The organism is Clostridium sp. AM58-1XD, assembly GCF_003464085.1.
GTDB lineage: Bacteria > Bacillota > Clostridia > Lachnospirales > Lachnospiraceae > Lachnoclostridium_A.
Genome location: NZ_QSDR01000002.1, coordinates 115,344 through 173,014, shown reverse-complemented (window position 1 = coordinate 173,014; position 57,671 = coordinate 115,344). Strand labels below are relative to the sequence as shown.

Annotated in this window: 46 protein-coding genes, 5 pseudogenes and 1 riboswitch (2 of these 52 cut by a window edge); of the genes and pseudogenes, 50 read left to right on the top strand and 1 reads right to left on the bottom strand. The window is 48.3% G+C overall.

What is annotated here, in order from left to right; translation table 11 throughout:
• The 23 genes from DXA13_RS01745 to DXA13_RS01650 all read left to right on the top strand — a co-directional run.
• A protein-coding gene (locus DXA13_RS01745) for a sugar ABC transporter substrate-binding protein (protein WP_118241454.1) crosses the window boundary here: on the top strand, positions 1-829 show its 3' portion. Its footprint begins 311 nt before the window's first position; only the last 829 of its 1,140 coding nucleotides appear in the window; the start codon falls outside the window, past its left edge; it ends in the stop codon at positions 827-829.
• A gap of 184 nt (positions 830-1,013) precedes the next feature.
• Positions 1,014-2,021: an ABC transporter permease gene (locus DXA13_RS01740; protein WP_118241452.1), complete on the top strand. Its 1,008-nt coding sequence runs from the start codon at positions 1,014-1,016 to the stop codon at positions 2,019-2,021.
• A gap of 18 nt (positions 2,022-2,039) precedes the next feature.
• On the top strand, positions 2,040-3,002 hold the full coding sequence (locus tag DXA13_RS22270; protein ID WP_181995491.1) for an ATP-binding cassette domain-containing protein: 963 nt from the start codon (positions 2,040-2,042) through the stop codon (positions 3,000-3,002).
• A gap of 19 nt (positions 3,003-3,021) precedes the next feature.
• Complete coding sequence (locus DXA13_RS22265) at positions 3,022-3,540, top strand: ATP-binding cassette domain-containing protein (RefSeq protein ID WP_347559650.1); 519 nt, start codon at positions 3,022-3,024, stop codon at positions 3,538-3,540.
• Between the two features lie 3 nt (positions 3,541-3,543).
• Positions 3,544-4,524 (top strand): ABC transporter permease, encoded by a 981-nt coding sequence (locus tag DXA13_RS01725; protein WP_118241446.1) that lies wholly within the window; start codon positions 3,544-3,546, stop codon positions 4,522-4,524.
• A 27-nt stretch (positions 4,525-4,551) separates the two neighbouring features.
• A complete protein-coding gene (locus DXA13_RS01720) occupies positions 4,552-5,655 on the top strand; it encodes a zinc-binding dehydrogenase (RefSeq protein WP_118241444.1) in 1,104 nt (367 codons plus the stop codon).
• A gap of 4 nt (positions 5,656-5,659) precedes the next feature.
• Positions 5,660-6,268: an SIS domain-containing protein gene (locus DXA13_RS01715; RefSeq protein WP_118241442.1), complete on the top strand. Its 609-nt coding sequence runs from the start codon at positions 5,660-5,662 to the stop codon at positions 6,266-6,268.
• A gap of 16 nt (positions 6,269-6,284) precedes the next feature.
• Positions 6,285-7,334 carry an alcohol dehydrogenase catalytic domain-containing protein gene (locus tag DXA13_RS01710; protein ID WP_118241440.1) on the top strand — a complete coding sequence of 350 codons (1,050 nt, stop codon included), beginning with the start codon at positions 6,285-6,287 and terminating at the stop codon, positions 7,332-7,334.
• Between the two features lie 84 nt (positions 7,335-7,418).
• A complete protein-coding gene (locus DXA13_RS21400) occupies positions 7,419-7,958 on the top strand; it encodes a hypothetical protein (protein WP_243008918.1) in 540 nt (179 codons plus the stop codon).
• Complete coding sequence (locus DXA13_RS21395) at positions 7,907-8,392, top strand: hypothetical protein (RefSeq protein WP_347559649.1); 486 nt, start codon at positions 7,907-7,909, stop codon at positions 8,390-8,392. The genes DXA13_RS21400 and DXA13_RS21395 overlap by 52 nt, the downstream gene beginning before the upstream one ends.
• A gap of 44 nt (positions 8,393-8,436) precedes the next feature.
• On the top strand, positions 8,437-8,709 hold the full coding sequence (locus tag DXA13_RS21390) for an SAF domain-containing protein (protein WP_243008916.1): 273 nt from the start codon (positions 8,437-8,439) through the stop codon (positions 8,707-8,709).
• 10 nt (positions 8,710-8,719) lie between these two features.
• Complete coding sequence (locus tag DXA13_RS01700) at positions 8,720-11,776, top strand: FGGY family carbohydrate kinase (RefSeq protein ID WP_118241438.1); 3,057 nt, start codon at positions 8,720-8,722, stop codon at positions 11,774-11,776.
• Positions 11,777-12,207: 431 nt separating this feature from the next.
• The gene (gene fabG / locus DXA13_RS01695; RefSeq protein WP_243008915.1) at positions 12,208-12,954 is read left to right on the top strand and encodes a 3-oxoacyl-ACP reductase FabG; all 747 of its coding nucleotides are present in this window, start codon (positions 12,208-12,210) and stop codon (positions 12,952-12,954) included.
• Positions 12,955-12,967: 13 nt separating this feature from the next.
• Complete coding sequence (locus tag DXA13_RS01690) at positions 12,968-14,152, top strand: thiolase family protein (RefSeq protein WP_118241434.1); 1,185 nt, start codon at positions 12,968-12,970, stop codon at positions 14,150-14,152.
• Positions 14,153-14,161: 9 nt separating this feature from the next.
• Positions 14,162-15,739, top strand: a complete 1,578-nt coding sequence (locus tag DXA13_RS01685) for a CoA-transferase (RefSeq protein ID WP_118241432.1) — start codon at positions 14,162-14,164, stop codon at positions 15,737-15,739.
• Between the two features lie 11 nt (positions 15,740-15,750).
• Positions 15,751-16,152 carry a VOC family protein gene (locus DXA13_RS01680; protein WP_118241430.1) on the top strand — a complete coding sequence of 134 codons (402 nt, stop codon included), beginning with the start codon at positions 15,751-15,753 and terminating at the stop codon, positions 16,150-16,152.
• An 18-nt stretch (positions 16,153-16,170) separates the two neighbouring features.
• Positions 16,171-17,244: a TRAP transporter substrate-binding protein gene (locus DXA13_RS01675; RefSeq protein ID WP_118241428.1), complete on the top strand. Its 1,074-nt coding sequence runs from the start codon at positions 16,171-16,173 to the stop codon at positions 17,242-17,244.
• A 25-nt stretch (positions 17,245-17,269) separates the two neighbouring features.
• Positions 17,270-17,770 (top strand): TRAP transporter small permease, encoded by a 501-nt coding sequence (locus tag DXA13_RS01670; protein WP_118241426.1) that lies wholly within the window; start codon positions 17,270-17,272, stop codon positions 17,768-17,770.
• Positions 17,771-19,066 (top strand): TRAP transporter large permease, encoded by a 1,296-nt coding sequence (locus DXA13_RS01665; RefSeq protein WP_118241424.1) that lies wholly within the window; start codon positions 17,771-17,773, stop codon positions 19,064-19,066.
• 177 nt (positions 19,067-19,243) lie between these two features.
• Complete coding sequence (locus DXA13_RS01660; RefSeq protein WP_118241422.1) at positions 19,244-19,948, top strand: FadR/GntR family transcriptional regulator; 705 nt, start codon at positions 19,244-19,246, stop codon at positions 19,946-19,948.
• Between the two features lie 37 nt (positions 19,949-19,985).
• On the top strand, positions 19,986-21,332 hold the full coding sequence (locus tag DXA13_RS01655) for a class I adenylate-forming enzyme family protein (RefSeq protein WP_243008914.1): 1,347 nt from the start codon (positions 19,986-19,988) through the stop codon (positions 21,330-21,332).
• Complete coding sequence (locus tag DXA13_RS21385; protein WP_243008913.1) at positions 21,329-21,595, top strand: hypothetical protein; 267 nt, start codon at positions 21,329-21,331, stop codon at positions 21,593-21,595. The genes DXA13_RS01655 and DXA13_RS21385 overlap by 4 nt, the downstream gene beginning before the upstream one ends.
• A gap of 120 nt (positions 21,596-21,715) precedes the next feature.
• Positions 21,716-22,186, top strand: a complete 471-nt coding sequence (locus DXA13_RS01650) for an acyl-CoA thioesterase (RefSeq protein ID WP_118241549.1) — start codon at positions 21,716-21,718, stop codon at positions 22,184-22,186.
• A 161-nt stretch (positions 22,187-22,347) separates the two neighbouring features.
• Here DXA13_RS01650 and DXA13_RS01645 read toward each other — a convergent pair whose 3' ends face one another.
• Entirely contained in the window at positions 22,348-23,511 is a 1,164-nt protein-coding gene (locus DXA13_RS01645; RefSeq protein ID WP_118241420.1) for a DUF819 family protein, read from the bottom strand.
• A 246-nt stretch (positions 23,512-23,757) separates the two neighbouring features.
• Here DXA13_RS01645 and DXA13_RS01640 point away from each other — a divergent pair.
• From DXA13_RS01640 to DXA13_RS01510, 27 genes and pseudogenes are all read left to right on the top strand, one after another.
• A pseudogene (locus DXA13_RS01640) lies at positions 23,758-24,845 on the top strand (dipeptide epimerase).
• A 78-nt stretch (positions 24,846-24,923) separates the two neighbouring features.
• Complete coding sequence (gene hflK / locus DXA13_RS01635) at positions 24,924-26,039, top strand: FtsH protease activity modulator HflK (RefSeq protein WP_118241418.1); 1,116 nt, start codon at positions 24,924-24,926, stop codon at positions 26,037-26,039.
• The gene (locus DXA13_RS01630) at positions 26,036-26,911 is read left to right on the top strand and encodes a protease modulator HflC (RefSeq protein WP_118241416.1); all 876 of its coding nucleotides are present in this window, start codon (positions 26,036-26,038) and stop codon (positions 26,909-26,911) included. Before hflK ends, DXA13_RS01630 begins: the two co-directional genes overlap by 4 nt.
• Positions 26,912-27,205: 294 nt before the next feature.
• Complete coding sequence (gene pfkB / locus DXA13_RS01625) at positions 27,206-28,114, top strand: 1-phosphofructokinase (RefSeq protein ID WP_118241414.1); 909 nt, start codon at positions 27,206-27,208, stop codon at positions 28,112-28,114.
• 49 nt (positions 28,115-28,163) lie between these two features.
• A pseudogene (locus tag DXA13_RS01620) lies at positions 28,164-30,084 on the top strand (fructose-specific PTS transporter subunit EIIC).
• 147 nt (positions 30,085-30,231) lie between these two features.
• Positions 30,232-30,978, top strand: coding sequence for a DeoR/GlpR family DNA-binding transcription regulator (locus tag DXA13_RS01615; RefSeq protein WP_118241412.1), 747 nt, complete (start codon positions 30,232-30,234; stop codon positions 30,976-30,978).
• 302 nt (positions 30,979-31,280) lie between these two features.
• Positions 31,281-31,982, top strand: a complete 702-nt coding sequence (gene pyrH, locus DXA13_RS01610; RefSeq protein WP_118241410.1) for a UMP kinase — start codon at positions 31,281-31,283, stop codon at positions 31,980-31,982.
• A 13-nt stretch (positions 31,983-31,995) separates the two neighbouring features.
• Positions 31,996-32,553 (top strand): ribosome recycling factor, encoded by a 558-nt coding sequence (gene frr, locus DXA13_RS01605; protein WP_118241408.1) that lies wholly within the window; start codon positions 31,996-31,998, stop codon positions 32,551-32,553.
• Positions 32,554-32,837: 284 nt separating this feature from the next.
• A complete protein-coding gene (locus DXA13_RS01600) occupies positions 32,838-33,566 on the top strand; it encodes an isoprenyl transferase (protein ID WP_118241406.1) in 729 nt (242 codons plus the stop codon).
• 18 nt (positions 33,567-33,584) lie between these two features.
• The gene (locus DXA13_RS01595; protein WP_118241404.1) at positions 33,585-34,385 is read left to right on the top strand and encodes a phosphatidate cytidylyltransferase; all 801 of its coding nucleotides are present in this window, start codon (positions 33,585-33,587) and stop codon (positions 34,383-34,385) included.
• Between the two features lie 21 nt (positions 34,386-34,406).
• Positions 34,407-35,549 (top strand): 1-deoxy-D-xylulose-5-phosphate reductoisomerase, encoded by a 1,143-nt coding sequence (locus tag DXA13_RS01590; RefSeq protein ID WP_118241402.1) that lies wholly within the window; start codon positions 34,407-34,409, stop codon positions 35,547-35,549.
• A gap of 1 nt (position 35,550) precedes the next feature.
• The gene (locus tag DXA13_RS01585; protein WP_347559645.1) at positions 35,551-36,621 is read left to right on the top strand and encodes a M50 family metallopeptidase; all 1,071 of its coding nucleotides are present in this window, start codon (positions 35,551-35,553) and stop codon (positions 36,619-36,621) included.
• A gap of 11 nt (positions 36,622-36,632) precedes the next feature.
• On the top strand, positions 36,633-37,709 hold the full coding sequence (gene ispG, locus DXA13_RS01580) for a flavodoxin-dependent (E)-4-hydroxy-3-methylbut-2-enyl-diphosphate synthase (protein ID WP_118241401.1): 1,077 nt from the start codon (positions 36,633-36,635) through the stop codon (positions 37,707-37,709).
• A gap of 44 nt (positions 37,710-37,753) precedes the next feature.
• Positions 37,754-42,247 (top strand): annotated as a pseudogene (locus DXA13_RS01575) (PolC-type DNA polymerase III).
• A gap of 81 nt (positions 42,248-42,328) precedes the next feature.
• Complete coding sequence (locus DXA13_RS01570) at positions 42,329-44,914, top strand: FAD-dependent oxidoreductase (protein ID WP_118241400.1); 2,586 nt, start codon at positions 42,329-42,331, stop codon at positions 44,912-44,914.
• A gap of 137 nt (positions 44,915-45,051) precedes the next feature.
• Positions 45,052-45,678, top strand: a complete 627-nt coding sequence (locus DXA13_RS01565; protein WP_118241399.1) for a single-stranded DNA-binding protein — start codon at positions 45,052-45,054, stop codon at positions 45,676-45,678.
• 91 nt (positions 45,679-45,769) lie between these two features.
• Positions 45,770-46,270: a cob(I)yrinic acid a,c-diamide adenosyltransferase gene (locus DXA13_RS01560; RefSeq protein ID WP_118241398.1), complete on the top strand. Its 501-nt coding sequence runs from the start codon at positions 45,770-45,772 to the stop codon at positions 46,268-46,270.
• A gap of 29 nt (positions 46,271-46,299) precedes the next feature.
• Positions 46,300-46,474, top strand: a riboswitch (Lysine riboswitch).
• A 121-nt stretch (positions 46,475-46,595) separates the two neighbouring features.
• Positions 46,596-47,480 carry a 4-hydroxy-tetrahydrodipicolinate synthase gene (gene dapA, locus DXA13_RS01555; RefSeq protein ID WP_118241397.1) on the top strand — a complete coding sequence of 295 codons (885 nt, stop codon included), beginning with the start codon at positions 46,596-46,598 and terminating at the stop codon, positions 47,478-47,480.
• Between the two features lie 46 nt (positions 47,481-47,526).
• Positions 47,527-48,281 (top strand): annotated as a pseudogene (gene dapB / locus DXA13_RS01550) (4-hydroxy-tetrahydrodipicolinate reductase).
• Between the two features lie 70 nt (positions 48,282-48,351).
• Complete coding sequence (locus tag DXA13_RS01545) at positions 48,352-48,663, top strand: hypothetical protein (protein ID WP_118241396.1); 312 nt, start codon at positions 48,352-48,354, stop codon at positions 48,661-48,663.
• 237 nt (positions 48,664-48,900) lie between these two features.
• Positions 48,901-50,007, top strand: a complete 1,107-nt coding sequence (locus DXA13_RS01540) for a M20/M25/M40 family metallo-hydrolase (protein WP_118241395.1) — start codon at positions 48,901-48,903, stop codon at positions 50,005-50,007.
• 17 nt (positions 50,008-50,024) lie between these two features.
• Positions 50,025-50,333: a hypothetical protein gene (locus DXA13_RS01535; protein ID WP_118241394.1), complete on the top strand. Its 309-nt coding sequence runs from the start codon at positions 50,025-50,027 to the stop codon at positions 50,331-50,333.
• A 151-nt stretch (positions 50,334-50,484) separates the two neighbouring features.
• A complete protein-coding gene (gene purC, locus DXA13_RS01530; RefSeq protein ID WP_118241393.1) occupies positions 50,485-51,192 on the top strand; it encodes a phosphoribosylaminoimidazolesuccinocarboxamide synthase in 708 nt (235 codons plus the stop codon).
• A 106-nt stretch (positions 51,193-51,298) separates the two neighbouring features.
• Positions 51,299-52,729, top strand: coding sequence for an adenylosuccinate lyase (gene purB, locus DXA13_RS01525; protein WP_118241392.1), 1,431 nt, complete (start codon positions 51,299-51,301; stop codon positions 52,727-52,729).
• A 190-nt stretch (positions 52,730-52,919) separates the two neighbouring features.
• Positions 52,920-54,196, top strand: a pseudogene (locus DXA13_RS01520) (adenylosuccinate synthase).
• Positions 54,197-54,379: 183 nt separating this feature from the next.
• On the top strand, positions 54,380-55,570 hold the full coding sequence (locus DXA13_RS01515; protein WP_118241391.1) for a BTAD domain-containing putative transcriptional regulator: 1,191 nt from the start codon (positions 54,380-54,382) through the stop codon (positions 55,568-55,570).
• 148 nt (positions 55,571-55,718) lie between these two features.
• Positions 55,719-57,671 carry the 5' end (the start) of a SpaA isopeptide-forming pilin-related protein gene (locus DXA13_RS01510; protein WP_118241390.1) on the top strand. 2,529 nt of this gene lie beyond the right edge of the window, so the window shows 1,953 of its 4,482 coding nt (coding positions 1-1,953); the start codon lies at positions 55,719-55,721; its stop codon lies off the right edge, out of view.

Sequence of the window (57,671 nt, the reverse complement as noted above, 5' to 3'; positions counted from 1 at the left end):
TTCTTCTGACGGAGATGTGAACCGGGAATATTCAAATGTACAGGATATGATCGGTTCCGGATGCCAAGTGATTATCCTGAATGCGATCGACAACGTAGCGAGCCTTGCAGCTGTTAAGGAATGCCATGCGAACGATGTGGGCAGTATCTTCTTCTGCCGGGAGGCGGATTCCAGCGCTGCAGGAGACGAGGTGCCGGATGCGACCGTCAACATGGACAGCTATGACCAGGGCTATGCCTCGACGGTCAGAATGTTCGAATATATGAAAGAAGACGGCATTGAACCGAAAGATATGATCGTTGTGATGGGCTATGAAAATGACGTAAATGCAATTAACCGCCAGAACGGCTGTGAAGACGCGTGTGAAGAGTGGGGAGTGAAAATTGCAACAACCGTTTCCTGCGGACAGTGGGACCCGGCTACGTGCCTGACAAATCTTACATCGGCTCTCCAGACTTACCCGGATTCAAACTGCCTTTACGTTCCGTCTGATTCTCAGTATTCCGGATATTCCACAGCTCTTCAGAGGGCTGGAAAGTGGCATAAGCGCGGGGAAGAAGGCCATGTATACATAGCAGGAACGGATGTATTTGCAGATGGTTTTATCGCTATAGCAGAAGGGTATCAGGAGTCCAGCACGGAGAATCCGGTATGGCTGAACGCTGTGAAAGCGGCTGAATGTGCAATTGATTATGCCGAGGGAAAAGAACTGAACGGGGAAGTCTTCAAGATTCAGGGAGATACGGTGGATCAGGATAATTACAATAAAATCGACTATCTGTGGTGCCTGGAGTACTCGGATTCCGATTTGAGCAAGTATCTGAAATAGCGGATCAATTATGAAAAACAGGGTGCCGCAGAAAGGAATATCGCGTTGCCGCAGATACCAGATGGAGTGACTTGGCTACCGCCTGGAACGGAAACTGGTATCGGTGACACGGCTGATTCGACTCTTGCAGCACCCTCTGTAAATATGAGGGGCTAGAGCTTATAAAGGTTAGGGGCAATACAGAATGAAAAGTACATCAAAAGACAGGATTGAGAAAAAAGGCGGCGGCATACAGCTGTCTTTCAGGGCAAAGCAGCGTATTGCCCTCGCGCTTTTCGGCGTGGTTGTGTATGCGGCGTTGATTTCGCTGATTCCAAATTTCTCGTCGCCGTATAACTTGTTCAATATCATTACGCAGGCGGCCATATATGGTACGATGTCCCTTGGCCTCGCCTTTGTCCTCATTACGGGAGGAATTGATATCTCGCTTCCCTGCGTCCTGGCTATGGGGTCGGTGGTGGGCGTGACATACATGTCTCAGACCGGCAACTGGATTGTGGGGTGCCTTCTGATACTGGGCGTGTGCATGCTGGGCGGTCTCGTGAGCGGAGTGTCGGTTGCCGTTTTCAGGATGTCTCCCATGATTGTTACACTTGCCATGATGAATGTAGCCGACGGATTTGCAAAGTGGTATACAAACTATGAATCGGTCCGGGGAATTCCGGAGGTGCTGACAGGATTTTTTAAACGGAGAATCGGCGGTGTTGTTCCTATGTATGTGATTGTGTTTCTGATTCTCGTCCTTCTCCTGCACTTTATCCTGACGAAAACGGTATTCGGAAGATGGCTGTACTTTATCGGAACGAATAAGAATACGGCCAGAGTCTCCGGAGTGCCTGTTACGGCCGTTACAATCAGCGCTTATCTGATCGGCGCTCTGATGGCGGGAATTGCCGGGATTATGCTGTCCGTGCAGAGCGGCTGTGCTACGGCCAGAATGGTCTCTCCATCCATGCTGACGGAAGTGCTTGCAGCCGCGGTTATCGGAGGGGCCTCAGACAGGGGCGGCCGCGGAACGGCAGTCGGGGTGGCGGTCGGCGCGATTGTCATATCGACTACGTCGATTTCCCTGAATCTGCTGGGAATCCAGTCCTATCCTGCGCAGGTGATCAAGGGAGGCATCATTATTCTTGCAACAATTCTGGATTACCGGCTGAACAACAACACGGGCGGAAAGGTCAAGACTAAGTAAAGAAGGGTGGCAGAAGCTTTGGAAGCGACACTGAAAATAGAACATTGCCATAAGAGATTTCCGGGCGTATACGCCCTGAGGGATGTCTCGGCGGAGGCCTGCAGCGGTGAGGTGACAGCCCTGCTGGGAGTAAACGGAGCCGGAAAATCAACGCTGATGAATGTGCTGGGAGGCGTACTTGCGGCAGACGAAGGAAAAATATTCATACATGGGAAAGAGGTGAACATCCACTCCCCAAATGATTCCAGGGATTGTGGAATTGCCTTTATTCAGCAGGAGGTCCAGCTGTTCGATAACCTGACGGTTTATGAAAACATATTTTTGGTAGAGCTGAAAAAATACAGGAAATTTAAAGGCCTTCCTGTATTGGATAAAAAAATGCTCTGTAAAAAAGCGGCGGCGCTGCTAAAACCGCTGGGCTGCAGCGTAGATCCGTCAAAAAAGGTAAGCGAGCTGTCGGTAGGTGAACAGCAGATCGTCCAGATTGCCAGGGCGCTGTCTCTCGGAGGGGAAATTCTCCTGTTTGATGAGCCTACATCGTCTCTTTCCATGAAAGAAAAGGAGAACCTGTTTCAAATTATAAGAAATCTGAAAGCAGATGGAAAGACGATTATTTATATCACTCATTATCTGGATGAGGTAGAGGCTATCTGTGATCGTGTGATCGTTATGAGAGACGGACAGGTGGTGGGTAAAGGAACTGCAAAGGAGATGAGCAAAGAGACGATTGTCAGCTATATGGTTCCCGAAAAGGTGGTTTTCAGCTCGGTAGAAAGCAGGATGACAGAGGAAGTCGTGCTGAGTGTGCAGAATCTGAGCGGAGAACGATTCCCGAAAAATGTGAGCTTCGACCTGCATAAGGGAGAGGTTCTGGGGCTATGGGGGCTTCTTGGCTCCGGAAGAACAGAGACGATCCGTGCCATACTGGGTCTGGATGCGATGACGGAAGGAAAGATCTTTTACGGGGAAAACGGGGAGTAAAACGGATCAGCCTGGGAAGCTGTTTAAAAAATGCGGTTATGTTACGGAGGGGCGCCATTATGACGGTTTATATTTGAATATGTCTCTCTGGAGAAATACGACGGCGGCTAATCTGGGATCCTTCAGCAGCCGGCTGCTTCGGATTCTGAACTCAAAAAAAGAAAGGGCGGAAGGGCGGAAGTTCATTGAAGAACTCCATATTGCGGCTGCCAGTGAAGAGTCCCTTGCCATGCAGCTTTCCGGAGGAAACCAGCAGAAGGTGGTAATCAGTAAGTGGCTGTCAAAAAATCCGGAAATTCTGATTCTGGATGAGCCGACGAGAGGAGTAGACGTAGGCGCCAAGGTGGAGATACAGAATCTGATCAGGCGTCTGGCTGCGGATGGAATTGCGTGTATCGTCATTTCCTCGGAGACGGAGGAAATACAGAAGCTGGCAGACAACATCGTCGTTTTACGTGACGGACGTGCAGGAGCGTATTTAAAACACGATGAAATCAATAATCAGAGACTGATTAAAGAATGTATAAGTGAGGGATGAGATATGAGAGAAAATAATAAAACCGGATTCAGAAGGAAAACAGTTCTTTGGTTTTTAAATTATGCTCTTTATATCGTCCTTGCCCTGATTATTGTGGTCAGCGCCTGCGCTTCTCCCAACTTTTTCACTGTGCGGAACATGTACAGCATGCTTCTGAACAACGGACAGTATCTGATTATCGCATGTGGAATCAGCCTTGTACTGCTAACCGGACTGACGGATCTGTCGGTTGGTTCCATTGCATATCTTTCCATGGTGCTTTCAGGCATTGTGATGAGAGATATGCGAATCGGCACTGCAGGAGGCATGGCTGTCTGCGTGTTGACGGGGGCTCTGATCGGAGCGGTCAACGGTTTCTTTATGGTTAAGATGAAACTCAGCCCCCTCCTTGTGACGCTGGGCATGCAGCTGGTGCTGCGGGGAATTGCCATGATTATCACGAAAAGTATGTATATTTATATGCCGGATAACGTCTATGCTTTTATGACTAAGACGGCCGGAGGATTTCCTGTGGTTCTTATTATGGTAATTTTTCTGGTAGTGGTTCTGCATTTCGTGCTGTCGGTAACGGGATTTGGCAAAAACGTATATGCGGTGGGCTGCAATGACAAGGCGGCGCGGGCTCTGGGAATCAACGCAGACGCCACCAGATTTGCATGTGTAATCCTGTGCGGGATTTTTGCGTCCCTGTCCGGCTTTTACTGTGCGGCCAACTTGGGAACCATTCAGCAGACCATTGGTATGTCGTGGGAATTCGATGCTATTGCTATTTCCGTCCTGGGAGGCATCAGCCTGTTTGGAGGGTACGGGAAGATATTTCCGGGCGTATGCATTGGATTTCTGATCATTTCAATTATTGAGAATATTCTCGGGCTGGTAGGCGTATCAACGTATCTGATCCCGATTGTCAATGGGATTGTCATTTTCGCGTCGATGTTTATGGACAGCCTGAAGTACAGATACAGCAGTCATACTGCAAGATAGAGATTGTAAATAAAAATGGAGGTAATTATGATTCGAGCAGAGGGGATACCGAGAACGATGAAGGCGCTGAGAATTTATGGCCCTGGAGATTTGAGGTACGAAGAAGTTCCTGTACCGGAGATTGACGAAGACGAGATTTTGGTAAAAGTGATCGGTACCGGTATATGTGCCGGCGATATCAAAATTGTGGACGGGGCTCAGATGTTCTGGGGAGGCGGCGTACTGCCGAAATGGGTGAGAGAGCCGGTTACGCTGGGACACGAGTTTACGGGAAGAGTGGTGGCGATTGGAGACCGTGCAAAAACAAAGTATGGCTTAAATCTGGGAGATATGGCGGTGGCGGAACAGGTGATCGCCTGCGGGGAGTGCCCGTTCTGTCAGAACGGAGAACACTGGATGTGCGTAAAAACGGATATTTACGGCAGTAAAAGAGACGTGGCGGAAGGGTCTATGGCCGGGTATATGAAGTACTATAAAGGCTCCAGAGTATACAAGGTGCCGGAAACCATACCGGAGCGGGATACAGCAATGATCGAACCTCTTTCCTGCGCCGTACATACGATTGAGAGAGCGGACATCAAATTCAGAGATGTGGTAGTGGTGGCCGGTCTGGGACCGATCGGACTGTGTGACCTGCAGCTGGCGATGAAGAAGAATCCTCGTCTGGTGATCGGAATTGATGTGAGGGAAAACAGGCTTCAGATTGCGAAGGAGTATGGGGCGGATTACGTTTTTAATCCAACGGAATGCGACGTGGTGGAGGAAGTAAAGAAACTGACGGGAGGACTCGGATGTGATGTATATATTCATTGTTCCGGCCATTCGGAAGGCGTTCTTCAGGGGCTTAAAATGGTTCGTTCTCATGGAAGGTACGTGGAATTCAGTGTATTCATGAACGATACGGCCGTGGACTGGAGCATTATCGGAGACAGGAAGGAGCTGGATGTCATAGGCGCCCATATCAGCGGAATTGAAGGGTACCAGGTGGCGATCGATATGCTTGCCAAAAAGGCTGTTGATGTGAACAGGATCATCACCCATGATTTCAGCCTGGACGATTATGAAAAGGCATTCGCTATGGCTAAGGACGGCACTCAGTCAATAAAAGTCGTGGTGCATGCGGAGGGGTGAAAAAATGGATATCAGAGAAAAAATGAAGTTTGTCTGGAATACAGAAGCGGATGAACTGAGGCGCCTCTGCGACCATGTGGATTATGAGGCGGCAGAACAACTGATCGAAACGCTGGAAAAAGCTAGGAACAGCGGGAACAGAATCTTTTTTGCAGGTGTAGGCACATCTGCAGCTGCGGCAAAGAAGGCGGCTCATTCCTTCTCCTGCGTGGAGTTTCCTGCGAATTTTCTGTCCCCGGGCGATGCCGTTCACGGCGGCCTGGGAGCTGTTCAGAAAGGGGACGTGGCGGTCCTGATCTCAAAAGGCGGAGGCACATGGGAAATCGTCAGGATGATTAAAAGCCTGAAGGAAAAGGGCGCCTTCGTCGTAGGCGTGACGGAAAGTAAAGAATCGGAACTCGGGAGGCAGGCAGACCTGACGGTCCTGATAAAAATCATCAGAGAACCGGATGCCTTTAATATGCTGGCTACTGCCAGCACGGCTGCAGTCACTGGATTTTTTGACGCGGCGGCGATCTGCCTGATGGAGCGGAGCGGATATACGAGAGATCAGTTCGCCGTTATTCATACGGGAGGCGCGGTCGGGGACAGACTGGTCAATAAAAAACAGTGACGTTTGGAGGAGAAATATGAAAGCGGCCGTTTATGAGGATATCGAGCGGATAGTGGTAAAAGATATACCGAAACCATCCTGCCCGAAAGATGGAATTCTGGTTAGGGTAGAGGCGTGCGGGATTTGCGGCGGTGATATCAGAAATTATTTTCAGGGACTGAAAGACGGGATCAAAAATCAGGTTATGGGCCATGAGATTGGAGGAATTGTAGAAGAAGCGGCAGACGGCGTACGGTTCAAGGCCGGAGACCGGGTAGCGACAGCGCCGGACATCAGCTGCGGAGAATGTTATTACTGTAAACGAGGGCTGGTTAATCTCTGCCTGAACCACCGTATGCTGGGGACTCATGTACAGGGCGGATTTGCACAGTATATCGCTCTTCCCGGATATGTGCTGAAACGCGGCTTTGTAGAAAAGGTTCCGGACCGCCTTACCTATATACAGGCAGCCTTTGCTGAAAAGGTGGCAGGGGTTTATGCGTGCCAGGAGCGATGCAAAGTTTCGTTGGGAGATACCGTCGTGATTATAGGAGACGGCCCTGTGGGCTGTCTTCATTCGGAAATTGCAAAGGCCAGGGGAGCGAAGCGGGTGATTGTTCTGGGGATGGACAGGATTTCCTTTGTCGGCCGTTTCCCGGCAGACGAGGTGCTGGACAACCGGGACAGCGAAGGGGCGGTGAAACGCGTGCTGGAATTGACGGAAGGGATCGGGGCGGATGTGGTGATCTGCGCCCTTCCGGTGACTTCGGTGCAGCTTCAGGCTCTGAGGATGGTAAGGAAGCGTGGAACGGTCGTCATATATGGAGGAGCTCCAAAAGATGACAGGAGAATGACATCCCTTGACAGCAATCTCATTCACTACAATGAGATCACCGTAATTGGCTCATTTTCGTATCCGTTCTGCGGACTTCAGGATGCGCTGTCTCAGATCGAACAGGGGAATGTGTCTGTAGAGAAATATGTTACAAAAGAAATACCTCTGGAACAGCTGACACAAGGAATGATGGAAATGCGTGATGGCAGGGCGCTTAATATCATCGTCAGGCCGTGGCTGGGACGGGAATGAGAAAAATAGAGGCAGCAGGATTGAACACGAGTCATACGATTGTACTCAGCAAGGTCTTACGCGAACAATGTATAAGGAGAGAACATGTACGAGATCGATACAAAATTAAAAGAACTGGCTGACAGGGGAACGCCGATTTCCGTAGCTCTGGTAGGAGCCGGTCAGATGGGAAAAGATATTGTTGCACAAATCAGCGGCATGCAGGGGATGGAAATCACAGTTGTTGTAGATATCAGAGAGGGAATCTGCCTGGAGGCGTACCGGCTGGCTGGAATAAACGATGGAATATGCACGACGAACGATGTGGAGGAAGCTGAGAAGGCGGCGGGAAATGGGCTGAAAATAGCATCCACCGATTATAAAACGGCGACGCGCCTTTCGAAGGTTCAGGTCGTAATCGATGCCACCGGCTCGCCTGAAATGGGAGCCAGGATTTCTCTGGACTGCTTTGATCATTCCAAACATATCGTGATGATGAATGTGGAATGCGACATCACAGTCGGACCGATTCTGAGAAGAATGGCTGAAAAAGCAGGCGTTGTTTATTCCCTGACGGCAGGCGATGAGCCGGGATCCATCATCGAGGTGTACCGGTTTGCAAAGGCTCTGGCTTTAAAATTGTAGCCGCGGGTAAGGGAAAAAATAACCCTCTCGATATCTATGCGAACCCTGGTATGAAGGAGTGGGCGGACAAGGCGGCTGCCCGGGAAATGAGCCCGCGTATGCTGATTGAATTTGTAGACGGTTCCAAAACCATGATCGAAATGTGCGCCGTATCCAATGCGACAGGTCTCGTACCGGACGTCCGTGGAATGCACTGCGTAAAATGCAATGTAGATGAACTGGCAAAAGTATACAGTCTGAAGAGCCAGGGCGGCGTGCTGAATCAGGAAGGCGTTGTAGACTTTGCCATCGGAAATATTGCCCCGGGCGTATTTGTCATCGTGACGACCGATAATCAGAGGATCATCGATGGACTGGTGCAGCGTGATATGGGAGAAGGGCCGAATTATCTGCTCTACCGGCATACCACCTGTGTTCGATTGAAACGCCCATAACGGCAGCTCAGGCTGTCATTTACGGAGAGTCTACGGCTCACCCCATGGACCATTTGACAAGCGAGTGCATTACGGTGGCCAAAAAGGACCTGAAGGCGGGAGAGGTACTGGATTCGATTGGAGAATACTGTTACCGGGCCAGCATCGATCTGGCCGGTGTAGCGAAAGGTGGAAATATGCTTCCTGTCGGCCTTGCGAAGGGCGCGGTAATGACATGTGACGTTAAAAAAGACGAAATTATTACATATGACATGGTGAAATTAAATAACAGCTCTGTGCTCCTCCAGCTCAGAAGGCTGCAGGACGAGCTGATGTAGAGGATAGAATATGAGAGTATGCAGCGTTGACGTGGGAACGACGGGTGCGAAGGTGATTGTATTTGACGAGGATGGAAGAGAGCTTTCGGCGGCGTTTCGGGAATATCCGGTGGTATGCGAACGGGAAGGATGGGCAGAACAGGATTCAGAACGCGTTTTCGATACGGTACTGGATTTGATGGAACAGTGCATTGCAGGAGGAAAGATACCGGAGATCGATGCGGTTACACTGTCAGTGCAGGGAGATGCAGTCATTCCTGTGGGAGAAAGAGGACAGGCTCTGCTGCCCGCAATTCTGGGTATGGACAATCGGAGTATTCCGCAGGCGGAGTTCTGTGCCGGCCGGTTTGGAGCATATCAGCTGTTTGAAAAGACAGGAATGAGACCTCATGCCATTAATTCGGCGGTAAAAATCATGTGGATACAGGAAGAAAGGCCGGATATTGCAGAAAAAACGGTAAAATATCTGACATATGACAGCTTTCTCCTGAAGCGTCTTGGCTCGGATGAATACGTTACCGACCTTACGATGGCGTCCCGGTCCATGATGTGTGAACGGGGTGAAGTAAGATGGTCAGAACCGGTGCTGAAGGACCTGAATATTGCTTTGGAGAAACTGCCGGCTATCGTGACATCGGGGGAGGGTGTAGGAAGGCTGAGACGGGATATCGCGGAGCGGATGAAGCTGAAGAATGCGCCGTATTTGATTGCAGGAGGGCATGACCAGACGTGTGCCGGCGTGGGAGCGGGCGCCGTTGTGCCGGGCGTGGCGGTGGATTCCCACGGAACGGCGGAAGTGCTTTCTGCCGGTTTTACAGCTATGGAGGATCAGAGGGAGATGTTTCAGTCCTATTACCCCTGCTACCGCCATGCGGTTCCGGAATTGTATTTTACATTTGCGCTGAATCACTGCGGCGGTATCGTATTCCGCTGGTTCCGCGATACCTTTGCCCGGGAGGAAATAAAGCAGGCCAGATCAGCAGGCCGGAGCGGATACGACCTCATTGCAGACCGTATGAGCAGCGGACCGTCTGATCTGCTGTTTCTCCCTCATTTTAACGGCAGCGGGACTCCTTACTGCGATTATTCGGCCAGGGGGACGGTGCTTGGGCTGACGCTGTCTGCGGAAAAGTATGACATAGCCCGTGCGCTTCTGGAAGGTCTGGCGATGGAATTGAGGCTGAATATGGAACAGTTTGAAAAGATCGGGATTGCAGCTGGAGAAATCCGGTGTGTGGGCGGAGGAGCGTCTCATCCGAAGGTGCTTCAGATCAAAGCCGACGTGTTGAACAGGCCGGTATCTGTAATGGAAAACAGAGAGGCGGCTTCCCTGGGGGCTGCGGTTATTGCTTTCGCCGGAATGGGATATTTTAAAACGATTCAGGACGGCGTTAAAAAGATGGTAAAGGTCAGGGAAACGTATGAGCCAAGGCTGAGGCTGCTGCGGTGTACGGAGAAAAGTTTGATCTGTACTGCCGTTTCTATCAGGCTTTGCGCCCTGTCTATAAGGAGTGGAAGTGATATGCCGAAAGAATGGAAAAAGGAAATTCTGATCGGAGTGGATATCGGGACGTCGGGAACGAAGGCGGCGGTGACGGACAGCAGCGGCAGAGTGCTGGGCACGGCGCTGGAGGGTTATCCTCTGATCTGCAAAGAGAGCGGATGGGCGGAACAGGATGCCAACGACTGGGAGAGGGCTGTTTACAAGACGGTGGCACGCGCTGTGGAAGCCGCACGAGTGGAAGCCGGGGAAGTGGCTGGAATCTGCATAAGCGGTCTTTTTGCAGGAAGCGGAGTTCCTGTTGATGATTCCGGCAACCCGGTGCGGAATGCGATTATCTGGATGGACCGACGCGCTGTAGAACAGTCTGAACGGACGAGGAAAATCGTACCGGACAACGAGCTGTTTGACATAACCGGAAACAGGAACGACGCTTATTTCGGATTTAACAAAATCTTATGGATTAAGGAGAACGAACCGGAACTCTGGAGCAGGATTCGATGGTTTCTGCCTTCTAATTCCTACCTAGTGTATAAACTCACCGGGGTACTGACCATCGATTATACGTCGGCGGCCAACATCGGCGGCATATACGATATGAAAAAGCATGACTGGGCATATGGACTGATGGAACGGATGGGGATACCGGACCGGATGTTTCCAAAGAATTGGAAGGCGCCGGATGAAATCGCCGGATATCTCAGAAAGGAAGCGGCAGAACGGATGGGGCTCATTCCGGGAATCCCTGTCTGCGCCGGATGTACGGACTGTCTGGCTTCTGTTATATCGGCCGGAGTAACGAAAGAACATGTGAAGACGGCGGTAATTGGAACGTCGATTAACTGGGGGATTCTGCACAGGAGCGTTCCCTCTAATCCGGAGCTTGTAACGATGCCAAATGCCGTTAGTCCCCTGTCTTTCTATTACACATATGGTGGAATTACGTCGGCAGGAGCGCTGTGCGGCTGGTTTCTTGACAATCTGGCTCCATATAGCAGGCGGGATGGAAAAACAGTAAAGACCGACTTTTCCATGCTGGAGGAAGAGGCCTCGGAAATACCGGCAGGAAGCGAAGGCCTGCTGGTGCTTCCGTATTTTATGGGAGAGAGAAGTCCGGTATGGGATTCCGAAGCGAGAGGGGTATTCTGCGGCCTCTCCGTGCGCCATACAAGAGCCCATATGTACCGTGCCATATTGGAGTCTACGGCGTTTGCAGTCAGGCATATCCAGGAAAAATCGGATCTGTTTGAAGGCGGATCTTGTTCGTGCATTGTTTCCGGCGGCGCCTGCCGGTCGAAGCTGTGGATGCAGATTCTGGCGGATGTAACAGGGATATGTATGATAACCACCTCCGGTTCCATGCAGGCGCCTGTAGGGGATGCGCTGATAGCAGGCGTGGCTGCAGGCGTCGTTTCGTCTTATGAAGAGGCGGAAAAATGGTGCAGATACGAGGAACGGATTGAGCCGGACCCAAAGTTGTACGGAACATACGAGATGTATTACAGAGAATATAAAAAATTGTATGAAGCGACTGCTGACATCGTCCATGCGCTGTCCGGGATGTGAGCCGGCGCTGCAGGAAAGAAATGAAGATTGCCTCTGATACCAGATAAATCGACCTGGCTGCTGCCTGGGACGAAGCTGGTTTCAGGGGCATTTTTTGGTTTTTCTGCGATTCTGGTATTTCTGCGAATGAAGCTAAGACCGCCTGATGGTAATGGGCAAAGGTTAAACATAATATTATTATTAACCAAAACAAGGTTAAACATATTACTTTTAAAATGCGTAAATATATAAAATACATAAAAATAACCATAAAAAACTGGGGACGTATCACAAAAATGGGCGAATATCGCCAAATGTATTGACTTAAGTACATGGAAATAGTATTATTTTACTAGAATAAACGAAGAGAGAAACAAACATATCCGGATATAAAAGTATTACTATTATGGAACTTATCAATAAGATGTTTGCTGAAGAGAGGAAATGAAAACATGAGCAGAGATTTACATGGAAAAGTCGCAGTTGTTACAGGTTCCGGCCGCGGAATCGGATTGGGAATCGCGAAGAAGCTTTGTGAAAAGGGAGCTTCCATCGTGATTTCAGATGTAAATGAAGAAAATGCAAAAAACGGAGTGGCTGAAATAGAGGCCATGGGAGGAAAAGCAATCTACGTGCTGGCTGATGTATCGAAGTATGACGACGCACAGAATCTGATCGATACGACAATTAAGGATATGGGAAGTTTGGATATCCTCGTTAACAACGCAGGTATCAATAAAGACCGCATGCTTCACAAGATGACGGTAGACGAATGGAATGCAGTGATTGCAGTCAATCTGACAGGCGTTTTTAACTGTATGAGAGCTGCGATTAACTACATGAGAGAAAGAGAATACGGACGCATTATCAATATTTCTTCAGCGTCTTACATAAATGGAAACGTGGGACAGGCCAATTATGCGGCTGCAAAGGCGGGAGTCGTAGCGCTGACAAAGACATGCGCTAAGGAAAATGGAAAGAAAAATATTACATGCAACGCTATCGTACCTGGATTTATCGATACGGAAATGACGAGAGGAGTACCGCCGAAAGCATGGGATATCATGGTGGGAAAGATCTCCATGGGCCGCGCAGGCACCCCGGAGGACATCGGCAACATGATCGCATTTCTGGCTTCAGACGAGGCGGCTTACATCACCCAGGGCGTGTTTGAAGTAGGCGGCGGAATGGTATTATAAGGAGGAAAAAATCATGAAAGAAAGTATCGTAATCGTATCGGCATGCCGCAGTGCGGTAGGAAAATTCAGCGGGTCATTAAAGAATTTTGAAGCTTCTGATCTGGGAGGTATCGTGATAAAGGAAGCTGTGAAACGGGCTGGGCTTCAGCCGGAAAATATCGACGAGGTTGTTTACGGCTGCGTCGGCCAGGCGGCAGAAAATGCATTTGCAGCGAGACTGGCTTCCGTCAAGGCAGGAATCCCTTATGAGGCGACCGCGCTTACAGTGAACAGACTCTGCTCCTCCGGCCTTCAGGCAATCGTAACGGCAGCTCAGGAAATCAGAGACGGTATGTGTGATATTGCCGTTGCAGGCGGATGTGAAAGCATGACAAACATCCCGTTCTATCTGAGAAAAGCACGTTCCGGCTATCGTATGGGCCATGGAGAACTGGAAGACGGACTGATTACGGCGCTGTCTGATCCATTTACACGCAATCACATGGGCATTACGGCAGAAAATGTGGCAGAGCAGTACCATGTTACGAGAGAAGAGCAGGACCGTTGGGCGGCAATCAGCCAGCAGCGTGCGGAGAAAGCTCAGGCAGACGGAAAATTTGATGATGAGATTGTTCCGATCGAAGTGAAGGTCAATAAAAAAGAGACGAGAATTTTCGACAAGGATGAGCATGTACGTCCTGGAACGACAGTGGAAAGCCTTGCAAAGCTGCGCCCTGCATTTAAGGAAGGCGGCAGTGTTACTGCCGGAAATGCGGCGGGAATCAATGACGCGGCTGCAGCGGTCGTCCTGATGAAGGAATCCAAGGCAAATGAGCTGGGATTAAAACCGCTTGTACGCTTTGTAGATGTGGCGGCGGCAGGAGTAGATCCGTCCATTATGGGAATCGGACCGATCCCTGCATTTAAAAAGCTCATGGATAAAACAGGACTTAAAAAGGAAGACATCGGCCTGATCGAATTGAACGAAGCGTTCGCCTCCCAGGCAGTAGCTTGTATGAAGGAACTGGGGCTGGACGAAGAGATCGTGAATGTAAACGGAAGCGGTATTTCCCTGGGACATCCGATCGGAGCAACCGGCTGTATCATCACCGTGAAGCTGATCAGTGAGATGATCCGCCGCGGTGTACAGTATGGAGTTGCAACCCTTTGTATTGGCGGAGGACAGGGTCTGGCCGTATTATATGAGCTCTGCAAATAGGAGATAGATATGAGAAAACCTGAATTTATTTCAGCGCGTGAAGCTGCCGATATGATTGCCGACGGTTCCACCCTGTGTACGGTCGGCATGACGCTTGTGTCTGCCAGCGAGTCCGTGCTGAAAGCCATTGAAGAGAAATTCCTGGAAACGGGAAAACCGGAAAACCTGACATTATTTCATACATGCGGCCAGTCGGACAGAAAAGACGGCATAGCACATCTGGCACACGAAGGATTGATCACAAAGGTAATCGGAGGGCATTGGGGCCTTTGCCCTCCGTTCATGAAGATGATATCTGAAAATCTTCTGGAAGCCTACAATCTTCCGCAGGGACAGATGGCAAATATGTTCCACAGTATGGCTCTTCGTGAACCGGGCAAGCTTAGCCAGATCGGACTTGGTACCTTTGTGGATCCAAGAGTCGAAGGCGGAAAGATGAACGCCAGGACGAAGGACAAGGAAGATATCGTTGCCATTGTCACTGTGGATGGTGAGGAGTATATGCAGTACAAAGAAGTTCCAATTGATACCCTCATTATTCGCGGTACATATGCAGACGAGGCTGGAAATATCAGCACGGATGAAGAAGCTATGGTACTGGAAGTACTTCCGGCCGTCATGGCGGCAAAGCGTTTTGGAGGCAAAGTAATCTGTCAGGTGAAACATATTGTACAGACAGGCACGCTGGATCCCAAGCGTGTGACGGTCCCGGGAGTTTTGGTCGACGCAGTTGTCGTATGTGAAGCCCCCTTCGAGGACCACCGTCAGACATCTTCCTGGTATTATGATCCTTCTTACAGCGGACAGACCCATGCGCCTTTGAAAAAGGCGGCATCGATTCCACTTACGGTGAGAAAGGTGATTGGGCGACGTGCGACTATGCTGCTGAACAAGGACGTGATGATCAATGTGGGAACGGGAATTCCCAACGACGTGATCGGACCCATCCTGGCAGAAGAAGGAGTCCAGGAAGACGTAATGCTGACGGTGGAATCCGGAATATACGGAGGCGTGCCGGCAGGCGGAATTGACTTCGGAATATCCTGCAGCCCGCAGGCGCTGATCCCTCATGACCGTCAGTTTGAGTATTATACCGGCGCGGGAATCGATTTTACCTTTATGGGAGCCGGAGAAATGGACGCTCAGGGGAATGTGAACGCGACCAAAATGGGGCCGGTGGCTGCCGGAGCAGGCGGATTCGTAGATATTACGAGCACGGCCAAGAATGTGGTGTTCTGTTCCACTTTTACGGGCGGAGGAATCAAAGTGGATTTCGATGAAAATGGAATCAAAATCCAGCAGGAAGGAAGATTTAAAAAGCTGGTGAAGAACGTCCAGCAGATTTCCTATAATGGGAAAATGGCGGTTGCCAGAGGACAGAATATGTTTTTTGTCACAGAGAGAGCCGTATTCCGTCTGACGGAAAAGGGGCCTATGCTCATCGAGATCGCAAAAGGAATCGATCTGGAAAAAGATATTCTGGCAAATATGGAATTTCTTCCGCTGATTGCCGAGGATCTGAAAGAAACACCTGTCAGCATTTACAGAGATGAGGCCTTCGGCTTAAAGAAAATTATAGAGGGATAAACGGTGATGATATGGAACATATGAAACTCCATCATGTAGGAATTGTTATGAGTCCGATGGACAGAGCGGAACGGTTTATGAAAAAATTCGGCCTGGAGACGGACTATATGGAATACGTTGAAGCTTATAAGGCCAACTGCCTTTTTACAAAGCATAATCCGGATGAGACTCCGATTGAGCTGGTCATTCCGCTGGAGGGCGTTCTGACGATGTACAACAATGGCCGCGGCGGAATCCATCATATTGCGTTTGAAGTGGACGACGTGGAAGCGGCAAGGAAATGGTATGAGGCAGAAGGCCTGGAAATGCTGGAAAAAAGTGCAGTACCGGGAGCCGGAGGAATTATTGTGAATTTTCTCCGCCCGCGGTTCGGAGAAGGAATACTCGTAGAATTCGTAGAAAAAATCAAATAAAATCAGGAGGGAAGGTTTATGAGAAGGAGATATTGTTTTATAGCGATGGCGGCGGTGATGCTTATGGCAGGATGTGGAAAAAGCAGCAGTACGAGTGCTGGAGATGCACAGACGAGCAAAGCGGCGGAGGGCGAAACATATACACTAAAGATTGGAAATACCGTATCTGACATCGACCCGTTTAACGTGGCATATAAGGAATTTGAAAAGAGCGTGGAAGAGGCGTCCGGCGGACGAATCAACGTAGAGGTATTTACCAGCGGTTCCATTGGAGAGACTGACGCCGATGTATTGGACAAGGTCCGTTCCAACACCCTTCAGATGGGCAATACGACGCCGAACTGTTTTGCAGACCTGTCCGGAATGGCGGCGTATTATGTATATGGTATCCCATACCTGATGTCTACGGATGATGAGCTGAACAAGGTTGCTGAAAGCGAATGGATTACAGGCTTAAACGAAGAATTCAGAAAATCCACAGGAGTCAAGGTTTTCGACGGCGGCGGAGTTAACATGGGATGGTTTGGATTCTCGGCTACGAAGAAAGAGATTAAGAAGATCGAAGATTTGAAGGGAATGGCGATCCGAATCAATCAGACGAACCAGATGATCGCCCTGTCTGAAGGCGCTGGAATCAATCCGCAGTTCATCGCTTTCTCAGAAGTTTATACGGCGCTTGCACAGGGTACGGTAGACGGAATGGTAACGAACACTCCACTGTTCTATTCCAACGGATTTTATGATCAGCTCAAGAGCATTCTGACTACTCACTGCGGCGAAAGCTACCATTTTTATGTAATCAACGACGAATTCTACAATTCACTTCCTGACGATCTGAAGAAGGTTCTGGATGATAATGTCTCAACTCTGATTTCAAGGACGAGAGAACTGGAAGAAGATTATCTGGCGGAAGCTGTTGGAAAGATCACAGAGCACGGCGTTGTCGTTACGGAAGCTTCTCAGGAAGATGAAGATATGCTGCGTCAGATTTCCGTGGATAAAGTATGGTGGGATGAAAGCGTTTCCCTCACATCCAAGGATAATGTGAACAAGGTGCTTGAGATTCTTGGCCGTACAGATGAAATGCAGTAGCTGATTCTGTATACAGGAGGTGCATATGAAGGCTTATTACAACGAAAATAAATTTTACAATCATCTGGAGGAATGGATCGGAGCCGTTCTCCTGGCGGTCATGGTAGTGATGCTTTTTGTGCAGGTAGTTATGAGGTATGTGTTTAAGGCATCGGCAGCATGGATTTCTGAATATGCGCTGTATATGTTCATGTATTTCGTCTTCCTTGCATGCAGCGGGGCATTTCTGAGAAATGACCACATTCAGATCGTGGCTGTGATCGAAAAGCTTCCTGGAAAAATAAAAGAAGCGGCTCATCTGTTTCTGTACATCGTAAACATGCTTTTTTCGGCGGTGGTCGGCTATTACGTATTTCTGCGTGTGCTCGATCAGTTCAAAATGAAGACGGTATCCATCACCCAGTTTCCTATGTGGCTGATGTCGGCCTCCCTCCTGTTAGGGATGGGGGCCTCCGTAATCCGCTGCCTGATGAATATTTACTTTATTATCCGTTATGAATTTATGAATGGCAAGGAGGGGAAATAAATGGCTGGTACAATATTAATTGGCGGTTTGTTTGTGCTGGTGTTTATGGGCTTTCCCATTGCGATTGCATTAGGACTTGCGTGCTGCATATATTCCAACCTGTTTGGCACGATTGACATGTCGCTGATTGTGGAATCCTTCCTCAACGGTACGAACAGTTTCACCCTTCTGGCTATTCCGTTTTTCATCCTTTCCGGAGAGCTGATGATTCAGGGAGGAATCTCCCAGAGGCTGATCAACTTCTGTATGAGCCTCGTGAAAGACAGGCCGGGCGGCCTGGCAATCGTTACGATTATTGCCAGTATGTTCTTTGCGGCGATTTCCGGATCAGGCCCTGCTACTGTTGCCTGTATCGGAGGAATTATGATCCCTCAGATGATCCGAGCAGGATACAGCAAAGAGTTTTCTACTGCGGCTGCTGCGGCAGGAGGCGCTCTGGGGCCGATTATTCCGCCCAGCATCCTGTTCCTCCTGTATGGCGTAGCTACGAATACATCGGTGGCAAAGCTGTTTCTTGCAGGCGTAATTCCTGGAATTCTTCTCGGCGTTGCCATGATCATCATCGCACGGAAGATTTCTGTAAAGGAAAAGTACCTCCCCAGCCCGGAGGTAAAGGCTGAGCTTCAGAAGGTTTACGATATGGGATTTTGGCACAATTTTAAAGAGGCGATCTGGGCCTTGCTCGTGCCGATTATCATTCTTGGAGGTATCTATTCCGGTATCTTCTCCCCGACGGAAGCTTCCGTTGTGGCCTGTGTGTACGCGCTCTTTGCGGGAATGTTCATCTATAAGGACCTAAAGTTGAAAGATCTGCCGGGAACGTTTATCCGCGCAGCGAAAAGCTGCAGCTTCATTGTCATCATTTCCTTCTCAACGGCGTTTGCAAAGCTGCTCACGCTGGAAGGCGTAACCTCATCCATCGCCAGCGGCGTTCTGGATATGACTACGAATAAGTACGTGATTCTGGTGCTGATCAACATTCTGCTTCTGATCGTGGGAATGATCATGGATGCGGCTCCGGCTACTATCATCCTGAGCCCGATCCTTTTAAAGATCGTTCAGCCTCTCGGCGTAGACCCGATTCAGCTTGGCGTTATCATCGTTATGAACCTTTCGATCGGCATGATTACTCCGCCGGTAGGAATCAACCTGTTTGTAGGCTGTAAGATCAGCAAGATCCAGCTGGAGAGCACGCTCAAGTTTGCGGTAAAGCTTCTTGTATATATGCTGGTGGTGCTGGTGCTCACTACATATATTCCGGCTGTCAGCCTGTTCCTTCCAAACGTATTTTCATAGGAAACACGCATGGTCCTGCCTACTGTGAAAGCCCAGGAAACCTTGCGGTTTCAGGCGCAGATATGGTATAATGACCGCAGAGCGCATTATACCATATCTGCCGGAGGCGCCATAGCCGTTAGAGGCTATGGCATAATAAGAGCACTTGGTGAGAATGAACGGCAGTAGGAGGACGGAATGGCGGAAGAGGGTAAGAAGAAATATAAGTATGACATAGTTGCAGATCAGATTATTGAAGAAATCAGAAAAGGCAGATGGAAAGTAGGAGATAAACTTCCTCCTGAGGCAGAGCTGGCAGCAATTTTCGGCGTGAGCCGCGTATGCCTCAGGGAAGGCCTGAAGAAATTAAATGTCCTTGGTATCGTGAAGATCATGCAGGGAGACGGGACGTATGTGAATGAAGTGAATCCGTCTGAGTTCATGAAGCCGCTGTTCACCTTGATGACGGTAACGGAGAATAATATCGATGAAATATATGATGCCAGAATATTTGTTGAGAGCGGAGCGTGCCGGCTGGCAGCCAAAAACAGAACGGATGAAGAGATCAAAATTTTAAAAAATTATATCGACAGCATGGAAGAGGCAATCGCCTTTAACGATTTTGCCTCCTACTCAAAATATGACAGAAAGTTTCACGATCTGCTGGTAGCTGCCTCGAAAAATCAACTGCTGGTCCTGATCTCGAAGATGTTCAATGACATTGCAAAAAGATATACGAACCGTCTGAACAGCGACGCTAAAATAGCAGCCAGGTCCATGATGGATCATCGCCAGCTGTTTGAGGCGATTTATGATATGGACGGTGACTTTGCCAGCCACATTATGCAGGTTCATCTGGAACGTTCCAGGAAAAACCTGCTGGACATCAAGCATTCGGAATAAACCATGCTGTCTTTCCTGACGGAAAGGAAAAAGAAAAATGTTATCTTGGGAAAATTACTGGCCGGACCACGTCTGCTCTGAAGTAACGGAGGCAGAGATAAATGGGCGCCGGGTTCATGTTTATAAGGGCATGGCAGACAGTCTGTATCATGCCTTGCGCCGGACAGCGGCCAGGCTGCCGGATAAAACGGCGGTGGAAGATGATATGGGAAACAGCTTCTCCTATGCCCAGCTTCTGGATCTGTCGGATAAAATGGCGGCTGTGCTTCAGGACGGACTGGGAGTCAGAAAGGGAGACCATGTCGGCATTCTCCTCTTTAATGGGATTGAATTCTGCGTTTCTTATCTGGCGGTCAATAAAATTGGGGCTGTAGCCGTCCCTCTTCCGGGAAAGTTCCAGAAACCGGAGATTTTATCTCTTATTGAGAAAGCAGAAGTAGCGGCTGTTGTCTGTGAAGAAAAGTTTGAGCCGTGGATAGCGGAACTGACCGGAATCAAGACGGTCGTTTCAAAAGACAGTGGAAACAGTGATTTGGAATGGTCCTGGAACGAATCAAAATCAGAGAATGATGCAGAACCTCAGGGAACGTGGGAAGACGCCGCAGTTCTTATGTTTACATCAGGCACTACATCCAGGAGCAAGGGCGTTGTGATGAAAAATTACCACGTCATGAACTCGGTTGAGGCGTATAGAAAGACGCTGAATCTGAGCGAAGCCGACAGCTCTGTCATAGCGACTCCCATGTATCATGTGACGGGAATGATATGTATTCTCTCCGTTTTTCTCACCGTCGGAGGCACGGTATTTATCATGCGGCGGGTGGACCCTGACCGTATGCTCACCTGTTTTATAGAAAAACAGATCACGTTTTACCATGCTTCGCCGACTGTATTTTCCATGCTCTTAGAAAAACGGGAGATGTACCCGGAGATTCCGTCCATGAAAGGATTTGCATGCGGCAGCGGAAACATGGCTCCCGAGAATATACGGAAATTAAAAGAATGGATGCCCCAGGCTCAGTTCCATACCGTGTATGGGATGACAGAAACGGCGGGCGCTGGGACGATATTTCCACAGGGAGCGGCGGACAGCCCGTGGATCGGAGCGTCGGGCGTTCCAATGCCGGATTTGCAGGTCAAGATTGTGGATGACAGCGGAGAAGAACTTCGGGAAAATGAAATCGGTGAAATCTGCCTGAGGGGAAGCTTCGTGCTGGATGAGTACTACCATCAGCAGACGGATCTGATTTCTGAAGAAGGCTGGCTGAAGACCGGGGATCTGGGCTGTTACAATCAGGAAGGCTTTCTGTACGTCGTGGACAGAAAAAAGGATATGATCAACGCGGAGGGGAAAAGATATGCAGCTTTGATATTGAAAATGTGATCCATACCCTGCCGGGCGTGGCGGAAGCCGCAGTAGTCGGAGTGCCGGATGAGAAATATATGGAAGTACCGGCAGCCATGATCAGGCTGGAGCAGGGAGCCGCAGCTTCGGAGGCAGATATCAAAGATATGCTGAAGGCCAGAATTGCCCGTTTTAAAATTCCGGAGTATGTGGTCTTCGTAGAGGAGATTCCGAAAACTCACAATGGTAAGATTGATAAGAGAGTCATTAAAAATATGATTGAAAAAATGCTGTTTTCATAGAGGATGCTGCCGGAAGTAAAGCGGAATGAACGCTTTTCTTTTGGCAGCATCCTGCTTTTGAATTTCGTAAAAGGCGCTGGCAGTGCGAACATGCAGCTACAAAGGATGGAGGAGAGGAAGATGGAAAAAAAGCGCGTAGAAGAGTCCAGAACGGAGCAGGTTTATGTTCTGCGCTACAAAGATATTAACGGACACGGCAGGCTGTTCGGCGGCATGCTTCTGCAGTGGATTGACGAGCTGGCCGGAATTGTAAGCAGGAGGCACTGCCAGAGGGAAGTCACGACGGCGGCGATCGACAATCTGAGCTTTAAATCAGGAGCACATTTGAATGATATGATTGTTTTGAGCGGCAAGCTGACCTATGTTGGAAATTCATCGATGGAGGTCCGGGTCGATACGTATATTGAGGATCAGTATGGAATGAGAAGGAGCATAAACAGAGCATACATGGTTATGGTTGCCATAGACGAGGAGGGAAAGGCGGTGAAGGTTCCCGGGCTCGAACTGCAGACGGAAACAGAACGGGAGGAGTGGAACGGCGGAGAAAAACGGTATTTGCTTCGCAAACGCAGAAGGATTGAAGGCTTTTGACGGATCCGAATACGCGGCATGTCTGTAAAATGAAAATAGAAAAGGAGCACGCTTCTTAAGGCGAACCGTAACGGTTTCCCTACAGAAGCTGTGCTCCTTTATCAATATACACGATGTTTCCGCGCTACAGGCGGCTGCACGTATAAGCGCTTATGTGCCCGCTATGCAAACATGGACATGATCCGTGCAACGATCAGTCCGCCTCCCGTACCGATTACGTATCCCATAAGAGCCATCAGTACGCCGACAGGAACGAGCGCAGAACTGTATGCGCCTGCAAGGATTGGTGCAGATGCCGTACCGCCGATATTGGCAAGGCTGGCGACGCCGCAGGTGAACATATCCAGTTTAAACAGCTTCGCAAGGATCAGAAGAAGGATGGCGTGGATCGCCAGGATCATAAGTCCGGCCGCAATCCATAACGGTGCATCCGACATTTCCAGAAGGCTTGCGCGGGAAGCGAGGAGAGCAACGATAATGTAGAGCATAACGTTGGAAAGCTCTGCGCCTCCGGCCATTTTGCCGACAGGTGTGACAGCTCCGATCAGTCCGACCAGAGTAACGACGAGTACGATCCAGGTGGACTTGTCCAGGAATGGCATTGCCTTTTGGAGAAGGGCGCCTACGTTCTGGCCTGCAGCCGATACTGTCAGAGCCAGGCCGATCAGAAACAGAATTGTGGAAAATGTAATATTGCCCTTTTCTTCCTTCTCTTCCTCTTCCAAACGTGCACATACCTCATCGAGGGTTTTTGTGCTGGCTTTTGTCCACTTATTGAACTTGGGGGCGAAGTTGATGACCCAGAGCAGGAACATTACCCAGAGGGAGTAGTCGATGGAGTCGATTACAAGGGCATAGCCCATGTCCGCTTCCCCGATATCAAGAGCCGCCTGAACGGCAACCATGTTTCCTGAGCCGCCCATCCAGCTTCCGCAGAGCGCTCCCAGCGCTTTCCATGCTTCGCTTCCGAGAGAAGTGTGAAGAACTGCGTATGTAATAATGAAACCGAGGCCGATGGAAACGCTGGCAGCGAAGAAGCCGCCCAGCATACGCGGCCCGAGTTTTAAGATTTTCCGGATATCGCAGCGCAGCAGCATGAGGAAAATCATGGCATAGAGAATGTTGTTTTTCATCGCGGAATAAGCGCCGGCGGTGGATTCCATATCCCATACTTTAAATGTGCAGAATATCATTGTGAGAAGATAGAGCAGCACAATGGGCGGCACCCAGTCAAAAAATTTCCATTTTGTGACTTTCTGGGCCCCAACCAGAAGTCCAGCCAGCAGAATCAGAACAGCGATGTAAGTGAAACCATTAGTGATCATAGGTCCCCTCCTTTTGAAAATTTTTATGTTTTTTTAACATCGATGTTATAAATATACTTTATTTTTTATAATATTGCAAGAAAATTGCAAGAATTCATAAAAATAACAGGTATATTGGAGAAAAATTTACTTGAAGCGGCTGCAATTTCCATTTACAATAGAGAAAGACCTGTTCAGGACAGCCGGCCATGCAAAAAGACAGGATGTTCTGAACGCTTATAACGAAAGAAAAAGGAGAAGGCAAGTATGAAAATTACAGACATAAGGCTTGGAATGATATCCGTGCCTCTGCGGGTTCCGTTTAAAACGGCTCTGAGGTCAGTAAACAGCGTGGAAGATGTGATTGTAGAAATTACAACGGATACAGGAACGTAGGTTATGGGGAGGCGCCGCCTACGGGAGTGATTACGGGGGATACGACTGGCTCCATTATCGGCGCGGTCAATGACCATATCAAAAAGGTCCTGATTGGAAAAGACGTGGATGAATTTGAGGATCTGATGACGGCGATTCAGTCTTCCATCCTTAAAAATACCAGCGCAAAAGCCGCTGTCGATATGGCGTGCTGGGACCTCTATGGACAGCTCTATAAGATTCCCGTCTATAAATTGATGGGAGGTGCCAGAAAATCCATCGTAACGGATATCACAATCAGCGTAAACGAGCCGGACGAGATGGTGCGGGATGCGGAAGACGCCGTCCGCAGAGGATATGACTGCCTGAAAGTCAAGGTGGGAAAGGAGCCGCAGAAGGACATCGCCCGCCTGTCGGCGATTCGCGCCGTTGTAGGAAATGATGTGGCGATCCGCATCGATGCCAATCAGGGATGGGAGCCGAAAGAGGCCGTCAGAATCCTGAACGGAATGCAGGAGAAGGGACTCTTTATAGAGTTCGTGGAGCAGCCGGTAAAGGCTCATGATTTCGAGGGCCTGAAGTACGTAACGGAACGCTCTTATGTGCCTGTACTTGCAGATGAAAGCGTATTTTCTCCGGAAGACGCCATGAAGATCATGCAGATGAGGGCCGCGGACCTTGTCAACATTAAGTTGATGAAATGCGGCGGCCTTTACAATGCGCTGAAGATCGCGTCCGCTGCTGAAGTCTATGGAGTGGAGTGCATGATTGGGTGTATGCTGGAAGCAAAGGTGAGCGTCAATGCGGCTGTGCACCTCGCATGTGCCAAGAAAATTATTACGAAAATTGATCTGGACGGTCCAGTCCTGTGCAGAGAAGACCCGGTTATGGGCGGTGCTGTCTTCAATGAAAGAGAGATTACGGTAAGCGATGATCCAGGTCTCGGCATCAAGGGCATCGAAGGCATCCGCTATCTGTAACGGATCATATGATACCGGCATGATCCGAATGTTCTGCAGATGACGCGGCCGTCAGCCAAAAAGGAGATAAACTTTATTATGAAATGGAATTTTAAGAAAGGTCAGGGCGGGATGAACCCTTCCCCTGACGGCAGTGACAACAGAGAGAATGGCCGTCTTCCAAAAGAAGGCATATTAACAGTTGCAAAGCGGGCAGTGGTTGTGGTTGCGGCAGCAGCTGTTGCCGTTTCTTTTGCATTCGGCGGATATTATACGCTGAATGAAGATACGACGGCTGTCATAACTACATTTGGAAAACCACAGGTAGTGGAAACTTCCGGCCTCCATTTTAAGATTCCGTTTGTGCAGAGAGTTCACCGGATGACGAAGAGCATTATCGGTATGCCGATTGGGTATGACCCTGATTATGACCAGCAGAACCACGCCAACAGTGAGAACAATCCTGTATCTGTGAAATCAGAATCAGAAATGATCACAAAGGATTTTAATTTTGTCAACGTGGACTTCTATATTGAATACCAGATCGTAGACCCCGTTCAGGCATATATCCACAGCGATACGTCGAAGGATATCATTAAAAACCTGGCTCAGTCCTATATCCGCGATACCGTCGGCATATACAATGTAGACGATGTTATCACGACGGGCAAGGCCGAGATTCAGGCAAAGGTAAAGGATCTTCTGTCGCGTCGTCTTGAACAGGAGAATATCGGATACGGTATTTACAACGTTACGATTCAGGATGCCCAGCCTCCGACAGACGATGTAAATAATGCGTTTAAAGCGGTTGAGGATGCCAAGCAGGGAATGGACACCGCGATTAATGAAGCCAAGAAGTATCAGTCGGAGCAGCTGCCTGCGGCGAATTCCAAGGCCGATAAGACGAAGCAGGAGGCCGAAGCATATAAGCAGCAGAGAATCAGCGAAGCGGAAGGCCAAACCGCCCGTTTTAACGACATGTATAAGGAATATATGAAATATCCGCTGATTACGAAGAAGAGAATGTTCTATGAAACGATGGAAGATGTGCTTCCGTCACTGAAGGTGATTATCAATGATTCGGACGGCGTGCAGACCATGCTGCCTCTGGAGCCGTTTTCCGAGATTATACAGCAGACGCAGGAACAGACAGATCCAGACACAAAAACGGACGCTTCGGCCGGAAGCCAGGCGGGAGAGGGGGGACAGCAATGAAAAAGCTAAAAGGTACATTTGCAGTGCTGCTCCTTCTGGCAGTGGTCGTTATCCTCGGGGATTCAGCCGTCACGACGACTGCGAGAGAATATAAACTGATTACACAGTTTGGACGTGTCGTGGATATCAAGTCTGATCCCGGGTTGTCTTTCAAACTGCCCTTTGTTCAGAAGACACAGAGCATACCGAAATACAAAATGATTTCTGATCTGATCCCCAGCGATATTACCACGAGGGATAAGAAAGTCATGACGGTGGATTCTTTCGTTATATGGGATATTGAAGATCCGCTGAAGTATCTGACCTCTTTGAACGCAAGCCGTGAAAAGGCGGAAATCCGTCTGGGAAACGTGGTTTATAACTCGATAAAAAACGTTTTGTCAGCAACGAATCAGCAGGATATTATCTCCGGCCGTGACGGGAAGCTTGCGGCGGCGATTACGGATAATATCGGTGATGTCATGGATTCCTATGGAATTCATATTTACAGCGTTGAGACGAAAAAACTGGATCTTCCCGACAGCAATAAAGAATCTGTATACCAGAGGATGATTTCCGAAAGGAACAATATTGCCGCAGGATATACGGCGGACGGTAATTACCAGTCCAGCCTGATTAAAAACGAGACGGACAGGACGGTAAAAGAAACGATCGCCAGAGCAGAGGCAGAGGCGGAAAAAATCAAGGCAGAGGGAGAAGCAAGATACATGCAGATCCTGAGTGAGGCATATAACGACGAATCGAAGGCTGACTTTTATAATTATGTAAGAAGCCTGGACGCTTTGAAGAAGACGCTGGTCGGCAGCAATAAGACGATTATTCTGGATAAGGACAGTGAACTTGCGAGAGTTTTGATTGGAAATTACCAGTAAATGAATAAAAATAAAGCACTAGGAAGATGATAAACAGTGATGCCCTGTGGGATCCCGGATTATGGGAAACAGGGCATCGCTGTTTTTGCTTATCCGGCGGTATCCTGTTTCAGTACCTGGACCATTAATATACATTTTAGACAAAAAATGGAATAAAATTTTGTATGATTTTAAACGACTGAAAATGACCGATTGTGATTGACAAAGACTGATTGTAGGCGTACAATAGAGCCATGAAGAACAAAAACATTCAAAAACGGTCACAATGATTCAAACATGAAAGGAGAACGGATTATGATATATACCGTGACGTTCAATCCGTCTTTGGACTACATTGCCTCTGTCGAACATTTCCAGACAGGTGTGGTGAACAGAACGGAAAAAGAAGTGATGTTTCCAGGAGGAAAAGGGATTAACGTTTCCATCGTGCTGAACAACCTGGGAATAGAAAGCAGGGCTCTTGGATTTTTGGCCGGTTTTACAGGGACGGAGATCAGACGGCGGCTTACGGAACTTGGTTGCGGGGAAGAGATGATTTTTCTGAAAGACGGCTATTCCAGAATTAACGTAAAGCTGCGTTCAGACGAGGAGAGCGAGATCAATGGAATGGGACCTTCCATACCGGATGAGGCGCTTTCAGAGCTTTACGGCCAGCTGGATCATCTGAAAGAAGGAGACATTCTGGTGCTTGCCGGGAGCATCCCGTCGGCTCTGCCGGATACGATTTACAGCGATATTATGGAAAGACTCGATGGAAAAGGAATCAGAATTGCAGTAGACGCCACGAAAGACCTTCTTGTCAATGTCCTTTCGTATCATCCGTTCGTTATAAAACCGAATAACCATGAACTGGGGGAAATTTTCGGACGGAAATTGAACACCAGGAAAGAGATTGTTGAATGTGCGAAGAAGCTGCAGGAGAAAGGAGCCAGGAACGTACTCGTATCCATGGCGGGAGACGGAGCCGTCCTTGTAGACGAAGACGGGCGGACATATGAAAGTCCTGCGCCGAAAGGCCGCGTAGTGAATTCTGTAGGAGCGGGAGATTCCATGGTGGCAGGATTTCTGGCCGGATATAACATGAGCGGAAATTATAAAGAAGCCTTCCAGATGGGAATAGCAGCCGGCAGTGCAAGTGCCTTTTCTGAGGGCCTTGCTGAAAAAGCAAAAGTAGAAGAGATATTAAGTCAGTTGTCTTTTTGAGCGGAAAAGGGAAACGGAAGCAGGATATAGGGAAAAGGAGGTAATATATATGAAAATTACAGACTTACTCGCAAAAGAGAGCATAGATCTGAACGGCAGGGTGCAGAACAAAAAAGAGGCGCTGGATGCGGTGATCGCCTTGATGGCGGAGAGCGGAAATATCTCTGATGTGGAAGAATACAGGAAGACGGTTTATGCCAGAGAGGAAGAAGGAACTACTGGAGTCGGAGACGGGATTGCCATTCCCCACGGCAAATGCCAGGCGGTCAGAAAACCTGGTTTGGCGGCGATGGTGGTCAAAGAAGGCGTGGATTATGAGGCGCTGGACGATGAACCGGTGGATCTGATTTTCCTGATCGCTGCACCGAATACGAAAGACAACGTTCATCTGGACGTATTAAGCAAACTTTCGGTACTGTTAATGGACGAGGATTTTGTGAAAGAGTTAAAGAGAGCAAAGACGAAGGAAGAATTTTTGGAGATTATAGAAAAAACGGAAAAAATCAAGGACGAAGAGGAAGAAAGGCGGATCGCCGAACAGGAGACGGCAAAACCTGCGCCGAAGCAGAGAATGATTTTAGCCGTAACGGCCTGTCCGACGGGAATCGCCCATACGTACATGGCCGCAGAAAGCATAGAAAAAAAGGCAAAAGAGATGGGGCTGTTCGTTAAAGTTGAGACAAGAGGTTCCAGCGGAGCGAAGAATGTCCTGACGGATCAGGAGATCGCCGAAGCGGATGGAATCATCGTAGCCGCTGATACGAATGTTCCTATGGATCGTTTCGATGGAAAAAAAGTCATTGAATGCCCTGTAGCAGACGGCATCAGCAAGGCGGAAACCATGATTTCCAGGATTTTGGAAGGGGACGCTCCCGTATTCCATGGAAATGCCAAAACGGCGGAACACTCCCGCGGGGATAAGAACAAGGGCGGTGCAGGACACCAGATTTACAAGCATCTGATGAACGGCGTATCCCATATGCTTCCCTTTGTCGTGGGAGGCGGAATTCTGATTGCCATTTCTTTTTTAATCGATGGTATGAGTGTCGACGAAACAGCCTGTCGGCAGAAATGCGGTCTCAGTTCGGCACGATTACGCCGGTCGCAGCCCTGTTTAAAGGAATAGGAGGCACTGCTTTTAGCTCATGCTTCCGATTCTGGCAGCATTTATAGCGGAAAGCATCGCTGACCGTCCCGGACTGGTGGCAGGTTTTGTAGGCGGCGCCCTGGCGGCCGGCGGAACATCTGGTTTTCTGGGGGCATTGGCAGCCGGTTTCATCGCCGGATATCTGGTAGAAGGCCTCAAAAAAGTATTCGACGGTCTGCCAAAGAGCCTGGACGGGATTAAGCCCATGCTTCTCTATCCTGTGTTCGGCACGCTCCTTATGGGACTGATCATGAACTTCATCATTGAACCGCCGGTAGGCGCTTTAAATACCATGCTCAATAACGGACTCGCTTCCATGAATGAAGGAAGCGCGGTTATTCTCGGAATCGTCGTTGCAGCGATGATGGCCATCGATATGGGAGGTCCTTTCAATAAGGCCGCATACCTCTTCGGCACGGCCTCAATTGCGGCAGGAAACTACGGAATTATGGCGGCTGTTATGATCGGAGGTATGGTTCCTCCCTGTGCAATCGCCCTTGCAACTCTGCTTTTTAAGAAGAAATTTACAGAAGATGAAAGAAAGACGGGACCGACAAACTTTATTATGGGACTTTCCTTTATTACAGAAGGCGCAATTCCGTTTGCAGCTTCTGATCCGCTCCGGGTCATTCCCGCATGTATGGCAGGTTCCGGCGTGGCAGGCGCTCTTTCCATGGTATTCGGGTGTACGCTGATGGCGCCTCACGGAGGAATCTTCGTATTCCCGGTAGTTGGAAATGCACTTCTGTACGTGGCGGCTCTGGCGGCAGGAACAGCAGCAGGGGCCATCCTGCTGGGAGTACTCAAGAAAAATGTGGAGTAACGGGGACTCCGGGCGAGGTATTTTCGCACATGGCGGTCGTTTTATTCCGGGAAATTAAATAAAACTTTGACAATGACGGGTTTTGAAAGTATGATAAGAATATAACTTTCAAAATCCGTCATTTTCGTTTAAAGGAGGAAAAGAATAATGCTGGCTACAGACAGGCTTGATGCCATTTTAAAAATGGTAAATGCCAAGGGAAGCGTAATGGTCCAGGAAATTATAGAACAACTGGAAATTTCGGAATCAACCGTGCGCAGAGACTTGAATATGCTGGACAAGAAAGGGCTTCTGATTAAAGTGCACGGCGGGGCTGTATCTCTCGTAGACAGTAAATCATCTGTAGATTCCAACGTGCTGGTGCGAGAAGACATTAACAGGGAGGACAAGCTGGCAATTGCGAAGCATGCCGCTTCTCTGATTGAACCGGGAGATTTCATCTATCTGGATGCCGGAACATCTACAGGTTTTATGATCGACTTTATTACGGAAAAAAACACGACGTTTATTACGAATGCGTTTATGCATGCAAAGCGCCTTGTCAGCAAGGGATTCAAGGTTTACCTTCCGGGCGGTGAGCTGAAAGCGGTGACAGAGGCACTGATCGGTGCAAAAACTACGGAAGATCTCCAGAGGTACCGGTTTACAAAGGGATTTTTCGGCACGAACGGAATCGATTTGGAGTATGGTTTTACAACGCCGGATATCAGAGAAGGGAAAGTTAAGGAATGTGCGATCCGGCACTGTGAAAGGGCGTATATCCTGGCGGATACTACAAAGTTTTCCAAGATTTCTCCCGTAAAATTTGCGGACTATGATGCCGCCAGTATTATCGTAAACAGAAAAGTGGACGAAAAATACAGGAAACGCGGAAATATCATAGAAATCAGCTGAGAAAGAACGGAATCCGCCTCCCGGGACGAGTCCCTGAACTCACTGTTCCTACTTTTCAAAAATAATTTTATATGGTATAATGTCCGCGTAGGCAAAAAACCATGCCGGAACGGACAGAGAAATAGGAACGTCGTATCTTGCACGCAAGGGAATACTTCTCTGGACAGAATGATAGGGGACAGCCCGCGTAAGAGATGGAGCGCAGCTAAATCGAGTGCATGGCGTAAGCCACAGGCTCAAGAGCTGGGCTATAATCGGGCTCCGATTACACCGCATGGTATAAAATAACCGGGAGATAAAAGATGAAGACAAACCGAGTATTGTTAAAATTGAGCGGAGAGGCTCTTGCAGGCTCTAAAAAGACGGGCTTTGATGAAGATACGGTAAGGGAAGTTGCAAAACAGGTGAAGATTTCCGTAGAAGCAGGCGTTCAGGTGGGAGTTGTCATCGGCGGCGGCAATTTCTGGCGTGGAAGGACGAGCAACGCCATTGACCGTACGAAGGCAGACCAGATCGGTATGCTGGCCACGATTATGAACTGTATTTACGCGTCTGAAATTTTCCGTACGGAAGGCATGATGACACAGATTCTGACGCCCTTTGAATGCGGCTCCATGACGAAGCTGTTTTCCAAGGACAGGGCGAATAAATATTTTGAAAAGGGCATGGTCGTTTTCTTTGCGGGAGGCACGGGTCATCCTTACTTTTCTACGGATACGGGCATTGTTCTGCGGGCCATTGAAATGGATGCGGACTGTATTCTGCTTGCAAAGGCGATTGACGGAGTATACGACAGCGATCCGAAGGTGAATCCAGACGCGAAAAAGTATGATACGATTACGATTGAAGAGGTCATTGAAAAGAAGCTGGCGGTCGTAGACCTGACTGCTTCCATCATGTGCATGGAGCACCGGATGCCGATGGCGGTATTTGATTTGAATGAGAAGAACAGCATTGCCAATGCAATGCAGGGAAAAATAAATGGCACGGTAGTGACCGTATAAACAGGAGGAGTTTATGGATAAGGAGAAATTTCAGATTTATGAAGACAAGATGGAGAAGTCTTTGGATGCGCTTTTAAGCGAATATGCATCCATCCGTGCAGGACGGGCAAATCCAAGGGTGCTTGACAAATTAAGAGTGGATTACTACGGGACTCCCACACCGATCCAGCAGGTCGGCAATGTCTCCATTCCGGAAGCCAGAATGATCGTGATCCAGCCGTGGGAAAAGAGCCTGCTGAAGGCGATTGAAAAGGCGATCCTGACGTCTGATCTGGGAATCAATCCGACAAACGACGGCTCTGTTATCCGTCTCGTTTTTCCTGAACTGACCGAGGAACGCAGAAAAGAGCTGGCAAAGGATGTAAAGAAAAAAGGCGAGGGCGCCAAGGTAGCAATCCGCAACATCAGAAGAGATGCCAACGAAGCGTTTAAGAAGATGGAAAAGGCGGATGAGATATCGGAAGACGATCTGAAAGAGGCAGAGGAGAAAATCCAGAAGATGACCGACAAGGCAATCGAAAAGGTCGACAAGGCCGTAGAGGCAAAGACAAAGGAAATTATGACCGTATAGGCATGTTTAGGTATATAAAACGCGGGAACAAAGAGTCCGGTTTACCGGGCTCCCGCGCTCGGCGCGAGAGTTCGCTTTAGCGAACTCTTTGCTCTTCTATAGAGGTTCCGAGGGGATTTTCTGTAGAAGAATAAAAGAGGGTGTTGCAAAAGTCGAATCCGCATTGCCGCCGATACCAGATTCCGTTCCAGGCAGTGGTCAAGTCACTACATCTGGTATCGGAGGCAATGCGCTATTCCTTTTTGCAACATCCTCTAATTTTTGATTTGACGGAGGATATGAAAATGGGAAATACCCTGGAAAATATGGTGATTCCTCAGCACGTGGCGCTGATTCTGGACGGCAATGGAAGATGGGCCAGGAAGAGAGGCCTTCCACGTACCATGGGGCATAAAGAAGGCTGTGTTACAGTGGAAAAGACAGTGGAGATCGCTGCCAGAATGGGAATTAAGTATTTGACTGTTTACGGATTTTCCACGGAAAACTGGAAGCGTTCTTCTGAGGAAGTAGGTGCGCTTATGCAGCTGTTCCGTTTTTATATGGTCAGACTGCTTAAAATCGCTGGAAAGAATAATGTGAGAGTGAAAATGATCGGCGAACGGAGCCGTTTTGATAAAGATATTATTGAGGGCATTAATCGCCTGGAAAACGAGACAAAGGACAATACGGGAATGACATTCGTGATCGCTGTCAATTACGGGGGCAGGGACGAGATCGTACGAGCCGCCAGAAAGATTGCAGAAGCTGCTGCAGACGGCCGACTGAATCCGGAAGAACTGGATGAAAACGTGTTTCATTCCTACCTGGATACGGCTGACATTCCGGATCCGGATCTCTTAATCCGCACGAGCGGCGAACTGCGTCTGTCCAATTATCTTTTATGGCAGCTGGCCTATACGGAGCTGTATGTTACGGACTGTCTGTGGCCTGATTTTTCCAAAGAGGAATTGGAAAAGGCCATCGCTGCGTATAATAGCAGAGAACGCCGTTTCGGCGGGGTAAAAACATCATAATCCGGGAGGAGGATTCCTATGTTTACAAAAAGGCTTTTGAGCGGTATCATCCTGGTTTTACTTGCCCTTTTTGTAGTGGTGAGCGGAGGAAGTATACTTTTCTTTGCAACGGGCATCATTTCCCTTGTCGGATTATTTGAGTTTTACCGGGTGCTGGGCATTCACAAACATACGCTGGGACTGTTGGGATACCTGCTGGCTGCCGTATATTACGGCCTTTTATGGTTTGACGGCAAACAGCATGTGGAATTTGTCATCATCGCTGCTGTTATGCTGCTGATGTCCATATATGTGATGACATTTCCAACTTACAAGACGGACGAAGTGACGGGGGCGTTTTTCGGCGTGTTCTATGTGGCCGTCATGCTCTCCTATCTGTACCAGACGAGGAAAATGGCGGATGGCGCGTACCTGGTATGGCTTATTTTTATCAGCTCCTGGGGATGCGATACGTGTGCATACTGTACGGGGATGCTTTTTGGAAAACACAAGCTGGCTCCGGTACTCAGCCCGAAAAAATCCATAGAAGGCGCGGTAGGCGGAGCGGTGGGAGCTGCAGTTATTGGCTTTGTGTACGCACTTATATTCAAGGGACATATGCTGGAGCTGGAAAATCCGGAGATTTCATGTGCTCTGGCCTGCGGAATCGCAGCCGTGATTTCACAGATCGGAGACCTGGCTGCCTCGGCAGTGAAGAGAAACCACAACGTGAAGGATTATGGACATCTGATACCGGGGCACGGAGGTATTCTGGACCGTTTTGACAGCATGCTTTTTACGGCTCCAGCCATATTTTTTGCCCTGACATTTTTACGATAGAAGAAGACGGGGGAAGTTCGGATGAAGAAAATAGCAATTCTGGGGTCTACCGGTTCGATTGGAACCCAGACTCTGGAAGTGGTGAGAAATAATCAGGATATACAGGTTACGGCTCTTGCGGCCGGCAGCAATATCGATCTGCTGGAACGGCAGATACGGGAGTTCAAACCGAGATTTGCGGCTGTTTGGTCAAAGGATAAGGCGGAAGAACTGCGGCTGAGAGTAAACGATACGAATGTGCGCGTATTTTCCGGAATGGACGGTCTGATTCAGATTGCAGAGGAACCGGAAGCTCAGATCCTGGTGACGGCGATTGTGGGGATGATCGGAATACGCCCGACGATAGCTGCAATTAAGGCAGGAAAGGATATTGCCCTTGCAAATAAAGAGACACTTGTCACGGCAGGCCACATCATTATGCCTCTGATAAAGGCATACAGAGTCCGCCTGCTTCCTGTGGACAGCGAGCACAGCGCTATTTTCCAGTGTCTGAACGGTGAGACAGGAAACAGGGTGCACAAAATCCTTCTGACGGCTTCCGGCGGTCCGTTTCGCGGAATGACAAGGGCGCAGATGAAGGAAATTCAGGTAGAAGATGCGCTGAAACATCCCAACTGGTCTATGGGAAGAAAAATTACGGTCGATTCATCGACAATGGTCAATAAAGGGCTGGAAGTAATGGAAGCGAGATGGCTGTTCGGAGTGGAAATGGATCAGGTGGAAGTGGTGGTTCAGCCTCAGAGCGTCATTCATTCCATGGTGGAATTCGATGACGGAGCCGTGATCGCCCAGTTGGGAACGCCGGATATGAAGCTTCCGATCCAATATGCTCTTTATTACCCGAGAAGGCGGTATCTGCCGGGAGAAAGGCTGGATTTTTCCAAGCTTTGCGGACTGAGTTTCGAAAAACCTGATTTTGAAAACTTCAGAGGGCTGTCGCTGGCATATGAGGCAGGCCGGGCGGGCGGCTCTGTGCCTGCGGTCTTTAATGCGGCCAATGAAATGGCAGTAGGTAAATTCCTGGACAGAAAGATTGATTACCTTACGATTACTGATATGATTGAGGGAGCGATGGAGCATCACAGGCGGATCGCTTCTCCCAGCGTAGACGAAATATTGGAAACGGAACAGGAAACGTATGAATATATAGAAAGCAGGTGGTAATTTGCTGAATATTGTTTTGGCAATCCTGGTGTTTGGACTGATTGTGCTGATACATGAGTTCGGACACTTTTTACTGGCAAAGATGAACGGGATCGGGGTTGTAGAATTTTCCATCGGTATGGGACCGAGGATTGTCAGCATTCAAAAGGGAGAAACGCGGTATTCCATCAAGGCCCTGCCCTTTGGCGGGTCATGTATGATGCTGGGAGAAGATGAGAATGAATCGGATCCGAAGGCATTTAATAATAAGCCGGTCTGGGGCAGAATATCCGTTATATTCGCCGGGCCGTTTTTCAACTTTGTTCTGGCATTTTTGTTCGCAATGGTCATTACGGTAAACATCGGCCGTGATACGCCCTATGTCTATGGGGTGACGGAAGGGCTTCCTGCTTCCCAGACCGATATCCGTCAGGGCGACAAGATTGTGAAAATGAATAATCAGAAGATTTCGACCTACAGGGATGTGCTGCTCTATACCATGTCCCATGCAGGGGAGGAGATCACTGTCACGTATCAGAGAGCTGCAGATGGAGACTGGAAGTCGGGCGGCCGCTATGAAGAGAAGACGGCAGTTTTGAAGCCGGAGTATTCGGAAGAACAGAACAGCTATGTAATAGGCCTGCAGTTTTATAATGCATATGAAAAACCCAAGGGCATAGGCGAGGTTCTAACCTTCAGCGCATACGAAATCGACTACTGCATCCGCTCTACGTTTGAAAGCCTGAAAATGCTTTTCAGCCGCCAGGTGGCGGTGGGGGAAGCCGTAGCAGGGCCGGTGAAAATCGTTTCCATGATTGGCGGAAGTGTGGGAGAGAGCCGGGAAATCGGCGTTCCTACGATGCTGCTCACCCTTTCCTACTGGTGCCTGATTCTCAGCGCCAGCTTGGGAATTATGAACCTTCTGCCCATACCGGCGCTGGACGGGGGACGGCTTGTCTTTCTCTTCATCGAACTTATACGGGGAAAGCCGATCGACAGGGAGAAGGAAGGAATGGTACACATGGCCGGCCTGGCCTGTCTGATGGTGCTGATGGTATTTGTGCTGTTTAACGATATACGCAGTTTTTTCTAGGAGGATAACAGATGAAACGCGACCATACAAAAGTGATTACAATTGGAGACAGGGTGATCGGCGGAGGAAATCCCGTTCTCATCCAGTCCATGTGCAATACGAAGACGGAAGATAGCATGGCAACTGTGGAGCAGATTCACAGACTGGAGGCGGCCGGATGTGAAATCATCCGCGTCGCCGTTCCTACGATGGAGGCGGCAGAAGCGCTTGGCGACATCAAGAAGCAGATCCACATTCCGCTGGTAGCCGACATTCATTTCGACTACAGGCTTGCCATTGCCGCCATAGAAAACGGAGCTGATAAAATCAGGATCAATCCGGGCAATATCGGAAGCCTGGATCGTGTCAGGGCCGTTGTGGATAAGGCGAAGGAACGGAATATTCCGATCCGGGTAGGAGTAAACAGCGGTTCCCTGGAAAAACACCTGCTGGAAAAATACGGCGGCGTTACGGCCGGAGGACTTGTGGAAAGTGCTCTGGATAAGGTGAAAATGATAGAAGATATGGGATACGACAACCTGGTGATCAGCATAAAATCTTCTGACGTTATGATGTGCGTAAAGGCACATGAGATGATCGCCGAACAGACGAACTACCCTCTTCACGTAGGCATAACAGAGGCGGGAACCCTGACGGCAGGCAATATTAAATCTGCGGTAGGACTTGGGATTATCCTGCATGAAGGAATCGGAGACACTATCCGCGTTTCGCTGACCGGTGATCCGGCGGAAGAGATCAAGTCTGCGAAACTGATTCTCAAAACGCTGGGATTGAGAAAGGGCGGAATTGAAGTCGTTTCCTGCCCCACCTGCGGAAGGACCAGGATTGATCTGATCGGCCTGGCAAATCAGGTAGAAAATATGACCTCTGAATTCGACGAACTGAATATCAAAGTGGCAGTCATGGGATGTGTTGTTAACGGACCAGGAGAGGCCAGAGAAGCAGATATCGGCATTGCAGGCGGGATCGGTGAAGGACTTCTGATCAAAAAGGGAGAAGTCGTGAGGAAGGTGCCGGAGGCAGAGCTGCTTTCCGTACTTCGGAGTGAACTGGAAGACATGGCTGCCTCCAGGCATATGGAGAACTGAGAAACATGTTGCAGAAAATTGCAGATCGACAGGTGATAGAGTAAATGGCAAAGAAATTCCTGGATGTATTTCCTGATTTACATATGACCGAAGAGATGAAGGGCCTCATGTCCATGGTGGACGTGGAAAAGGTATCCACGCCGCGGGACAGGAGTGCCCTGCGCATCTATATTGTCAGTTCCAGGCTCATCCACAAAAAAAATATATACGCTCTTGAGACGGGGATCAGAGAACAGCTGTTTCCCGGCAAGAAGCTTTCAATTAAAATAATGGAAAAATACAGGCTGTCAGGCCAGTATACCCCGGAGAAGCTGCTTCAGGTATACCGTGACAGCCTTCTTTTGGAGCTTAAAAACTACAGTATCATTGAATACAATATCTTCAGAAAGACAAATTTCAGTTTTCCAAATCCTGAGGTGCTCCATATGACGGTGGAAGACACAATGGTAAACAGGGAAAAGTCTGGAGAGCTCAAACGGGTGCTGGAAAAGGTGTTTCATGAGCGCTGCGGACTTCCGATGGAAGTGGAATACGAATATGTGGTTCCGCAGCCTGACCGGAAAAAGGCGCTGAAGGAAGCCCAGATGCAGCGGGAGGTTATGGAAATAGCCAGGCGTTCCGCTGTTGGAGATGAGGCCGAAGTGCCGTTTGAGGAAGGCGCGGCTGTGCCTCATGCACAGGGCGAAGAAAAGCCGTCTGCTCCGGAGTCCGATAAGAAAAAGAAGGCGGAAGCGGCTCCTGCCGGTAAAATGGCGGGCAGGCAGGGATTTAAAAAGGGATTTCAGGACGGGAAAAAGGAATTCAGGCGGACATACAGAAAGGCGGATAATCCGGATGTGCTGTACGGCCGCGATTTTGAAGACGATGGAATGATAGAGATTGACAAGATTGACGGGGAGATCGGTGAAGTAGTGCTCCGCGGCAAGATCATAGCGAAGGATCTGAGGGAGCTGAGGAGCGGCCGCACTCTTGTGATCTTTGACGTGACGGATTTTACCGACACCATGACGATTAAAATGTTTCCGCGGGAAGATATGCTGGACGATGTAAAAGCGGCGGTCAGTGAGGGAAGCTTCATTAAGGTGAAGGGCGTTACCACAATCGACAAGTTTGACGGAGAACTGACTCTGGGGTCTGTTGTCGGAATTAAAAAATGTGAAGATTTTACAGGAAAAAGATCGGACAACAGCCTGGAAAAACGGGTGGAGCTTCACTGCCATACAAAGATGAGCGATATGGACGGCGTTTCCGAGGTGAAGGATATTATCAAGAGAGCCAAGAAGTGGGGAATGCCGGCAATTGCCGTGACAGACCACGGCTGCGTCCAGTCTTTCCCGGATGCCAATCACGCCCTGGACAAAGGCGACACCTTCAAAGTGCTGTACGGAGTGGAAGGATATCTGGTGGACGACGTCAAGGAGATGGTGGAGAACCAGAGAGGGCAGAGCTTTGAAGATACATACGTCGTATTCGACTTGGAGACGACGGGACTGAGTCCGGAGAAGAACAGAATTATTGAAATCGGCGCCGTAAAGGTGAAGGAAGGACAGATTACGGACCGGTTCAGCACATTTGTCAATCCGGATGTGCCAATCCCTTTTGAAATTGAGAAGCTGACGGGCATTAATGACAATATGGTGCTCCCGGCCCCGACAATTGAAGAAGCGCTGCCGGATTTTTTGGATTTCTGCGGCGATGCGGTTCTGGTCGGACACAACGCGTCCTTTGACGTCAGTTTTATTGCCCACAACTGTGCCAGACAGAAGATTCCATTTTCACCTACTGTGGTGGATACGGTATCCCTGGCCCAGATGCTCATGCCGAATTTAAACCGTTTTAAACTGGATACGGTAGCAAAAGCTCTGAATATATCGCTGGAGAACCATCACCGTGCGGTAGACGATGCAGGAGCGACGGCAGAAATTTTTGTTAAATTCGTAAAAATGATGAAAGAACGTGACATTCATGACCTGGCGGAACTGAACCGGGCAGGCAGAATGTCAAAGGATACGATTAAGAAGATGCCGACCTATCATGTCATCATACTCGCTAAAAATGACATCGGCCGGGTGAACCTTTACCGTCTTATATCCTTTTCCCATATCGAATATTTTGCCAGAAGGCCAAGAATTCCAAAGAGCCTTCTGACCAAATACAGAGAAGCTGATTATCGGCTCTGCCTGTGAAGCAGGGGAGCTTTATCAGGCGATTCTCAGAGGCGTATCCGATACAGAGATCGCAAGGCTGGTGAATTTTTATGATTATCTGGAGATTCAGCCTCTTGGAAATAACTCGTTTATGCTCCGGGACGAGAAGAGCACTGTGAATTCCTGGGATGATCTGATTGAAATTAACAGGCGAATCGTCAGTCTGGGAGAAAAATTTGGCAAACCGGTCTGCGCGACGTGCGACGTTCATTTCCTGGATCCTCAGGACGAGGTGTACAGGCGCATTATCATGGCCGGACAGGGATTTAAAGACAGCGATGACCAGGCGCCCCTGTATCTCAGGACTACAGAAGAGATGCTGAAGGAGTTCGAATACCTCGGCCCGGACAAGGCGCATGAAGTGTAGTTGCGAATACCCGGAAAATTGCCGATATGTGTGAAAATATCTCGCCGGTACGGCCGGATAAATGTCCGCCCGTAATTCTGGATTCCGATAAGACGCTCAGAAAGATATGTTATGACAGAGCCCACGAACTATATGGGGAAGAGCTTCCGGAAATCGTAGTGGAAAGACTGGAAAGAGAGCTGAATTCCATTATCAGCAACGGGTTTGCCGTTATGTATATCATCGCCCAGAAACTGGTTTGGAAGTCCAACGAGGACGGTTATCTTGTAGGCTCCCGAGGTTCCGTCGGTTCGTCCTTTGTGGCGACCATGTCGGGAATTACGGAGGTAAATCCTCTCAGTCCCCACTATTACTGCCCAAGCTGCAGGTACTATGATTTCGATTCTGCAGATGTTAAGAAATTTTCCGGAATGGCCGGCTGTGATATGCCGGACAAGAATTGTCCCGTGTGCGGGAAACCGTTGAAAAAAGAAGGCTTTGACATTCCTTTCGAAACGTTCCTGGGATTTGAAGGCAACAAGGAACCGGATATCGACCTGAATTTCTCCGGAGAATACCAGAGTAAGGCTCATGATTATACGGAGGTCATATTCGGAAAGGGACAGACCTTCCGTGCAGGCACCATCGGTACTCTGGCGGATAAAACGGCGTACGGATATGTGAAAAATTATTATGAAGAACATGGAGTGAGAAAGAGAAACTGTGAAATCAACCGGATCGTTCAGGGATGTGTCGGCGTAAGAAGGACGACAGGACAGCACCCGGGAGGCATTATCGTGCTGCCCCTGGGAGAGGAAATCTATTCATTTACCCCTGTGCAGCGCCCGGCAAACGATATGACGACTTCCACCGTGACGACACATTTTGATTACCATTCCATTGACCACAACCTGCTGAAACTGGATATACTGGGACACGACGATCCGACCATGATCCGTATGCTGCAGGACCTGACGGGACTGGATCCCGTAAAAGATATTCCTCTGGACAGCAGGGAGGTCATGAGCCTGTTTCAGAATACGTCGGCCCTCAAAATTGAGCCGGAGGACATCGGCGGATGTAAGCTGGGGGCGCTGGGAATACCGGAGTTCGGTACGGATTTCGCCATGCAGATGTTAATTGACGCAAAGCCGAAATACTTTTCCGATCTGGTCCGCATTTCCGGCCTTTCTCATGGTACGGATGTGTGGCTGGGCAATGCCCAGACCCTGATTCAGGAGGGAAAGGCAACGATTCAGACCGCCATCTGTACGCGAGACGATATCATGGTTTATCTGATTCAGCAGGGGCTCCCGCCTGGGCATGCATTCACAATTATGGAGAGCGTGCGTAAAGGAAAGGGCCTGAAGCCGGAATGGATCGAAGAAATGCTTTCCCACGGCGTGCCGGACTGGTACATCGATTCCTGCAAGAAGATCAAGTATATGTTCCCGAAAGCTCATGCGGCCGCATATGTTATGATGGCATGGCGTATAGCATACTGTAAGGTTTTTTACCCGCTGGCGTATTACGCGGCATTTTTCAGCATCCGTGCCAGCGCTTTCTCATACGAAATTATGTGTCAGGGGCGGGATCATCTGGAACATTATCTGGAGGATTACAAAAAACGTTCCGACAGCCTGTCGAAAAAGGAACAGGATTCCCTGAGAGACATGAGGATCGTACAGGAGATGTACGCGAGGGGATTTGAATTCATGCCGATAGATATTTACAGGGCAAAGGCAAGGCATTTTCAGATTATTGACGGAAAACTCATGCCGTCCTTAAGCAGCATAGACGGCCTGGGAGACAAGGCTGCGGACGCACTTGTGGATGCAGCTGTGGAAGGCCCGTTTTTGTCCAGGGAAGATTTCCGCAACAGGGCGAAAGTCAGCAAGACGATATGCGAATTGATGGGAGACATGGGACTTTTGGGAGATCTTCCGGAGTCAAACCAGCTCTCTCTGTTCGATTTTGCGAATTAAATGATCTGATTGGGGCAGCCAAAACGAAAGATTAATACGTTGTCCCGAACAATTACAAATAAAATTAAGGGGGATTTTAAAATGAAAGTACTGGTGATCGGAGGCGTCGCTGCGGGCACAAAGGCAGCAGCCAAAATGAAGCGTGTGGACCGAAGCGCAGAAGTGACGATTATAACAAAAGATAAGGATATTTCCTATGCCGGCTGCGGCCTTCCGTATTATGTTGGAGGAATGATACAGGAGGAAAGTGATCTGATCGTAAACACCCCTCAAAAATATGCGGCTCTTACGGGCGTGGAGGTTCTTACTGGAAGAGAAGCATTCGATCTGGACAGCGCCGGAAAAGAAGTGAAAGCCAGAAATCTCCAGACGGGAGAGGAAGAAGTCTATCATTATGACGTGTGTATCGTAGCTGTCGGCGCTTCTTCCATAGTGCCAAATATGCCGGGCGTATCTTTGAACGGCGTATTCAAGATGCGTACACCGGAAGATGCAGTCACTGCGAGGCGCTTTATTGAGGAAAAGAAAGTAAGAAGGGCAGTCGTTGCCGGAGGCGGCTTTATCGGACTGGAGGTGGCAGAAAACTTAAAAGAGCAGGGCGTATCGGTTACGGTCGTCGATCTGGCTCCTCAGGTGCTGCCGAATGTATTTGACAGTGAGATGGCAGGTTATGTGAAAAAACATCTAAAGAAACAGGGAATCCGAGTGATAACCGGCGCGAAGATTGAAGAGATCAGGGGAGAAGATGGTAAGGTCACAGGCGTCCAGACGAGCGAAGGACTGATCCCGGCCGATATGGCTGTCCTTTCCATTGGAATCCGTCCGAACACGGCCTTTTTGAAGGAAAGCGGAATGGAAATGGAACGGGGGACGATTACGGTTGATGGAAGGCTACGAACGAATCTCCCGGACGTATATGCGGCAGGAGACTGTGCCATGGTAAAAAACAGGCTGACAGGAAGAAGGCAGTGGTCGCCAATGGGATCATCGGCCAACTATGAGGGACGTACATTGGCTCAGGTGCTGGGAGGTGCAGAAAAAGAATATCCCGGCGTTCTCGGAACAGGGGTCGTAAAGCTTCCAGGCCTGAATGCCGGCCGTACCGGACTTACGGAGGCACAGGCAGGAGAAGCCGGATATGATGTGGAAACTGTGTTAGCTGTGACAGATGACAAAGCTCATTATTATCCTGGAGCTTCCATGTTTATGACAAAGCTCATCGCGGATAAAAGGACACATAAGCTGCTGGGCGTACAGGTGCTCGGTTCTGGTGCCGTAGACAAGATGGTCGATATTGCTGTGACAGGAATATCCATGGGGGCTGTTCTGGAGGACTTTGAGAATATGGATCTTTCCTATGCCCCTCCGTTTTCCACAGCGATCCATCCGTTCGTTCAGGCGGTTTACATGATGTTAAATAAGCTGGACGGCGATATGATCAGCATGACTCCGGCTGAGTATGAGAAGGGAGAGGCAAAGGGCTGGCGTGTGCTCGACGCAGGACAGACAGCCAGTATTCCAGGCGCTACCTGGGTTAATCTGGCAGGCGTAAAAGGGGAGATTGAGGGAATTGGAAAAGATGAGAAACTCCTGCTCGTCTGTGCAAAAGGAAAGAGAGCTTATTTCCTTCAGAACAGGATGAGATTTTACGGCTATACGAACACGGTCGTACTGGAAGGCGCCACAACCTTTAATGATGTCAAAGTGGAAGGTGTAAAGTGCGCTCTTTCTCCGGATGACGTAACGAGAGTGAAGGGACTTGGATTCCTCAGAGATAAAAGAACGGAAGACAAATTCAACGGCCGGATTATAACGCGGAACGGCAAAGTGACGGCAGAGGAAAATAGGGTCATTTCAGAAGCCGCTGAAAAATTCGGAAGCGGAGACATCACCATGACCTCCAGGCTTACCCTGGAAATTCAGGGCGTTCCGTATGAAAATATCGAACCATTGAGAGAATACCTGGCACAGGCAGGACTGGAGACGGGCGGAACCGGATCCAAGGTGCGCCCTGTCGTATCGTGCAAGGGAACGACATGCCAGTACGGCCTGATTGATACATTCGCCCTTTCCGAAGAAATTCATGAGAGATTTTACCATGGGTACAGTCAGGTGAAGCTTCCTCACAAGTTTAAAATTGCTGTGGGCGGCTGTCCGAATAACTGTGTAAAGCCAGATTTAAATGACCTTGGCGTAATCGGTCAGAAGGTGCCGGTCGTGGATATGGAGAAATGCCGCGGCTGTAAAGTCTGTCAGGTGGTCGATTCCTGTCCGATTCAGATTGCCGGCCTGGAAGACGGAAGACTCAGGATCAATATGGATGAGTGCAACCACTGCGGACGCTGCAGCGGAAAATGTCCGTTTGGAGCGCTGGAAGGCCATACGGACGGGTATAAAGTTTACATCGGCGGCAGATGGGGTAAAAAGGTGGCGCATGGCCAGGCGCTGGAGAAAATATTTACAACGGAGGAAGAGGTGCTGAATGTGATTGAAAAGGCGATTCTTCTGTTCCGCGAACAGGGAATTACAGGAGAACGCTTTGCAGACACCATCGGCAGGATCGGATTTGAAAATGTACAGGAGCAGCTTCTGGCAGATGAACTTCTTCAGAGAAAAGAAGAAAATCTGACAGCAGAAAAGCATTTAAAGGGCGGAGCAACGTGTTAATTACGCTTTCGCGTAATCTTTTGTAAATCGCTGTCATAATTTTACGATGCCTTTTTCTCATAGAATCAGTCATATTTTCATAAACATGATAATAGCTTACAAAGCAAATAAGGTTTATGAAAGAGGAGAAAGATACTATGTCAGAAAAAGTGATTGAAAACAACAAGGTAAGTGTAATTGGAGAGGTCGTGTCCGGTTTTACTTTCAGCCACGAAGTGTTCGGCGAAGGATTTTACGTTGTAAATGTGGAAGTAAACCGGTTAAGCGACCAGAGCGATATAATTCCGCTTCTCGTATCCGAAAGACTTATGAACGTAGAAGAAGATTACACAGGCTGTACGGTAGAGGCCATCGGCCAGTTCCGGTCATATAACCGCCATGAAGGCGTGAAGAACCGGCTTGTGCTTTCAATATTTGTCAGGGAAATTAATTTTCTTGAAGAATTCACAGATTATACAAAAACAAATCAGATTTATCTGGACGGCTATATCTGCAAGGAGCCGATATACAGGAAAACACCATTGGGAAGGGAAATTGCCGATCTTCTGCTGGCAGTCAACCGGCCATATGGAAAATCCGATTACATACCCTGCATAGCGTGGGGAAGAAATGCCAGGTATGCTTCCGCCTTTGAGGTCGGCACGAGAGTGAAGATCTGGGGCCGGGTGCAGAGCAGAGAATACACGAAAAAGCTGAACGAAACCGAGTGTGAAAAACGCACGGCGTATGAAGTTTCGGTGAGCAAGCTGGAATGTGCAGAATAGGCGGTTCTTTAATAAGCCCGTAAGAAAACTTGCAAAACTGTAAAAAATATGATACGATAAGCGAAACTGTTATACATTACGAGGTGAGACGATGGATAAAGAAAATGTTCATATCATCTGTGGACCTGGAAGGGGAAAAACAGCGGCTGCTTTAGGACGGGCAATACAAGAGCTTAACAACGGCAAGTCCGTGATCATGATACAGTTTATGAAAGGGACATTAACGCTTGATGAGGATGATTTTTTAAAACGTCTCGAGCCGGAGATGAACATATTCCGTTTTGAAAAGCTTGCGGTTCCCTTTGAACAGCTATCAGAGCAGGAGCGATGTGAAGAAATCATCAATATTAAGAACGGACTTAATTTCGCGAACAAAGTCCTGGCGACAGGAGAGTGCGATGTCCTGATTCTGGATGAGATTCTGGGGCTTTTGGATTACCAGATTATCACAGAAGAAGACATAAGGAACATGATTCAGAACGGGGAAGAAGATATGCAGATGATTCTTACCGGCCAGAAGCTTCCGGAAGGTCTGATCGACAGCGTGGACGAAATTACCATGATTGAAAAGGTTGAAGTTGACAAGCAGTGATAATGATGATAGGATTAAACGAGAATTATAGACAGAGTAGAGGTTGCGTAAATCAAGAGTAACCTGCCGGATGCCTCAGGGGGCAAGAGAAGGCGGGCGAAAGGGAGGCACGCCGAAGGAAGAGATGTCCTGAACATATTTTCCTGGGCGCAGAGTGAAGAATTCTGTGACTGTCATCCTTATGGATGGGGAGCTACTAAAACGATATCGTATTTAGGGGCTGACCATATTGTCGGCCCCATTTTTTCTTTCGCATGATCTTATCAATATCAAAAAAGAATGATTGCAGACTATTTTACAAACAGGAGAAAGAGAGGAAAACAAAATGGCTATTTTTGAAGGAGCAGGTGTTGCGCTGGTTACACCATTTACAGAACAGGGAGAAATCAATTATCCAAAACTAAAGGAGATCGTTGAGGAACAGATTGCAGGCGGTACGGACTGTATCGTTGCCTGCGGTACGACTGCGGAAGCGGCTACTATGAGTCATGAAGAGCATATCGAAGTCATCCGCTTCATCTGTGAGACTGTAAAAAAGAGAATTCCTGTTGTTGCCGGAACAGGTTCCAACTGTACTGCGACAGCTGTTTATCTTTCACAGGAAGCTGAAAAAGCAGGCGCAGACGGCCTTCTTGTCGTATCCCCTTATTATAATAAGGCAACACAGAAGGGATTGATCAAGCATTTCACCACTGTTGCAGAATCCGTCAGCCTTCCGATTATTCTGTACAATATCCCTGGAAGAACAGGCATCAATATCGAACCGGAGACGATTGCATATCTCTGCAGAAACGTGAAGAACATCGTGGGAGTAAAAGAAGCCAGCAGCAACTTTTCCAAGATCGCAGTTATGATGCATCTGGCTGGAGAATGTATCGATCTGTATTCCGGTAACGACGACCAGATCATTCCTATGATGGCTCTCGGCGCGAAGGGTGTAATTTCCGTGCTTTCCAACGTAGCTCCGCGTCAGACCCACAACATCTGTGCCGCTTATCTTTCAGGAGACGTTGCAGAAGCCACGAAGCTTCAGCTGGATGCAATTCCGCTTGTAACGGAACTTTTCCGCGAAGTAAATCCGATTCCTGCAAAAGCCGGAATGAACCTCCAGGGCAAGGAAGTAGGACCAATGCGTCTCCCTCTTACGGAAATGGAGCCTGAAAATCAGGAAAAACTGAAAAAGGCGATGAAAGAGTACGGAATTCTGTAACAGAGTATACATAAGACGGACGCCAGGTCCGCAAGGAGGTATGAGAATGGTAAGAATCATCATGCACGGCTGCAATGGAGCCATGGGTCAGGTGATTTCCGGTATTGCGGCAGGAGACGAAGAGGCAAAAATCGTAGCAGGAATTGACTTAAACGGCGAAAAGAAGAACGATTATCCTGTTTTTACATCCCTCGAAGCGTGTGACGTAGAAGCTGATGTGATCGTGGATTTTGCCTCAGCAAAGGCAGTTGACCACCTTCTGGAATACTGCGCAGAGAAAAAAATGCCGGTTGTGCTCTGTACGACCGGGCTTTCAAAGGAGCAGGTGAAAAAGGCAGAGGAAACCAGCAGAAAGACGGCGGTTCTCCGATCTGCAAATATGTCGCTCGGGATCAATCTGCTTTTAAAGCTGGTGAAGGAAGCGGCTCAGACGCTGGCAGCAGCTGATTTTGATATTGAAATCGTCGAAAAACATCACAATCAGAAAGTGGATGCACCCAGCGGAACTGCACTGGCACTGGCAGATCCATCAATGAGTCGATGGACGGCGCATATCACTATAAATATGACCGGTCGGCGGAGCGGGTAAAGCGGGATAAAAAAGAGATTGGCATTCAGGCTGTCCGCGGAGGTTCCATCGTAGGAGAACACGACGTAATTTTCGCAGGTCAGGACGAGGTCGTAACCTTCAGCCATACTGCATATTCCAAGGCGATTTTCGGAAAAGGAGCAGTGGCGGCGGCTAAATTTTTAAAAGGAAAAGAACCGGGATTTTATGATATGGCTGATGTAATCGGCTGACAAAATTTTCCAATATAATTTATCTCCTTTCACACATACTAAGGATAGTACAGGAAAGGAGAATGCAATTATGAAAAAAATCAAATCATATGTTTTTGCAATTCTGCTGGCATGCTCAGTAATCCTGATGGCAGCATGCGGCAGTAAGGATAATAACGGGACATCCGGAGAATCTTCTGAGGGCGCTATGACGCAGACAACTCAGGAAAGCAGCAGTTCCGGCACAACACAGTCCGGCGGCGGCAAAACAGGCACAACGGCCGTTGACGGAACAGAAGAAAGCACCGGCGTCATCGACGGTATGATGGACGATGTCCGCGATACGATTGATGAAGGCGTGGGCGCAGTTGAAGGCGAGACAGCTTCCTCCGCTGCACAATAAACGAACAATCCCCCTATCCTTATATTCACCAGAAGAAAGGGCCTTATACATCTGTATCCTTTTAGGATATGGAATGTATAAGGCCTTTTAGAATGATAATCGCTGTTTCGCTCTTTATTGTTTTTTAATATTATTTATGTGAACAGTATGTCACATGATTCCTTGCGGACAGAGTAAATGTATGATATAATTAGCAAAGTTCAAATAATAATTTAATGGTAAAGGAGAAGGAAACCAATGAATGAGAAAAGGCTTTTAGAAACATTTTTCGACTATGTACAGATCAACAGCGAGACGAGAAATGAAAAAGAGATGTGTGACCGCGTTATGAAAGACCTGAAGGAGCTGGGGGTACGGGTGGATTGTGACGAAATCGGAGACAAGTTTGGTTCCAACGGATATAATATCTATGCATATCTGGACGGAGACGAGAGCCTGGAGCCGGTTATGCTCAGCGCACATCTGGATACAGTCGTGCCTGGCAATGCAATTGAACCATACATAGAGGACGGAGTCATCAGAAGCAAGGGCGATTCCATGATTCTGGCTGCTGACGACAAAGCCGGTATCAGCGGAATTATGGAAGCACTCCGTACAGTCAAGGAGCAGGGAATCAAGACCCGCCCGGTAGAGGTGTTCTTCAGCGTAGGTGAAGAATGCGGCCTTCATGGAGCGAAGAATGCGGACTACTCCAAGTTAAAAAGCAAGATGGGTGTCGTTATGGATATGAACGGCGACATCGGAACTACATGTTATACATGCCCTGGACAGACGAACTTCACATTTGAAATTTTCGGAAAAGCCGCTCATGCAGGGATTGCACCGCAGAATGGTATCAGTGCGATCCTGGCTGCAGCAGAAGGTATTGCAAATATGAAGCTTCTCAGAGTAGACGAGGAGACGACGGCCAACATCGGTACCTTTGAGGCTGTGGGACCGACAAACATCGTAGCGCCATATGCAAAGGTAATTGCTGAAGCCAGAAGTACAGATATGGCTAAGCTGGAAGAACAGGGAAACCAGATGATCGGAGCCATGCAGGCAGCTTGCGACAAGTACGGTGCAGAATTAAAATATGCAACATCACGCGCATATAATCCATATAAGGTAACACCGGAAGACAAGGTATGCGTGCTTCTGGAAAAATGCTACAAAACTCTGGGCTGCCCGGTACATTATGTACCTTCAGGCGGCGGCTGCGACAGCAATATTCACAATGAGCATGGTATCCAGTCCGTCGGAATCGGAATCGGCATGGACAGCGCTCATACAAGCAAAGAAAGCATTACGGTAGATCAGCTGAATAAGACGGCACTTCTGGCGCTGGAACTGATGAAAGCCTGATTTAAGGAGGGCTGCCTTTGATCATAAAGCGGATCGCTTATAGGGACAGAAGAAGGAAATCCTGGAGGAAAATCAGGACAGAGGCGGACAGACGGATCAGAAAGGTCTGCCTCTGCGCCCTTATTCTGGAAACGGCCTATGGCATCCGCGTTTATGGCGGCAGCCTTCTTTTTATGGAAAAAACGGCTGAAGCCGGGCGGACAGATGAGACGGGCGACAGGCCGGAACGAAAACGGATATATGGGATTTCGATCGAGTGGAATGAGGGAAATATACGGATTTACCGCCGGGAAGAGTATTGGAAAGAGGAAAACGGGGAAGATTAAGCAAAAAAAGGAAATAAGATTTATTAGAAAGTTTAATGACTCAGCCTATTGCAATGATGAAACGTATGCATTATAATTTCTACTGAAATAGAGCTCTTTTATATTTAAGACTTATAAATCTTAATCTTATGAAAAGGATAGGTGCTTACTCATGGAGAAGAAAGAATTACTGTACGAAGGTAAGGCAAAAAAAGTATACACAACTGAGGATCCGGATGTATTAATTGTAGACTATAAAGATGATGCGACAGCGTTCAATGGTTTAAAGAAAGGTACGATTGTAGGAAAAGGCGCGATCAACAACCGTATGACGAACCACATTTTCAAAATTCTTGAGACAAAGGGTGTTCCTACACATCTTGTTGAGGAATTAAGCGACAGAGAGACAGCTGTTAAGAAAGTGGAGATCGTTCCGCTGGAAGTAATCATGAGAAACTTCTCCGCAGGAAGCTTTGCAAAGAAAATGGGAATGGAAGAAGGCGTTAAATTCATTCAGCCGACTCTTGAGTTCAGCTATAAGAACGACGAACTGGGCGATCCATTCATCAACAAATACTACGCTCTGGCTCTTGGCCTTGCAACGGAAGAAGAAATCGAAGCGATTACGAAGTATGCATTTATCGTCAATGAAGTGATGAAAGAGTACTTCGACAGCCTTGGCATCGAACTCATCGACTTTAAGATTGAATTCGGCCGCTATCATGGACAGATCATCCTGGCTGATGAGGTTTCTCCTGATACTTGCAGACTGTGGGATAAGGAAACTCACGAGAAGCTGGACAAGGACCGTTTCCGCCGCGATCTTGGAAACGTAGAGGATGCATACCAGGAAGTATTCCGCCGTCTCGGAATTCAGTAAATTTAAAGATTAATATTGACTTTTAACATGGGGCTGCTGCAAAATAGGAATAAATGTTTGCAGCAGCCCCACGATTGTGAAACAACTACTTAAAGGAGGAACCGTCATGAACGACAGATACCAGAGTCCGTTATCCGAGCGTTATGCCAGCAGAGAGATGCAGTATATTTTTTCTCCTGATATGAAATTCAGAACATGGAGAAAGCTTTGGATCGCACTGGCAGAAACAGAGAAAGAACTTGGACTTCCGATTACTCAGGAACAGATAGACGAATTAAAGGCACATGCAGAGGACATTAATTACGATGTGGCAAAGGAACGGGAGAAGCTGGTTCGCCACGACGTGATGTCTCACGTTTATGCGTACGGCCAGCAGTGTCCGAATGCAAAGGGAATTATCCATCTGGGGGCAACCTCCTGCTACGTGGGAGACAATACGGATATCATCGTCATGAGGGATGCCCTCAGACTGGTCAGAAAAAAACTGGTTAATGTGATGGCGGAGCTTGCAAAATTTGCAGACCAGTATAAGAACCAGCCGACGCTGGCATTCACTCATTTTCAGCCGGCGCAGCCGACCACAGTCGGAAAGCGTGCGACGCTCTGGCTTCAGGAGCTCTGCCTTGATCTGGACGATCTGGACTACGTACTCGGTTCCTTAAAGCTGTTAGGTTCTAAGGGCACGACGGGAACTCAGGCCAGCTTCCTGGAACTCTTTGACGGCGACCATGAGAGATGCCGGAAGGCCGACCGGATGATCGCAGAGAAGATGGGATTTGAAGACTGTTATCCTGTTTCCGGACAGACATATTCCAGAAAAGTGGATACGAGAGTTATCAATGTGCTGGCTGGAATTGCACAGAGCGCTCACAAATTTTCCAATGACATCCGCCTTCTTCAGCATTTAAAAGAAGTCGAAGAACCTTTTGAAAAGACGCAGATCGGTTCTTCTGCAATGGCATATAAACGGAACCCGATGAGAAGCGAGAGAATCGCTTCCTTATCTAACTACGTAATGGCAGATGTGATCAATCCCATGCTGGTGTCCTCTACTCAGTGGTTCGAACGGACTCTGGACGATTCCGCCAACAAGCGTCTGAGCGTACCGGAAGGTTTTCTGGCCGTAGATGGAATTCTGGACTTATACTTAAACGTTGTAGACGGGCTAGTGGTATATCCAAAGGTGATTGAAAAACACATGATGGCCGAACTGCCGTTCATGGCGACAGAAAACATCATGATGGACGCGGTAAAGGCAGGCGGAGACAGACAGGAACTGCATGAAAAAATCCGCACCCTTTCTATGGAAGCAGGTAAGAACGTTAAGGTAAACGGAATGGACAATAATCTGCTGGAACTGATCGCCGCAGACCCTGCGTTTGGACTTACTTTGGACGAGCTGAAAAAGACGATGGATCCTGCAAAATATGTGGGCCGTGCCCCAAGACAGGTAGAGGAGTTCCTGGAAGAAGTCATTCGGCCGATTCTGGATGAAAACAAAGAAATTCTGGGAATGACAGCTGAAATCAACGTATAATGTGCATAAAAATAAGAAATAATAATAAAACCGCTCATATTAATAAGATATGGGCGGTTCTTTTTATCGGCATGACTGCAAATGGAAAAAAATGATGTTTTTTTATCAACTTTATCTTTACTTATAAATAAAATTGGTGTAAATTATAATATGTTTTGATAAGCAGTCACTCAAAGGAGGAAAATAATCAATGGTTAGAGCAATTGTTGGAGCAAACTGGGGAGACGAGGGGAAGGGTAAAATTACCGATATGCTTGCACAGGAATCAGATATTATCATCCGTTTCCAGGGGGGCAGCAATGCGGGTCATACGATCATTAACAACTATGGAAGATTTGCCCTGCATTTACTTCCATCCGGCGTATTCTATCAGCATACTACCAGCGTGATCGGCAACGGCGTTGCACTTAACATTCCTTATCTGGTCAATGAAATTCAGTCATTAGTGGATCAGGGAGTGCCGAAGCCGAGAGTGCTTGTTTCCAACCGTGCTCAGATACTGATGCCGTATCATATCCTTTTCGACGAATATGAGGAAGACGTCTGGGCGGAAAGTCATTTGGCTCCACGAAGTCCGGCATTGCACCATTTTATTCTGATAAATATGCAAAAATCGGTTTCCAGGTCAGCGAATTGTTTGACGAGGAAGCCCTGAAAGAAAAAGTAAGCCGTGTCTGCGAGATGAAGAATATCCTGCTGGAGCATCTCTATCATAAACCGGCCATCGACAGGGAAGAACTTTATAAAACGCTTCTGGAATACCGCGATATGGTAGCTCCATATGTCTGTGACGTTTCCAAATACCTTCACGATTCAATGAAAGAAGGAAAAAGGATTCTTCTGGAAGGCCAGCTGGGCTCCCTGAAAGACCCTGACCACGGCATTTATCCGATGGTTACATCGTCTTCCACACTTGCAGCTTACGGAGCAATCGGAGCAGGAATCCCGCCGTATGAGATCAAGCAGATCACAACTGTTGTAAAAGCGTATTCCAGTGCAGTCGGAGCAGGCGCTTTTGTCAGCGAGATTTTCGACGAAGAAGCGGATGAACTGAGAAAACGAGGCGGTGACCATGGAGAATTCGGCGCTACGACAGGCCGTCCGAGAAGAATGGGATGGTTTGATGCAGTTGCTTCCAGGTATGGCTGTCGTATTCAGGGGGCTACGGAAGTTGCCCTGACCGTTCTGGACGTTTTGGGATATCTGGACGAAATTCCTGTCTGCACGGGATATGATTTAAACGGAACGGTTACAAAAGAATTCCCTACAACGGTGGAGCTCGAAAAGGCAAAACCAGTTCTGACAACGCTTCCTGGCTGGAAGTGTGATATACGCGGAATCAAAAAATACGAAGATCTTCCTGAGAACTGCAGAAGATACATCGAATTTATCGAAAAGGAAATTGAGACTCCGATTACAATGGTTTCAAATGGTCCGGGAAGAGACGAGATTATATACAGGAAATAAACTGTATGGCATAAAATGAAAACGGGCTTTATGGGCAGCGATATTTCGACAGAGGGCGAAAACTGGTCATAAGGCCCGTTTTTTACATAAACGTCTCAGTTTTGGCCTGAACATAACTTGAATAGGCCGTCCAATTGGCTTATAATTTAGTATAAAATATGGAGTGTCAGGAGAGAAGAGCAAATGAGTGACAATAAAATCATTTCAGTGAATATGTTAGGAAATCTATCGGTTCGTTACGGAGACAAACCGATTCTACTAAAATGCAGTAAGGAAAGCAGATACATGCAGATGTTCCTGATGCTTCTATATTATAATAGGAAGGGAATAACCCGGAAAGAGATGATGGAAAACCTGTATGAAGAAAAGACAGGTTCGGTAGACAACGCCATGCGGATCGTTGTTTACAGGCTGCGCAAGCTGATTGGGGAATCGACACTTCCAAAGGGAGAATATATCCGTATGGATGGAAACAGGTACTTCCTGACAAAAGAGATGGAGGTAGAACTGGATACAGAACGGTTCCTGGAACTTCTCCAGACAGCATATGAGTCGGTTGATGAAGAAGAAAAAATAAAAATTCTGAAAGAAGCATGTGACATCTATAAAGGCGATTTCCTGAGAGAGCATCTGGGAGAGACGTGGGTAGAGATCGAAAATGGGCGCTATCAGAAAATCTATCTGGAAGCGGCGAGAAAGCTTACGGATTTTCTGAAAGCGAAGGGCAGGTATGATGAACTTCTGGAATTCGGCGTGAAAAACAGCCGGCTGTTTCCCTTCGACGACTGGCAGTTTGTCCGCATTGAAGCGCTCCTGGCTGAGGGAAAAAAGAAAGAGGCTGCTTGTGTCTACGAGGATACGCTGAAACTGTTTCAGGATGAATTCGGAGTCGGACTTCCTGACGACGTAATTAAAAAGTTTGAGAAAGCCAGCAACCAGATTTTCGATGAGCAGGACCCTAAAATTCTTATCGAATCCGTGATTAAAAAGGAAGAGGATGAAGGCGGTGCCTATTATTGTAATTATCTGAGCTTTATGGATTGCTGTCATGTAATGAAACGCATGTCGGAACGCGCTAAAAACATACTCACCATGCTGGTCTGTTACGTAGTGGATGAAAACGGGAAAATGATCGTTCCTGAGGCCGGGGAAGAGGCGGGGAGCAGTGTGCTCAAACAGGCCATCCGCCTGTCTCTCAGGAAAGAAGACGTGTATACGAAATACGGAATGGGGACATTTATGATCCTTATGATGGGGATTACAAAAGACGATGACTGCATGAAGGTATTTCATAGAATCGAGAAAAATTTTAACAAAATAAAGCACAACAGGAAGCTGAGAATACAATATAAGGTATATCCCATCAACTGGTGAGAAAAATATGTCTTTCTCCGGCAGGTTGAAATGGTAAGTGAAATATACCATATGGTAGAATACATATAAGAGTGGATAATTATGCCTTATTAGATAAAATTACCAAGTGTATATAGAAACCGGATATCGGTAAAAAGGGGAAATGGATATGTTTAAGGAGATAAAGAGAAAAATAGCAGGTTTTCTGGTAGTGACCATACTGGCCGGGCAGATTCTGCAGGGGCCGTCAGGCATTGCGCTTGCCGCAGAAGGGAAGAGGGTGGCTACGCCGTCGGAGGCAACACCGTCGGAGGCTCAGGAAGTCGACGGTCAGATCCTGATACAGATTAAGGAATCAGAGGTCAGAGCGGCCCTTGGCAGGCATAAAAACGGAGCAGATGCGCTAAAAAAGGATCTGATTCCGTTTACAGGCGATGCACAGGAAGGCGTTTACCGTACGCTCAGGGAAGCGATGGAAGGGAGAACACTCCTCAGACAGGAACGCTTGAGCGGAGACAATAATTCCTGTATGTACCTCATTGCCATTACGGACAATGAAGAGGCGAAGAGCCTGGCAGAGCGAATCGATTTAATCGTAGTCAATTCTGATTTCGACAACGACTATCATTTCCTCGTTCAGATGACTGGGGAGGATATGAGCATCGTAGAGGCAAATGTCAGCCGGTATGATGTGGATTATGAAGAGGAACTGCCGGAAGAGGATGCGGCTGGCAATATCATCGTACCTGTTGAGAAAGAGCCGGAAGGCGGCCTTATTTATGACGGAACGAGCGACAGCATGGTTGTCATCAATCCGGACAGCGCTTCGGGAAAAGAGCCGTCGGAGACCATTGACAGTAAAAATGATGAGCCGTCCGAGTCTGTGACAACTCCGAAAGAGGAAGAACAACAGGAGGAAGGTAGCGGGAAAACAGATGAATCTGACAGCGCAGGCGATGTACAGGATCAGGGAAATGGTTCTGAGATTCCGGAAATCAAAGATGAGACAATCGGTGATTCAGAGATAAAGGCTCCCGTCACAGAAGACGCAGACGGGGAAGAACCGGCAATAAAGGATACAGAGAGCGGCGCCGACCGAAACGACGCGGCAATGGATGAAGAAGTAAAAGAGACGACAGATAAAACAGAGAGCGAAGAAAGAGCTACTGATGAAAAAGAGCCTGTTGCAACGGGCCGGGTGACGGTTTCCAGACACCAGGTTCCCCTCGTAGCGCTTCCGGCCGAAGAGGAAGAAATTCTAACTGAAGATGACCAGGACGAAGAAATCAGTACAGAGGCAGAGGAGGAAATTATTTCTGAAGATGACGGGGAAGAGATTCCTGACGAGGAAATAATGGATGAGAGCAGCTTCACAGATGACGAGGAAAGTCTTCCGGATTTCTTTGCTTCGACAGGCGCAGTACTGTCGGACGGCGAAGATATGGAGATTATCAGCGAAATGAGTATTGATAAGGTTTCCGATCCTGACGAACTGTCAGAAGACGATCTGCAGGCACTGCTCGGCTTGAAAGCTGTCAGCGGCGATCAGATTATGGAAACGGCGACAAAGTCGTCTTCACTCAGATCATTGTTCAGATCCTCCAGAAAAACAGTGGTGATCGGATATCATCTTCCGGTTGAAGGCGGAATTACCGTACTTTCAGCCCGGATCGGTGATAATAAGAACGTATTTGATTATGCGGAAGAACTTTACGGAAACGGTGTGGACAGCAAGAACCAGCCGATTATCACTTCCAGAGTAACAGCCTCTCTGGATGGGGATGTGAAAGCAGGAACGAGCCTTCATTTTGTAATCAACTATGTTCCGATCGATGTCCCTGTATGGGCGGAAGAAGGCGACAGCCCGCTGGAAATCTACGACCGGATTACGGATGCTTCTATTACGCTGAAGGTTCCAAAGGGAATCGCTTTGAAGGAGGGGGAGTATACATCTGTTCAGGAGAATGGGGATTACCGCCTGTATACGATCCAGCTGGACGATATTGACAATCTGAAAGCAAAAACCACGATCGAGGTGAAAGGCTATATAGAAGGGAATGGAAAGGCTCCGATTGGCAGCTCATTTACCTTTGATCCAGTACAGTGCACCTTTACCGGCACC

Excerpts from the sequence above, each read along its gene's own strand:
- DXA13_RS01740 (WP_118241452.1), top strand. The coding sequence starts at position 1,014 with ATGAAAAGTACATCAAAAGACAGGATTGAGAAAAAAGGCGGCGGCATA.
- DXA13_RS01725 (WP_118241446.1), top strand. The coding sequence starts at position 3,544 with ATGAGAGAAAATAATAAAACCGGATTCAGAAGGAAAACAGTTCTTTGG.
- DXA13_RS01720 (WP_118241444.1), top strand. The coding sequence starts at position 4,552 with ATGATTCGAGCAGAGGGGATACCGAGAACGATGAAGGCGCTGAGAATT.
- DXA13_RS01715 (WP_118241442.1), top strand. The coding sequence starts at position 5,660 with ATGGATATCAGAGAAAAAATGAAGTTTGTCTGGAATACAGAAGCGGAT.
- DXA13_RS01710 (WP_118241440.1), top strand. The coding sequence starts at position 6,285 with ATGAAAGCGGCCGTTTATGAGGATATCGAGCGGATAGTGGTAAAAGAT.
- DXA13_RS21400 (WP_243008918.1), top strand. The coding sequence starts at position 7,419 with ATGTACGAGATCGATACAAAATTAAAAGAACTGGCTGACAGGGGAACG.
- DXA13_RS21390 (WP_243008916.1), top strand. The coding sequence starts at position 8,437 with ATGGACCATTTGACAAGCGAGTGCATTACGGTGGCCAAAAAGGACCTG.
- DXA13_RS01700 (WP_118241438.1), top strand. The coding sequence starts at position 8,720 with ATGAGAGTATGCAGCGTTGACGTGGGAACGACGGGTGCGAAGGTGATT.
- fabG (WP_243008915.1), top strand. The coding sequence starts at position 12,208 with ATGAGCAGAGATTTACATGGAAAAGTCGCAGTTGTTACAGGTTCCGGC.
- DXA13_RS01690 (WP_118241434.1), top strand. The coding sequence starts at position 12,968 with ATGAAAGAAAGTATCGTAATCGTATCGGCATGCCGCAGTGCGGTAGGA.
- DXA13_RS01685 (WP_118241432.1), top strand. The coding sequence starts at position 14,162 with ATGAGAAAACCTGAATTTATTTCAGCGCGTGAAGCTGCCGATATGATT.
- DXA13_RS01680 (WP_118241430.1), top strand. The coding sequence starts at position 15,751 with ATGGAACATATGAAACTCCATCATGTAGGAATTGTTATGAGTCCGATG.
- DXA13_RS01675 (WP_118241428.1), top strand. The coding sequence starts at position 16,171 with ATGAGAAGGAGATATTGTTTTATAGCGATGGCGGCGGTGATGCTTATG.
- DXA13_RS01670 (WP_118241426.1), top strand. The coding sequence starts at position 17,270 with ATGAAGGCTTATTACAACGAAAATAAATTTTACAATCATCTGGAGGAA.
- DXA13_RS01665 (WP_118241424.1), top strand. The coding sequence starts at position 17,771 with ATGGCTGGTACAATATTAATTGGCGGTTTGTTTGTGCTGGTGTTTATG.
- DXA13_RS01660 (WP_118241422.1), top strand. The coding sequence starts at position 19,244 with ATGGCGGAAGAGGGTAAGAAGAAATATAAGTATGACATAGTTGCAGAT.
- DXA13_RS01655 (WP_243008914.1), top strand. The coding sequence starts at position 19,986 with ATGTTATCTTGGGAAAATTACTGGCCGGACCACGTCTGCTCTGAAGTA.
- DXA13_RS01650 (WP_118241549.1), top strand. The coding sequence starts at position 21,716 with ATGGAAAAAAAGCGCGTAGAAGAGTCCAGAACGGAGCAGGTTTATGTT.
- DXA13_RS01645 (WP_118241420.1), bottom strand. The coding sequence starts at position 23,511 with ATGATCACTAATGGTTTCACTTACATCGCTGTTCTGATTCTGCTGGCT.
- hflK (WP_118241418.1), top strand. The coding sequence starts at position 24,924 with ATGAAATGGAATTTTAAGAAAGGTCAGGGCGGGATGAACCCTTCCCCT.
- DXA13_RS01630 (WP_118241416.1), top strand. The coding sequence starts at position 26,036 with ATGAAAAAGCTAAAAGGTACATTTGCAGTGCTGCTCCTTCTGGCAGTG.
- pfkB (WP_118241414.1), top strand. The coding sequence starts at position 27,206 with ATGATATATACCGTGACGTTCAATCCGTCTTTGGACTACATTGCCTCT.
- DXA13_RS01615 (WP_118241412.1), top strand. The coding sequence starts at position 30,232 with ATGCTGGCTACAGACAGGCTTGATGCCATTTTAAAAATGGTAAATGCC.
- pyrH (WP_118241410.1), top strand. The coding sequence starts at position 31,281 with ATGAAGACAAACCGAGTATTGTTAAAATTGAGCGGAGAGGCTCTTGCA.
- frr (WP_118241408.1), top strand. The coding sequence starts at position 31,996 with ATGGATAAGGAGAAATTTCAGATTTATGAAGACAAGATGGAGAAGTCT.
- DXA13_RS01600 (WP_118241406.1), top strand. The coding sequence starts at position 32,838 with ATGGGAAATACCCTGGAAAATATGGTGATTCCTCAGCACGTGGCGCTG.
- DXA13_RS01595 (WP_118241404.1), top strand. The coding sequence starts at position 33,585 with ATGTTTACAAAAAGGCTTTTGAGCGGTATCATCCTGGTTTTACTTGCC.
- DXA13_RS01590 (WP_118241402.1), top strand. The coding sequence starts at position 34,407 with ATGAAGAAAATAGCAATTCTGGGGTCTACCGGTTCGATTGGAACCCAG.
- ispG (WP_118241401.1), top strand. The coding sequence starts at position 36,633 with ATGAAACGCGACCATACAAAAGTGATTACAATTGGAGACAGGGTGATC.
- DXA13_RS01570 (WP_118241400.1), top strand. The coding sequence starts at position 42,329 with ATGAAAGTACTGGTGATCGGAGGCGTCGCTGCGGGCACAAAGGCAGCA.
- DXA13_RS01565 (WP_118241399.1), top strand. The coding sequence starts at position 45,052 with ATGTCAGAAAAAGTGATTGAAAACAACAAGGTAAGTGTAATTGGAGAG.
- DXA13_RS01560 (WP_118241398.1), top strand. The coding sequence starts at position 45,770 with ATGGATAAAGAAAATGTTCATATCATCTGTGGACCTGGAAGGGGAAAA.
- dapA (WP_118241397.1), top strand. The coding sequence starts at position 46,596 with ATGGCTATTTTTGAAGGAGCAGGTGTTGCGCTGGTTACACCATTTACA.
- DXA13_RS01545 (WP_118241396.1), top strand. The coding sequence starts at position 48,352 with ATGAAAAAAATCAAATCATATGTTTTTGCAATTCTGCTGGCATGCTCA.
- DXA13_RS01540 (WP_118241395.1), top strand. The coding sequence starts at position 48,901 with ATGAATGAGAAAAGGCTTTTAGAAACATTTTTCGACTATGTACAGATC.
- purC (WP_118241393.1), top strand. The coding sequence starts at position 50,485 with ATGGAGAAGAAAGAATTACTGTACGAAGGTAAGGCAAAAAAAGTATAC.
- purB (WP_118241392.1), top strand. The coding sequence starts at position 51,299 with ATGAACGACAGATACCAGAGTCCGTTATCCGAGCGTTATGCCAGCAGA.
- DXA13_RS01515 (WP_118241391.1), top strand. The coding sequence starts at position 54,380 with ATGAGTGACAATAAAATCATTTCAGTGAATATGTTAGGAAATCTATCG.